General features: G+C 62.4%; 48 protein-coding genes. 21 read left to right on the top strand and 27 right to left on the bottom strand.

Annotated elements, in window-relative coordinates; translation table 11 throughout:
* Positions 1 to 176 precede the first annotated feature (176 nt).
* Genes AC0L2K_RS14645 through AC0L2K_RS14660 form a run of 4 tightly spaced genes read right to left on the bottom strand, consistent with a single transcriptional unit; the run spans position 177 to position 2,962 of the window.
* Entirely contained in the window at positions 177 to 917 is a 741-nt protein-coding gene (locus AC0L2K_RS14645) for an ABC transporter ATP-binding protein (RefSeq protein ID WP_036261082.1), read from the bottom strand.
* Positions 886 to 1,665 (bottom strand): ABC transporter permease, encoded by a 780-nt coding sequence (locus AC0L2K_RS14650; protein WP_287375891.1) that lies wholly within the window; start codon positions 1,663 to 1,665, stop codon positions 886 to 888. The genes AC0L2K_RS14645 and AC0L2K_RS14650 overlap by 32 nt, the downstream gene beginning before the upstream one ends.
* A 44-nt stretch (positions 1,666 to 1,709) precedes the next feature.
* Complete coding sequence (locus tag AC0L2K_RS14655; RefSeq protein ID WP_473531662.1) at positions 1,710 to 2,714, bottom strand: ABC transporter substrate-binding protein; 1,005 nt, start codon at positions 2,712 to 2,714, stop codon at positions 1,710 to 1,712.
* Positions 2,715 to 2,752: 38 nt separating this feature from the next.
* A complete protein-coding gene (locus tag AC0L2K_RS14660; RefSeq protein ID WP_027151301.1) occupies positions 2,753 to 2,962 on the bottom strand; it encodes a hypothetical protein in 210 nt (69 codons plus the stop codon).
* A 593-nt stretch (positions 2,963 to 3,555) separates the two neighbouring features.
* Here AC0L2K_RS14660 and AC0L2K_RS14665 point away from each other — a divergent pair.
* Positions 3,556 to 3,936, top strand: a complete 381-nt coding sequence (locus tag AC0L2K_RS14665) for a c-type cytochrome (protein WP_027151302.1) — start codon at positions 3,556 to 3,558, stop codon at positions 3,934 to 3,936.
* A 152-nt stretch (positions 3,937 to 4,088) separates the two neighbouring features.
* Here AC0L2K_RS14665 and gph read toward each other — a convergent pair whose 3' ends face one another.
* From gph to AC0L2K_RS14715, 10 genes are all read right to left on the bottom strand, one after another.
* The gene (gene gph, locus AC0L2K_RS14670; RefSeq protein WP_023797686.1) at positions 4,089 to 4,790 is read right to left on the bottom strand and encodes a phosphoglycolate phosphatase; all 702 of its coding nucleotides are present in this window, start codon (positions 4,788 to 4,790) and stop codon (positions 4,089 to 4,091) included.
* Complete coding sequence (locus tag AC0L2K_RS14675) at positions 4,787 to 5,344, bottom strand: thioredoxin family protein (protein ID WP_473531663.1); 558 nt, start codon at positions 5,342 to 5,344, stop codon at positions 4,787 to 4,789. The genes gph and AC0L2K_RS14675 overlap by 4 nt, the downstream gene beginning before the upstream one ends.
* Before the next feature lie 21 nt (positions 5,345 to 5,365).
* Positions 5,366 to 6,052, bottom strand: a complete 687-nt coding sequence (gene rpe, locus AC0L2K_RS14680) for a ribulose-phosphate 3-epimerase (protein WP_287225672.1) — start codon at positions 6,050 to 6,052, stop codon at positions 5,366 to 5,368.
* A 61-nt stretch (positions 6,053 to 6,113) separates the two neighbouring features.
* Entirely contained in the window at positions 6,114 to 7,052 is a 939-nt protein-coding gene (cbbX, locus tag AC0L2K_RS14685; RefSeq protein ID WP_287225674.1) for a CbbX protein, read from the bottom strand.
* 8 nt (positions 7,053 to 7,060) lie between these two features.
* Positions 7,061 to 7,495, bottom strand: a complete 435-nt coding sequence (locus AC0L2K_RS14690; RefSeq protein ID WP_287225675.1) for a ribulose bisphosphate carboxylase small subunit — start codon at positions 7,493 to 7,495, stop codon at positions 7,061 to 7,063.
* A gap of 18 nt (positions 7,496 to 7,513) precedes the next feature.
* Positions 7,514 to 9,007: a ribulose-bisphosphate carboxylase large subunit gene (locus AC0L2K_RS14695; protein WP_023797691.1), complete on the bottom strand. Its 1,494-nt coding sequence runs from the start codon at positions 9,005 to 9,007 to the stop codon at positions 7,514 to 7,516.
* Positions 9,008 to 9,028: 21 nt separating this feature from the next.
* Complete coding sequence (gene fba, locus AC0L2K_RS14700; RefSeq protein ID WP_473531664.1) at positions 9,029 to 10,108, bottom strand: class II fructose-bisphosphate aldolase; 1,080 nt, start codon at positions 10,106 to 10,108, stop codon at positions 9,029 to 9,031.
* Between the two features lie 14 nt (positions 10,109 to 10,122).
* Entirely contained in the window at positions 10,123 to 12,159 is a 2,037-nt protein-coding gene (tkt, locus tag AC0L2K_RS14705) for a transketolase (protein WP_473531665.1), read from the bottom strand.
* A gap of 10 nt (positions 12,160 to 12,169) precedes the next feature.
* Positions 12,170 to 13,042 (bottom strand): phosphoribulokinase, encoded by an 873-nt coding sequence (locus AC0L2K_RS14710; RefSeq protein WP_023797694.1) that lies wholly within the window; start codon positions 13,040 to 13,042, stop codon positions 12,170 to 12,172.
* A 5-nt stretch (positions 13,043 to 13,047) separates the two neighbouring features.
* Positions 13,048 to 14,094 carry a class 1 fructose-bisphosphatase gene (locus tag AC0L2K_RS14715; RefSeq protein ID WP_473531666.1) on the bottom strand — a complete coding sequence of 349 codons (1,047 nt, stop codon included), beginning with the start codon at positions 14,092 to 14,094 and terminating at the stop codon, positions 13,048 to 13,050.
* A gap of 119 nt (positions 14,095 to 14,213) precedes the next feature.
* Here AC0L2K_RS14715 and AC0L2K_RS14720 point away from each other — a divergent pair, with 119 nt between their 5' ends.
* Positions 14,214 to 15,173, top strand: a complete 960-nt coding sequence (locus AC0L2K_RS14720; protein WP_473531667.1) for a LysR family transcriptional regulator — start codon at positions 14,214 to 14,216, stop codon at positions 15,171 to 15,173.
* Between the two features lie 77 nt (positions 15,174 to 15,250).
* Here AC0L2K_RS14720 and AC0L2K_RS14725 read toward each other — a convergent pair whose 3' ends face one another.
* Together AC0L2K_RS14725 and AC0L2K_RS14730 are read right to left on the bottom strand one after the other, a co-directional pair.
* The gene (locus tag AC0L2K_RS14725; RefSeq protein ID WP_287342087.1) at positions 15,251 to 15,664 is read right to left on the bottom strand and encodes a hypothetical protein; all 414 of its coding nucleotides are present in this window, start codon (positions 15,662 to 15,664) and stop codon (positions 15,251 to 15,253) included.
* A 437-nt stretch (positions 15,665 to 16,101) separates the two neighbouring features.
* Positions 16,102 to 16,560, bottom strand: a complete 459-nt coding sequence (locus AC0L2K_RS14730; protein ID WP_473531668.1) for a nuclear transport factor 2 family protein — start codon at positions 16,558 to 16,560, stop codon at positions 16,102 to 16,104.
* Between the two features lie 83 nt (positions 16,561 to 16,643).
* On the opposite strand from AC0L2K_RS14730, the gene AC0L2K_RS14735 reads away from it, so the two are divergent.
* The 4 genes from AC0L2K_RS14735 (at position 16,644) to AC0L2K_RS14750 (ending at position 19,926) form a co-directional block, all read left to right on the top strand.
* A complete protein-coding gene (locus AC0L2K_RS14735) occupies positions 16,644 to 17,222 on the top strand; it encodes a TetR/AcrR family transcriptional regulator (RefSeq protein ID WP_473531669.1) in 579 nt (192 codons plus the stop codon).
* A gap of 47 nt (positions 17,223 to 17,269) precedes the next feature.
* A complete protein-coding gene (gene fabF / locus AC0L2K_RS14740; RefSeq protein WP_473531670.1) occupies positions 17,270 to 18,574 on the top strand; it encodes a beta-ketoacyl-ACP synthase II in 1,305 nt (434 codons plus the stop codon).
* 68 nt (positions 18,575 to 18,642) lie between these two features.
* Positions 18,643 to 19,458: an oxidoreductase gene (locus tag AC0L2K_RS14745; RefSeq protein WP_473531671.1), complete on the top strand. Its 816-nt coding sequence runs from the start codon at positions 18,643 to 18,645 to the stop codon at positions 19,456 to 19,458.
* A gap of 267 nt (positions 19,459 to 19,725) precedes the next feature.
* The gene (locus AC0L2K_RS14750) at positions 19,726 to 19,926 is read left to right on the top strand and encodes a hypothetical protein (protein WP_023797709.1); all 201 of its coding nucleotides are present in this window, start codon (positions 19,726 to 19,728) and stop codon (positions 19,924 to 19,926) included.
* Between the two features lie 23 nt (positions 19,927 to 19,949).
* Here the strand turns inward: AC0L2K_RS14750 and AC0L2K_RS14755 are convergent, their stop codons facing one another.
* From AC0L2K_RS14755 to AC0L2K_RS14780, 6 genes are all read right to left on the bottom strand, one after another.
* A complete protein-coding gene (locus AC0L2K_RS14755; protein ID WP_473531672.1) occupies positions 19,950 to 20,579 on the bottom strand; it encodes a hypothetical protein in 630 nt (209 codons plus the stop codon).
* The gene (locus tag AC0L2K_RS14760; RefSeq protein WP_287249316.1) at positions 20,579 to 21,454 is read right to left on the bottom strand and encodes an ABC transporter permease; all 876 of its coding nucleotides are present in this window, start codon (positions 21,452 to 21,454) and stop codon (positions 20,579 to 20,581) included. The genes AC0L2K_RS14755 and AC0L2K_RS14760 overlap by 1 nt, the downstream gene beginning before the upstream one ends.
* Positions 21,451 to 22,239 (bottom strand): ATP-binding cassette domain-containing protein, encoded by a 789-nt coding sequence (locus AC0L2K_RS14765; protein ID WP_128246367.1) that lies wholly within the window; start codon positions 22,237 to 22,239, stop codon positions 21,451 to 21,453. The genes AC0L2K_RS14760 and AC0L2K_RS14765 overlap by 4 nt, the downstream gene beginning before the upstream one ends.
* Before the next feature lie 85 nt (positions 22,240 to 22,324).
* The gene (locus AC0L2K_RS14770; RefSeq protein ID WP_473531673.1) at positions 22,325 to 22,819 is read right to left on the bottom strand and encodes a cupredoxin domain-containing protein; all 495 of its coding nucleotides are present in this window, start codon (positions 22,817 to 22,819) and stop codon (positions 22,325 to 22,327) included.
* 74 nt (positions 22,820 to 22,893) lie between these two features.
* Positions 22,894 to 23,820, bottom strand: a complete 927-nt coding sequence (locus AC0L2K_RS14775; RefSeq protein WP_236391369.1) for a YVTN family beta-propeller repeat protein — start codon at positions 23,818 to 23,820, stop codon at positions 22,894 to 22,896.
* 66 nt (positions 23,821 to 23,886) lie between these two features.
* Positions 23,887 to 25,137, bottom strand: coding sequence for an ABC transporter substrate-binding protein (locus AC0L2K_RS14780; RefSeq protein ID WP_473531674.1), 1,251 nt, complete (start codon positions 25,135 to 25,137; stop codon positions 23,887 to 23,889).
* A gap of 225 nt (positions 25,138 to 25,362) precedes the next feature.
* On the opposite strand from AC0L2K_RS14780, the gene AC0L2K_RS14785 reads away from it, so the two are divergent.
* The 4 genes from AC0L2K_RS14785 to AC0L2K_RS14800 are packed head-to-tail and all read left to right on the top strand — an operon-like array spanning position 25,363 to position 29,740.
* Complete coding sequence (locus tag AC0L2K_RS14785; protein ID WP_473531675.1) at positions 25,363 to 27,204, top strand: (5-formylfuran-3-yl)methyl phosphate synthase; 1,842 nt, start codon at positions 25,363 to 25,365, stop codon at positions 27,202 to 27,204.
* Between the two features lie 3 nt (positions 27,205 to 27,207).
* On the top strand, positions 27,208 to 27,759 hold the full coding sequence (locus AC0L2K_RS14790; RefSeq protein ID WP_473531676.1) for a flavoprotein: 552 nt from the start codon (positions 27,208 to 27,210) through the stop codon (positions 27,757 to 27,759).
* Positions 27,752 to 29,146: a DUF6513 domain-containing protein gene (locus tag AC0L2K_RS14795; protein ID WP_287171213.1), complete on the top strand. Its 1,395-nt coding sequence runs from the start codon at positions 27,752 to 27,754 to the stop codon at positions 29,144 to 29,146. The genes AC0L2K_RS14790 and AC0L2K_RS14795 overlap by 8 nt, the downstream gene beginning before the upstream one ends.
* Before the next feature lie 3 nt (positions 29,147 to 29,149).
* Positions 29,150 to 29,740 carry a DUF447 domain-containing protein gene (locus tag AC0L2K_RS14800; protein ID WP_287225701.1) on the top strand — a complete coding sequence of 197 codons (591 nt, stop codon included), beginning with the start codon at positions 29,150 to 29,152 and terminating at the stop codon, positions 29,738 to 29,740.
* Positions 29,741 to 30,126: 386 nt separating this feature from the next.
* Here the strand turns inward: AC0L2K_RS14800 and AC0L2K_RS14805 are convergent, their stop codons facing one another.
* A complete protein-coding gene (locus AC0L2K_RS14805) occupies positions 30,127 to 31,209 on the bottom strand; it encodes an FAD-binding oxidoreductase (RefSeq protein ID WP_128173325.1) in 1,083 nt (360 codons plus the stop codon).
* 89 nt (positions 31,210 to 31,298) lie between these two features.
* Complete coding sequence (locus AC0L2K_RS14810; RefSeq protein WP_128166462.1) at positions 31,299 to 32,156, bottom strand: LysR family transcriptional regulator; 858 nt, start codon at positions 32,154 to 32,156, stop codon at positions 31,299 to 31,301.
* A gap of 134 nt (positions 32,157 to 32,290) precedes the next feature.
* On the opposite strand from AC0L2K_RS14810, the gene AC0L2K_RS14815 reads away from it, so the two are divergent.
* From AC0L2K_RS14815 to AC0L2K_RS14845, 7 genes are all read left to right on the top strand, one after another.
* Positions 32,291 to 33,373 carry an amidohydrolase family protein gene (locus AC0L2K_RS14815; RefSeq protein WP_287375779.1) on the top strand — a complete coding sequence of 361 codons (1,083 nt, stop codon included), beginning with the start codon at positions 32,291 to 32,293 and terminating at the stop codon, positions 33,371 to 33,373.
* Positions 33,374 to 33,385: 12 nt separating this feature from the next.
* On the top strand, positions 33,386 to 33,739 hold the full coding sequence (locus AC0L2K_RS14820; RefSeq protein WP_473531677.1) for a Rieske (2Fe-2S) protein: 354 nt from the start codon (positions 33,386 to 33,388) through the stop codon (positions 33,737 to 33,739).
* Positions 33,740 to 33,851: 112 nt separating this feature from the next.
* Complete coding sequence (locus AC0L2K_RS14825) at positions 33,852 to 35,459, top strand: ABC transporter substrate-binding protein (protein WP_128166468.1); 1,608 nt, start codon at positions 33,852 to 33,854, stop codon at positions 35,457 to 35,459.
* Between the two features lie 72 nt (positions 35,460 to 35,531).
* The gene (locus AC0L2K_RS14830) at positions 35,532 to 36,578 is read left to right on the top strand and encodes an ABC transporter permease (RefSeq protein ID WP_473531678.1); all 1,047 of its coding nucleotides are present in this window, start codon (positions 35,532 to 35,534) and stop codon (positions 36,576 to 36,578) included.
* Positions 36,575 to 37,459, top strand: a complete 885-nt coding sequence (locus AC0L2K_RS14835; protein ID WP_023797726.1) for an ABC transporter permease — start codon at positions 36,575 to 36,577, stop codon at positions 37,457 to 37,459. The genes AC0L2K_RS14830 and AC0L2K_RS14835 overlap by 4 nt, the downstream gene beginning before the upstream one ends.
* Positions 37,449 to 39,101, top strand: a complete 1,653-nt coding sequence (locus AC0L2K_RS14840; protein WP_473531679.1) for an ABC transporter ATP-binding protein — start codon at positions 37,449 to 37,451, stop codon at positions 39,099 to 39,101. The genes AC0L2K_RS14835 and AC0L2K_RS14840 overlap by 11 nt, the downstream gene beginning before the upstream one ends.
* A gap of 461 nt (positions 39,102 to 39,562) precedes the next feature.
* Positions 39,563 to 39,991: a YybH family protein gene (locus AC0L2K_RS14845; protein WP_023797728.1), complete on the top strand. Its 429-nt coding sequence runs from the start codon at positions 39,563 to 39,565 to the stop codon at positions 39,989 to 39,991.
* A gap of 349 nt (positions 39,992 to 40,340) precedes the next feature.
* Here AC0L2K_RS14845 and AC0L2K_RS14850 read toward each other — a convergent pair whose 3' ends face one another.
* Together AC0L2K_RS14850 and AC0L2K_RS14855 are read right to left on the bottom strand one after the other, a co-directional pair.
* A complete protein-coding gene (locus AC0L2K_RS14850; RefSeq protein ID WP_473531680.1) occupies positions 40,341 to 41,615 on the bottom strand; it encodes an RNA polymerase sigma factor in 1,275 nt (424 codons plus the stop codon).
* Between the two features lie 30 nt (positions 41,616 to 41,645).
* On the bottom strand, positions 41,646 to 41,996 hold the full coding sequence (locus AC0L2K_RS14855; protein WP_023797731.1) for a YciI family protein: 351 nt from the start codon (positions 41,994 to 41,996) through the stop codon (positions 41,646 to 41,648).
* A gap of 817 nt (positions 41,997 to 42,813) precedes the next feature.
* Between AC0L2K_RS14855 and AC0L2K_RS14860 the strand changes: the two genes are divergently transcribed.
* The 4 genes from AC0L2K_RS14860 (at position 42,814) to AC0L2K_RS14875 (ending at position 46,053) form a co-directional block, all read left to right on the top strand.
* Positions 42,814 to 43,893, top strand: coding sequence for a mechanosensitive ion channel family protein (locus AC0L2K_RS14860; RefSeq protein WP_128166471.1), 1,080 nt, complete (start codon positions 42,814 to 42,816; stop codon positions 43,891 to 43,893).
* A gap of 70 nt (positions 43,894 to 43,963) precedes the next feature.
* Positions 43,964 to 44,686 carry an RNA polymerase sigma factor gene (locus AC0L2K_RS14865; RefSeq protein ID WP_128166473.1) on the top strand — a complete coding sequence of 241 codons (723 nt, stop codon included), beginning with the start codon at positions 43,964 to 43,966 and terminating at the stop codon, positions 44,684 to 44,686.
* A 158-nt stretch (positions 44,687 to 44,844) separates the two neighbouring features.
* A complete protein-coding gene (locus tag AC0L2K_RS14870) occupies positions 44,845 to 45,708 on the top strand; it encodes a ferritin-like domain-containing protein (RefSeq protein ID WP_128166475.1) in 864 nt (287 codons plus the stop codon).
* A 36-nt stretch (positions 45,709 to 45,744) separates the two neighbouring features.
* Entirely contained in the window at positions 45,745 to 46,053 is a 309-nt protein-coding gene (locus AC0L2K_RS14875) for a twin-arginine translocation signal domain-containing protein (protein WP_091593897.1), read from the top strand.
* Positions 46,054 to 46,525: 472 nt separating this feature from the next.
* Here the strand turns inward: AC0L2K_RS14875 and AC0L2K_RS14880 are convergent, their stop codons facing one another.
* Positions 46,526 to 47,311 carry a hydantoinase/oxoprolinase family protein gene (locus tag AC0L2K_RS14880; RefSeq protein ID WP_473531710.1) on the bottom strand — a complete coding sequence of 262 codons (786 nt, stop codon included), beginning with the start codon at positions 47,309 to 47,311 and terminating at the stop codon, positions 46,526 to 46,528.
* Positions 47,312 to 47,430 lie beyond the last annotated feature (119 nt).

Consider the following 47,430-nt stretch of genomic DNA (forward strand, 5'->3'; position numbering starts at 1 on the left):
CGTCGGCGACTTTCCTGAGCTTGAATTCAAGGCCGTAGGCTGCGGCGAGAGCGGATCGCCCGAGGCAACAGGGCAGCATCGCGGCGCTGACCGCGGTGCAGGCGAAGCCGTTCACAAGCTTGCGTCGTATCCTGTCGATCGGCATGGCTTCCTCCCGCTTCCGAACTGCAAGGTGATCAGGCCACGCCCGGAAATTTTTGCTGGAACGACCGCAAAAGGTCGCTCATCACCTGTGGATTGCGATAGTGCCGCGGCAGCCTTACGTCGAACATGCCGAGCACATGGGCCGGCCGCTGCGCGAGCACGATGATGCGGTCCGACAGCATCAGGGCCTCGCGCAGATTGTGGGTTACCATCAGGGCGGTCGTGGGCCGCGCCGACCACACGGTCAAAAGCAGGTGCCGAAGCCGCTCGGCGGTCCGTTCGTCGAGTGAGGCAAAGGGTTCGTCCAGGAACAGCACCGCCGGTTCGGTGGCGAAGGCCCTGGCAAGCGCTGCCCTGCGCGCAAGGCCGAGCGAAAGCTCCGCCGGATAGAGCGAGCGCATGCCGGCGAGGCCGAGCGTGTCGAACAGCCCGTCGAGATTCTTCGTTCTCAGGCTTTTCGGCAGCGCCAGCCTGACATTCTGCTCCACTGTTCGCCACGGCAGCAAGACCGGCTCCTGGAATACGGCGGCGATCCGGTTGGAGCCGCCTTCAGGCAGTTGGAACGAGCCGGAAAAGTCCTTGTCCAACCCAAGCAGGATGCGCAGCGTCGTGGTCTTGCCGCAGCCGGACGGCCCCAGCAAGCAGGCGAATTCGCCTTGCCGGACCTCGAAGGAAAGGTCCTGGAGCGCCGTGATCGAGACGCCTTGCGCGGACCTGAAAGTCTTTTCGGCGATGTCGACCCTAAGCGGGACGACGGCGCCAACGGGTTGCATGTCGTTCAACGGGCTGCACCAGAAAGAGTTCGATGACTAGCATCACCGCCACGAAAGCCAGGGTGTAGGCGAGGATGGCGGCGACGTCGAAGAGCTGGAAATAAAGATAGATCTGGAAGCCGACGCCGTCGGAGCGGCCGAGCAGCTCGACCACCAGGACGATCTTCCAGATGAGAGCGATGCCGGATCGTGAGGCGGCGGCAAGATAGGGCTGCAGTTGCGGCAGCAGGACGTGGCGAATGCGGTCGAGAAGACCGAAGCGGTAGACGGCGGCCATTTCGGCGTAACCCGGATCAAGCGCCCTGGCGCCTTCGCGCATCGTCACCACGACATTCGGGATCTTGTTGACGGCAACCGCGCCAATCGCCGCCGCTTCGTTGAGGCCGAACCAGATGTAGGCGAGCACGATGACGACCAGCGCGGGAATGTTGAGGAACAGAACCACCCAGGGAGCGAAGAACCGGTCTGCGCGGCGGTGGCTGCCGAGGAGGACGCCGATGACCGAGCCAACAACCATCGCGACGACATATGCCGCGGCAACCCGGCCGAGTGTCGCGCCGAGATGGTAGAAGAGATCGCCGTTCGCCGCCTCTGCGAGCAGCACCTGCCAGACCTGTCCCGGCCCTGGAAAGGCACGGCTCGGCCAGGCATTTGCCGCAAGGCCCCACAGCAGGCCAAGCCCGAGCAGAGAGGCCGCAACCGTCAGCACCGGTGTCAGCGCCGCTGCCAGGCCGGATTGGCTGGACATGCCGGCCGCAGCGCCAGGCTGGCGATCGCCGGTATCAGGTGCGCTCATTGCGGGGGTACCTGCCAGAACGTGCCGGGCGCCATCTCGGGCGCGCGGCCGACCAGCTTTTCGCCGCCGATCTCGGCCAGCACACGATAGAGCTTGCCGGCGTCGGCCGCATCCTCGGCGACGGGGCGTCTGGGAATGCCCTCGCGATAGCGGTCACGCAGTTTGGCCAGTTCCTCGCCTTGCGCGCGGATAATCGGCGCAAGGCGCAGCCACTCATCGTCGGATCTGGCCAGCAAGTCCTTGGACTGCGCCGAAGCCTTGATGAAGCCGCTGATAGCGTCCGGATTTTCGTTCGCCCATTTGTCATGAAAGACATAGCCGAGCGCCGATACGGCGCCTGAGGCCCCGAGCGCTTTCGCCGCAGCATCGGCGCCGATCAGCCGACGAAAGCCGTTGGCCTCGAGCCGGGCGCAAAAATGCCAGAAATTGAGCACCGCATCGAGCTCGCCCTGCATCGCCTTTTCCGAAATCAGCGGCGGCGCGCCAAAGACGATGTCGCTGGTTGCCGCCAGGTCGAGGCCGTGATCGCGTCTGGCCAGCGCCTGGATCAGCAGCCAGCTTTTATCGAGAGATCCGCCGGCGACGCCGAGCTTTTTTCCGCTGAGATCGGTGATCGTGCGGATCGGCGCTGCCTCCTTCACCATGATCGCCCCGACGGCGGTCGAATAGGGGACCAGTGTGAGGTCGACTCCTTCGGAGCGCTGGCGCGAGACCCACAGCCAGTCGGAGACGATCATGTCGATCGCGCCGGCCAGCATGGCGACGTTGGTTGCATCCTCGCCGGCAAAATCGAGGATCTCCAGATCGATGCCGTTGGCTGCGTCGAACCTGTGGTGCTTCAGCGTGTCAAGCGCCCAGCTCACGGTGCCGAATTTCAGCACACCGATGCGAACCCTGTTCCTGGCGAAGGCGGGGGTCGTGGCGAAGGAGGGCTTTGGGACAAGCGCCGCGGCTGTTCCAAGAGCCGCCAGCCGGAGCGTTCCTCGACGCGAAATCATCATGATGTCTCCTCCCGAGGCCGCAACCGGCCGGGCGCCGATCAGATCGCACGGTCTTTGTTCGGGAACGCGCATTTCCAGCGCTTGACCTTGAGGGTCGGGTGTTCCTGCGACCATTTCGCGATTTCGGTGGGCGCCAGCATCATGCATTGGAACAGAGAGCCGCGGCTCTCGAAATAGAGATGTTCGTCTCGGCAATTGCCCGGATTGGCAATCAGGCAAACCGTCAAGATGAGGTCGACCATATCCATTCAGCACCTCTTGCGCGCTTGAAGACGCCCGCTTTGACGAGATCCGGCCCGATCCAAGAGCCTGGACAAAATCGCCAACTGCCGGAGTCCCGAAGTGCCCATGGAAAACCGGAATGGTTTGAGGCTACGCGTTCGCCCGATGGCCGTCAATCGCGCCGTCGGTGAAGCTGCCGATCTCCCTCCTTGCGGGGGGAGATGCCCGGCAGGGCAGAGGGGGGTGCTGTCCCTCCGACCTGTCGACCAATTACAGCCACGCCCTCAGCTGATTTCCGGTTGGGATGGATAAAGCCGAAAGTTGGCGATCCTTCCCACCCCCCTCTGTCCTGCCGGACATCTCCCCCGCAAGGGGGGAGATTGGATGTCGCTTCGGCTTTCGCCAACCATCAACGCTGGAAGGCAGCGCAAACCTGAAGCGACTGCCTTGAACCCGGGTAGCGGTTGACATCCCCCATCGGCCGGGTAGCTTCCAGGATGCAGTGCTGCAACTCCACAAGGGAGAAGCTCTCGCTCTGCATAAAACGATGCATGCCGATGATCAGACAAAGGCATGCGCTAATCGTCCAGGGCACCTTGACGATCAATGAGGAAATGCCATGCGTGCAGTCGCATTTTTCGCCGTCGTGTCCGTTGCGACGTTTATTACAAATCAATCGCAGGCACAGGATGCCGCCGCGGGTGAGAAGGTCTTCGCCAAATGCAAGGCCTGCCATGTCGTCGACGAGGACAAGAACAAGATCGGTCCGTCGTTAAGCGGCGTTATCGGCCGGACGGCCGGCACGCATCCGGGGTTCAAATATTCCAAACCGATGGCCGAGGCGGGCAAATCCGGCGTCAAATGGGACGAAGCCACGCTGACGAATTATCTTCGCGACCCGAAGGGCATGATCAAAGGTACGAAGATGGCGTTTCCCGGTCTCAAGAAGGACGAGGATCTCGCCAACGTCATCGCCTATCTGAAGCAATACTCCAAATAACCCGGTTTTTCCGCAGGAAATAACCCGGTTCTTCCCGCGGAAGTAACCCGGTTCTTCCCCCGGAAGTAACCCGGTTCTTCCCCCGGAGTAACGCGACTTCGCCGGCCGTTCGCAAACTGCGTTCGGCCGGTGCCCGCACTGGTTGGCGCCGGTCAAGCGGCGTCTTGCAGCCTGCGCATGGCGGAAGGCAGGTCGAGCAGGCCGTCGCAAACCAGGTCGGCGCCAAGTGCTTCAACGGCAATTTGGGTGTAGCCGCCACGCAGCAGGATAGCCGGCATGCCGGCGGCGCGGGCGGCGGCCACGTCGGCGCCGCTGTCTCCGACCATCAGTGCGTCACGAGGCTCGACCTGAAGCTGGTCGAGCGCCAGTAGCAGAGCGTCGGGCGCCGGTTTCAGGCAAGTTACCGCGTCTCCGCCGACGATCGCGCCGAGATGCTCCGTCAGCCCGAAATGCAGCAGGATTTCGCGAGCCGCCAGCTGCGGCTTGTTAGTCACCACGCCCATCGCTATTCCGCTCAAGTGGAAGTGGGTGAGAACCTCCCTGACGCCAGGCATCAGTGTCGTCAGGCCGGTCAGATGCCTGCGGTAGATCGGCGCCATGGCGCGGTTGGCTTCATCGAGCGCGCTGCCGAGGAGCGGCGCGCCGGATGCCGCGAAGGCTCGCTCGATCAGTTTCCTGACGCCGCCGCCGATCATCGCCCTGACCTGTTCCAGGCGCAGCGGCGACAGATCGCGGCCGGCCAGCAGCTCGTTGACGGCGGCGGTTATGTCAGGCGCCGAATCGACCAGCGTGCCGTCGAGATCGAACAGGATCGCTTTTGGCGATCGAAACCGCCTGCCTGCGCCGACGTTCATGCAGCATCCTTCCACTTGATCGAGCAGCCGATCGAAGCGATCTGGTCCAGCGGTCCGTCGCCGGTTCGGGCAATCTGCCTCATCGCCTCGAAAAGGTCGCGTCTCAGTCCGGGCGGCCCGGCGTCGCGCCGCGCCGCGTCCAGCCGGCCGCGATATTGCAGCGTCAACTCGCTGTTGAGCCCAAAGAAATCCGGAGTGCAAACCGCTCCATAGGCACGCGCAACCGTCTGGCGCTCGTCGTGGAGGTAGGGGAAAGTGAAGCCGTTCGCCCTGGCGAAGAGCTTCATGTTGTCGAAGGAGTCATCGGGATAGGCGTCGGCATCGTTGGAGCTGATCGCGACAAAGCCGATGCCTTCGGGCTTGAGGTAGCTGGCATCGCGGACGATGCGTGAAATCACCGCCTTCACATAAGGGCAGTGGTTGCAGATGAAGGCCACCACCAGCCCGTTCGGGCCGGCATGGCTGAAGATCGAATGCGATTTGCCGTCGACACCGGGCAAGACGGCATCGATGGCTTGCCAGCCGAAATCGCAGACAGGTGGGATTGCCCCCATGTTGTCCTCCGATGAAATGGTTTACGCGGCTCTCCGGATCGCGCCGTCGGCTGCCTGCCTGATGGCGCCGATATTGGCGCGATAGGCCGCCTCGCTGCCGCCCTTGAAGATAGCCGAGCCGGCGACCAGCACATTGGCGCCGGCCGCGGTGACCAGCGGAGCGGTCTCGGGGGTGACGCCGCCGTCGATCTCGATGTCGATCGGGCGATTGCCGATCAGCGCCTTGACCCGCCTGACCTTGTCGACGACCGCCGGAATGAAAGCCTGGCCGCCGAAACCCGGATTGACCGTCATCAGAAGCACCAGATCGAGCCGGTCGAGCACATATTCGATGACGCTTTCCGGCGTCGACGGGTTCAGCGACACGCCGGCCTTCTTGCCGAGATTCCTGATCGCCTGCAGCGAACGGTCGAGATGCGGCCCGGCCTCGGCATGCACGGTGATGATGTCGCAGCCGGCCTCGGCGAAGGCGGCGAGATAGGCGTCGGCCGGCGCAATCATCAGGTGACAGTCGAAGACCTTGTCGGTTCGGTCACGGATCGCCTTGATCACCGGCGGGCCGAACGTGATGTTGGGCACGAAATGGCCGTCCATCACGTCGAGATGGATCCAGTCGGCACCCGCCCGGACGACTGCTTCGACCTCGTCGCCGAGCCGCGAGAAATCCGCAGAAAGCACCGAGGGGGCGATGATTGTCTTGGTACCCATGGTCGTCGGCTCCATTCCGTCTTCGGTTTTCGGTCGCTGCACACCAACCGGCGTCATCTTGTCAGCGCGCCTTCGTCTCCGGTTCGCCTTCGAGCTTGCCTTCTGCGAAAACGCGGCTGCCGCGAATATCGGATTCCTCAATGGTGATAAGGTCGGTCTTCGTCAACACCCGGTCTCGCGACGTGAAAAGCCGGTTGGCCTGGCGAAGCCGCGCCCGGTCGAGCCCATTGCGGACCGAGCGAGCGTTGGAGAAATGCGGCAGCCGCATGCGGATCGGCAGATACTCTTGGAGCGCCTTGGCCGCCGCCTCGCTGAGACGATAATTCTGTTCCGCCAGCATGATCTCGGCGATCGATTTGAGCTCGCCGACGCCGTAGTCGGGAAAATCGAGGTGGTGGGCGATGCGCGAGCGCATGCCGGGATTGCTGTTGAAGAAGCGGTCCATCTTGTCCTTGTAGCCGGCAAGTATCACAACCAGGTCGTCACGGTTGTTTTCCATGCATTGCAGCAGGATCTCGATCGATTCCTGGCCGTAGTCGCGTTCGTTCTCGGGCTTGTAGAGATAGTAGGCCTCGTCGATGAAAAGCACCCCGCCCATGGCGCGCTTGATCACTTCGCGGGTTTTGGGCGCGGTGTGGCCGACATACTGGCCGACGAGATCGTCTCGCGTCACTGCGACCATGTGGCCCTCGCGGACATAGCCGAGACGATGCAGGATTTCGGCCATCCTCAGCGCCACGGTGGTCTTTCCGGTGCCGGGGTTTCCGGTGAAGTTCATGTGCAGGGTCGGCGCGCCCGAGGTCAGGCCGAACTTGCGGCGAAGCCGGTCGACCAGGAGCAGCGCCGCGATCTCGCGGATGCGGGTCTTGATGGGCTTCAGGCCAACGAGTTCGCGGTCGAGCTTGCCCAGCACCTCATCGATGTTGGACGCCTCGAACTCGGCCTGCAGATTGACCGATTCGTCCGGCGCGGCAGTGCCCTTTGCTATCGCGTCCAGCATGGTTTCGGCTAGCTCCGCTCGCCTTCGGGCCTGTCGGTCGCATAAGGCACAATCGAATAGCCCTGGTTGCGGCCGTCGCGCTCCTGGCGCAGCAGCCGGAACCCGGGTTCGTTGGGCGGCCGGTTGACGATGAACGACATGCGCGGCGCTTCCCAGCCCTTGCTCGAATCGAAGGCGGTGACCCGGACATACATGTTGGGCATGGCTTTCCGGCAATTGTTGACTTCAAGCAGGATGCCCGCCGGGTCTTTCAGGTCGAACATCGGGTTGCCGTACATTTCCCAATAGGTATTTCGCGGATGCGGATCGTCCGTGTACTCGACGCTGACCGCCCAGTGGTTTTTCAGCGCATATTTGATCTGCGCCGAAATCTGCTCATCGGTCAGTTCGGGCAGGAACGAAAACTGTCCCTGCGTGACCTTGTTTCCCGGATTGGTCATCATGGCGACGGTTCCTTTCGTCTAGAAGCTGGGCGTTGCGGTTGGCACGAAGTCGGCCGTGTCGGTCGATTCGTAGTTGAATGTGACGTCCTTCCAGGTCTCCAGGGCCGCCTTCAGCGGCGTGCACCATCTGGCCGCCTGTTCGAGGATTTTGGTGCCTTCGCGCAGATAGTCGCGGCCCTCGTTGCGGGCGAGGATCATCGCTTCCAACGCGACGCGATTGGCCGTTGCGCCGGCCTGGATGCCGTCCGGATGGCCGATCGTGCCGCCGCCGAACTGCAGGACGACGTCCTCGCCGAGATAATGGATCAGCTGGTGCATCTGGCCGGCATGGATGCCGCCCGAGGCGACGGGCATCACCTTGTTGAGCGAGGCCCAGTCCTGGTCGAAGAACAGCCCGGTTTCGAGGTTCTGCGGCGTGCGCTCCTCGCGCAGCGTGTCATAAAAACCCTTGATCATCAGCGGGTCGCCTTCCAGCTTGCCGACAACGGTACCGGCATGGATGTGGTCGACACCGGCCATCCGCATCCATTTGCAGATGACGCGAAAATTCATGCCGTGGTTCTTCTGGCGCGAATAGGTCGAGTTGCCGGCGCGGTGCAGGTGCAGGATCATGTCGTTGCGGCGTGCCCACTTGGCCATCGACTGGATCGCCGTGTAGCCGATGACCAGGTCGATCATGACGATGCAGGAGCCAAGCTGTTTTGCGAATTCGGCGCGCTCATACATCTCCTCCATCGTGCCGGCGGTGACGTTGAGATAATGGCCCTTGACCTCGCCGGTGGCGGCCGACGCCTTGTTCACGGCCTCCATGCAGTAGAGGAAGCGGTCGCGCCAGTGCATGAAGGGCTGCGAGTTGATGTTCTCGTCGTCCTTGACGAAGTCGAGGCCACCCTTCAGCGCCTCGTAGACGACGCGGCCATAGTTGCGGCCTGACAGGCCAAGCTTCGGCTTCGTCGTCGCGCCGAGCAGCGGCCGGCCGAACTTGTCGAGCCGCTCGCGTTCCACCACGATGCCGGTCGCCGGGCCCTGGAAGGTTTTCAGGTAAGCCACCGGGATGCGCATGTCCTCGAGCCGCAAGGCCTTGACTGCCTTGAAGCCGAACACGTTGCCGATGATCGATGCAGTCAGGTTGGCGATTGACCCCGGTTCGAACAGGTCGAGGTCGTAGGCGATGTAGGCGAAGTACTGCTGCTCGGTCTTGGTGCCGGGACCGGTGTTCGGCACCGGCTCGGATCTGAACGCCTTGGCGCGGTAGAGCTCGCAGGCGGTCAGCCTGTCGGTCCACACCACCGTCCATGTCGCGGTGGAGGATTCACCGGCGATGGCGGCCGCCGCCTCCTCGTGGTCGACGCCTGGCTGCGGCGTGATCCGAAACATGGCGATCAGGTCGGTCTCCTTGGGCCGGTAGTCCGGCTCCCAGTAGCCCATCTTCTTGTAGGGGATGACGCCCGACTTGTAGCGTTCCTTGCCTTCCTTGAGCGTGCCAGCTGACGGCATGTCGATCTTGTTCATGACAGGTCTCCTGTTTGCCGCTCAGGCGGCTTTCGCGGTTGCGATTTGCGGGTCGAGTTTTCCCGCGGCGTAACGTTTGGCCATCTCGTCCATGGCGATAACTTTGATCTTCGAGGCGTTGCCGGCGGTGCCGAAGCGCTCGAAGCGATCGCGGCAAAGGTCGCGCAGGGCATCCATGGCGGGTTTCAGGAATTTGCGCGGATCGAATTCGCGCGGGTCTTCCGTCGCGACGCGGCGGAACTGCCCGGCCATGGCCATGCGGCAATCGGTGTCGATGTTGACCTTGCGCACGCCGTAACGGATGCCGCGCTCGATCTCCTCGACCGGAACGCCAAAGGTCTGGGGCATCTCGCCGCCATATCGGTTGATGACGTCCTGCAGTTCCTGCGGCACCGAGGAAGAGCCATGCATGACCAGATGCGTGTTGGGCAGCTTTTCGTGGATCGCCTCGATCACCTGCATGGCGAGGATGCCGCCGTCGGGCTTGCGGCTGAATTTGTAGGCGCCGTGCGAGGTGCCGCAGGCGATCGCCAGCGCGTCGACCCGGGTGGCGGTGACGAAGTCGACCGCCTGATCGGGATCGGTCAAAAGCTGGTCGTGGGAAAGCGCACCTTCGGCGCCATGCCCGTCCTCGGCCTCGCCCTGGCCGGTTTCCAGCGAGCCGAGCACGCCAAGCTCGCCTTCGACGGAAGCGCCGACCCAATGCGCCATCCGTGCGACACGTTCGGTGATGGCGACGTTGTAGTCATAGCTTGCCGGCGTCTTGGCGTCCGCCATCAACGAGCCGTCCATCATCACCGAGGTGAAGCCGTGGTGGATCGCCGAAAGGCAGGTGGCTTCGTTGTTGCCGTGGTCCTGATGAATGCAGAGCGGAATGGCCGGATGCATTTCGGTCAACGCCTCCATCATCTTGGCCAGCATGATGTCGTTGGCATAGGAGCGGGCGCCGCGCGAGGCCTGGATGATGACCGGCGCGTCACAGGCCCTGGCCGCCTCCATGATGGCAAGGCCCTGTTCCATGTTGTTGATGTTGAATGCCGGAACGCCGTAGCCGTGCTCGGCGGCATGGTCGAGAAGCTGGCGAAGGGTGATGCGGGCCATTTTTGGGGTCCTTCCTAGATGATGAGCTTCAGCGCCGCTGCGGCGATGGCTTCGGGCGTGATGTCGAAATGCCGGTAGAGATCCGGGGCAGGGGCGCTGGCGCCGAAACCGGCCATGCCGACGAAAGCGCCGGTGTCGCCGGTCCAGCGGTCCCAGCCGAGCCGTGCTGCGGCTTCGACGGCGACGCGCGGCGCCGAGCCGAGGACAGCCTTGCGGGTGCCGGCATCCTGTTCCTCGAACAGCTCCCAGCACGGCATCGAGACGACGGCGGCGGCGATGCCGTGCTCGGTCTCCAGCCGTTCGGCGGCGGCAACGGCGATCTCGACTTCCGAGCCGGTGGCGATCAGCGTCACGGCGCGGTGCCCGGCTGGCTCGCGCAGGACGTAGGCGCCCTGGCTCGACCGGTTCTCGTCGATGTGTGGCTCGTCGCTGTGTGCCTTCTCGCTGTGTGCTTGGCGCAGCATCGGCAGGTTCTGGCGCGAGAGCACCAGCACGCTCGGCCGGTTCTTGCTCTTCAGCGCCAGTTCCCAGCACTCCGCCGTTTCGATTATGTCGGCCGGACGGAAGACGTTGAGGTTGGGCGTCGCCCGCAGCATCGCCAGGTGCTCGATCGGCTGATGGGTCGGGCCGTCCTCGCCGAGACCGATGGAATCATGGGTCATCACATAGATGACGCGCTGGCCCATCAGCGCCGACAGCCGCATCGCGCCGCGCGCATAGTCGGCGAAGCACAGGAAGGTGCCGCCATAAGGCACGAAGCCGCCATGCAGCGCGATGCCGTTCATGGCCGCAGCCATGCCGTGCTCGCGGATGCCGTAGTGGATGTAGCGGCCGGCATAGGCACCAGGTGCTATGCGATCCATGCCCTTGGTGATCGTCAGGTTCGAATGCGTCAGGTCTGCGGAGCCGCCGACGGTCAGCTCGGTTGCGGCGTTGATGGCGCCGAGCGCCATCTCGGAAGCTTTTCGCGTTGCGACCTTGGTCGCCTTTTCGACATGCTCTTTGCGGAAAACGCCGAGCGCTTCGAAGACCGCGTCGGGCAGGGTGCCGGCGACCGCACTCTCGAAGGCCTGGCGCTGCGGCGAGGCGGCAAGCCGCTGCTCCCAGGCGTGCCGCGCCGCTTGCCCGCGCTCGGCAATTTCGCGCCAGGCGAAGAGGATGTCGTCCGGCACCTCGAACGGCGCGCAAGCCCAGCCGATGTTCTCGCGCGTCGCGGCGATCTCGGCCTCGCCCAGCGGCGCGCCGTGCGTCTTTTCCGAACCGCCCAGGTTGGGCGCGCCCTTGCCGATCACCGTTCGGCAGGCGATCAGCGACGGCCGGTCAGACTGCTGCGCCGCTTCGATTGCCGCAGCGACGGCTTCCGTGTCGTGGCCGTCCACCGACTGGACATGCCATCCGGCGGCTTCGAACCGTCCCGGCTGGTCCATCGATGTCGACAGCGACGTCGGTCCGTCGATCGAGATCGCATTGTCGTCCCAGAAGACGATCAGCCGGGCGAGCTTCAGGTGACCGGCAAGGTCGATCGCCTCGTGGCTGATGCCTTCCTGCAGGCAGCCGTCGCCGGCGATCGCGTAGGTGAAATGATCGACGAGATCGGCGCCGTGGCGGGCAGCAAGCATGCGCTCGGCCAACGCCATGCCGACGGCGGTCGAGATGCCTTGCCCTAGCGGACCGGTCGTCGTCTCGATGCCAAGCGCATGGCCATATTCCGGATGTCCGGCGGTGCGGCTGCCCAGCTGGCGAAACCGCTGCAATTCCTCGATCGGCATGTCTTCAAAGCCGAGCAGGTAATGCAGCGCATATTGCAGCATTGAGCCGTGCCCGGCCGAAAGCACGAAGCGGTCGCGATCGGGCCAGTTGGGCGCCGACGGATCGATGTTGATGAAGCGGCTGAACAGCACCGTCGCAACGTCGGCCATGCCCATCGGCATGCCCGGATGACCGGAATTGGCCTCTTGGACGCTGTCCATCGCCAGTGCGCGAATGGCGTTCGCCATGTCGCGCTCCGAGACGGCGGCGACGGGCTTCAGGGCTGCTGCTTGGCTGTTCATGGCGTCCTCCTCACGACACACGGTTCTTGCGTTCGATCAATTGCAGGATGAGCGGCGTCAGGATCAGCTGCATGGCAAGATCGAGCTTGTTGCCTGGCACCACTATGGAATTCGGCCGCGACATGAACGAGTCGTGGATCATCGAAAGCAGGTAGGGGAAATCGATGCCGCGGGGATTGGCGAAGCGGATGACCAGCATCGATTCGTCGGGCGTCGGGATCCAGCGCGCGATGAACGGGTTTGACGTGTCGACGATCGGCACACGCTGGAAGTTGATGGCGGTCTGCGAGAATTGCGGGACGATGTAGCGGACATAGTCCGGCATGCGGCGCAGGATGACGTCCATCACCGCCTCGGTGGAATAGCCGCGGGTTGCCCGGTCGCGATGGATCTTCTGGATCCATTCGAGATTGATGACCGGCACCACGCCGATCCTGAGGTCGGCATGCCTGGCCAGGTCTATCTTGTCGGTGACGACGCAGCCATGCAGGCCCTCGTAGAAGAGCAGGTCGCTCGGCGGGAATTCGCGCCATTCGGTAAATTGCCCCGGCGGCGTGCCGTACTGCTTCTCCTCGTCCTCGTCATGGATGTAGGTGCGGGTCTTTCCAGTTCCGCGGCGGCCATATTCCTCAAAAACCTCTTCGAGGATTGCGAGCTCGTTGGCCTCGGCATGGAAGTGGGTGAAGTTCGGATTGCCGGCCTTCTCCTCCTCGGCCACCTTGACCTTCATCGTGGCGCGGTCGTAGCGGTGAAAGGCGTCGCCTTCGATGAAGGCGGCGTCGATGTTCTCGCGCCGGAAGATCAGCTCGAAGATGCGCTTGACCGAGGTGGTGCCGGCGCCTGACGACCCGGTGATGGTGATGATGGGGTGCTTTGCCGACATGATGCTCAGGCCCTGAACAGGCCGCGGCGGCTGAACAGCGGCGCACGCTCGCCAATCGCGCTGGGCTCGGTGTGGTAGCGGGTGATGCGCGCGACCTCGCGCGCCGATCCGAACACCACGGGCACGCGCTGGTGCAGGCCCTCGGGCTCGATTTCGAGGATGCGGGTGATGGTGTCGGTGGCGGCGCCGCCCGCCTGTTCGATGAGATAGGCGATCGGGTTGGCCTCATAGACGAGGCGCAGCCGTCCCTGGCGGTAACCCTTGCGCTTGTCGCCTGGATAGAGGAAGACGCCGCCGCGCATCAATATGCGGTAGCAGTCGGCGACGAGGGAGGCGATCCAGCGCATGTTGAAGTCCTTTCCGCGTGGGCCTTCGGTGCCTTCGAGGCAGTCGTCGATGTAGAGCCGCACCGCCTCGTCCCAATGCCGGTAGTTGGCGGCGTTGATGGCGAACTCCTGGGTACGCTGCGGGATGATCCGGCTCTCGTAGGCCTGGACGAAGGTGCCGAGCCTGGTCGAGAGAACGAAGACATGGGTGCCGCTGCCGAGCGACAGAACCAGCGCCAGCTGCGGCCCGTAGATGAAGAAACCGGCGCCCAGCTGGTTCACGCCTGCCTGCAAAAAAGAGGCGGCCGGATTTTCGTCCGGCGCGCCAGTTGCAGGGAGGAGCGAGAAGATCGTTCCGATCGACACGTTGGTGTCGATGTTGGAAGAGCCGTCGAGCGGGTCGATGGCGATGGCGAGAGGCGCCTGGCTGTCGAGCAGGACCGGCTGCTCCAGTTCCTCGGAGGCGTAGAGCGCGACCGGAGCGTGGCGCATGGCATCGAGGAAGATGTCGTCGGCGAAGATGTCGAGATCCTTCTGGATGTCGCCGTCGGCATTGGCGCTGCGGGTTCCGGCAAAGGCGGTGCCGAGCACCCCCTGATTGATGGTGTTGCGGACCTTGGCGGCGGCCTGCGTCAGCTGACGAACGGTCGCGACGACTGCCGAACGCAGTTCGTCGGGTGGGCCGAGATAGGAATTCAGAAATGCGTCGAGCGTTGCCGCTGGCATCGTAACCTCCCGATCCAGCCGCAACTCCTCCGGCCGGATTGGGGAATGAGAACAAACGGCGCTGGATAAGTAAAATTCAATAACTTTACTTTCGTACTAAAAAAAATTTAGTATGACGCATGAGAAACCTCACGCTCAAGCAATTCAAGACCGTTCAGGCCATCATCAGCCATGGAAAAATCGTCAGCGCGGCCAAGGTGTTAGGCTTGTCTCCTCCAGCGGTGACGATCCAGTTGCGGCAGGTCGAGGAGGAGTTCCAACTGGCCTTGTTCGACCGGACGTCGGACGGCATGCGTCCGACTGCCGCAGGTCTGGCCTTCGTCGAGACGGCGCAAGCGATCGAGGAGCGGCTTCGCCTGCTCGAAGACAAGATGGATGCGATCAAGGGCGTGCGTATCGGCAGCTTGCGGCTCGGCGTCGTTTCCACCGCCAAATATTTCGCGCCGCGGCTGATGGCCGGCTTCATGAAGGAACATCCCGACATCGACATGCGGCTCGCCATCGGCAACCGCGCCGAAACCATCAACAGCCTGAAGAACCACGACATCGACATCGCGCTGATGGGACGCCCGGCGCGGGAAGTCCCGGTGCGTGCCTCGGTCTTCGGCGATCACCCGCTGGTCATCATCGCGCCGCCCGACCACCCGCTGGCGTCAGCGCGCGAGATATCCAAGGAGCAGATCGCCGAAGAGCATTTCCTCATCCGCGAGCCCGGCTCCGGCACGCGCATCTCGCTGGAAATATTCCTGAGCGACGTGCCCGGCCGCATCGACGACCTTGGCGTCGAGATGGGCTCGAACGAGACGATCAAGCAGGCGGTGATGGCCGGGCTCGGCATTGCCTTCATCTCTGCCCACACCATCGCCGCCGAAACCGACGCCGGCCGGCTGGTCATCCTCGACGTCGTCGGCATGCCGATCCGCCGGCAATGGTTTTCGGTGATGCGCAGCGATCACGCGATCTCGCCGGCGATGGCGACATTCCACGATTTCCTGATGCGCAAGGGCGCGATGTACCTGCCGCTGTTCGGCAAGCTCTATCCGCACGAAGGACCGAACATTGGAGGTCGCGCGAGTTAGGCCGCGCGGCCTCAGGTCAAACGCTTCAGGCGAGTGATGGCCGTTCGTCGCCTCTCAACTAAGATTGCGCTTGACCTTTACATCGGCCCCACGGACGCGAGCCCAGCAGCACGCAGGCTGCCGTCTGCAAGGCGAGTCGGTGCATTGGCATCGGCGCGCATGTCGGTCTCTGACGATACCGTCACCTCCTCGCCGGACCGCGAGAACGCGTAGAGCGGGCCGCGGTGGCCCGGTATCGAAAAGGCCACGGAGTCGCCGTCGGCGAGGCCCATGACGACGCGCTGCGGATCGCCGCCGATCTTTGGCGCGAAGGTGGCGGTGACCTCCAGGCGGTCGCCCTCGACCGGGACGTAATAGACGACCATGTCGAGGTGCCCCTCGTGCAGGCTGCCGGCTTCGATCGGGCGTCCTATGGTGGCTTCCTCGGCAAACGCCGGGGCGGCAAGAAACAGCGCGGCCAGAACCGAGGCGCTCAGGGTTTTGCGGATCATCTCGTATCTCCTTCTTTTTAGATTTCGTTCGAACTCTATAACTGAGTTAGATTACGAATGCAATCTAAAAAATGAAAATTTATGATGCATGTGAGTCGCATGGCGCATCGGGCAGACAGAATGGAGGGCTGCCCGATTGACGCGCTCGGTTCGGATGCCGCCGGGCAGGGCGCCGACGTGAGGCATCATTCGAGGCCGGGGATCAGGGAATACTCTGGGATGCTCGATAGCTGGGTTGGCGAGGGCAGGGCAAGGAGCCCAGCAGCAAGGCTATTCTCTCGACAATGGCCGGCGCGGTGCTCCTCTCGTGACCGTCAACGACGAGCGCCTGTCGAAGCGGTTCCTGCAAGCGGCCGCCGAGCGCGCGCTGATGGGGTCGGCATGGCCATGAGCTAGCGTACCCGCGGTTACGCTGCGGGCCGCTGACTGCGCTTCTCCTAGCCTGCAATTGGTTCGGCAACAGCCTCTTCGAGGCCAGTTGCCGCCTGGGCGGCAAGACCGCGGGCCGCTGCTTGTGAATCGTAGAATTCCTGAAGTGCATAGACCTTGCCCCACCGCAGGGTGAATACGTGGAGACCACTGTTGACGTAGGATGCGTCGCCGTTGAGCAGCGTCGCGGTGCCGTCCCACTGGGCAAATACGGTGGTGTGCCACGGCCCGCCCGTCACCCAGACGTGGTTCACCGTAAGATGGAGATTGGGCAGGACGCGGCCGAGGCGCTCAAACCAGCGGCGCACGGCTTGCTTGTCGTGGCGCTCACCACCAAGCGCGTGGGCGCCGGAAACGCGGTGATGGACATGCGGCACGAGTGCTTTCACCGCCTCATCCCAGCGATGGTTGTTGACGTGGTCGAAGCTCTGCCGGATCGATTTCTCGACGAAATAACTGTATAGCATTTGACCTCTCCTCCAATTTGGATTGCGTTCGTACTCTATACCTGCTATAGATGTCGAACGCAAGCTAATTTAAGGAGGTCTACATGCGTGTGAGTCGCATTCAGGCGGCGGAAAACCGCGAAACCGTGATCAACGTGGCAAGCCGGCTTTTTCGGGAGCGCGGCTTTGACGGCATCGGCCTTAAGGACCTGATGCAGGCTGCCGGGCTGACCCAGGGCGCGTTCTACAAGCAGTTCGCCTCCAAGGACGATCTAGCGGTGCAGGCGTCGAGGCGGGCGATGGAGAGCGCCACGCTGCGGTGGTCGGCCGCGACTGCGGCAAAATCCGAGGATCCGCTTGGCGCGGTGATCGCATTCTACCTCAGTATGGACCATCGCGGAGAAAAGATGGACGGCTGCCCGATTGTCGCGCTCGGTTCGGATGCCGCCAGACAGGGCAGCGACGTGAAAGCGTCGTTCGAAGCCGGGATCAAGGAGCATCTCGAAATCCTCAGCCGTTTCATTGCCGAGGCCAATGGCGAGGAGCCCGAGAGAAAGGCTATGGCCATCCTCTCGACGATGGTCGGTGCGCTGACGCTATCGCGCGTCGTCAACGACCCTGGCCTCGCCCAGGCCTTCCTGGAGGCGGCGACCGAACAGGTTCGCGAAGCAGCCGCCGCTTGAACGGCGTGCGCAGCGCTGGCGGCGCAGCCAAATCGATAGGAAAACAGATGCGACGGATTGTTGTTACAGGCATGGGAGCGGTCACGCCCCTTGCTGCCGATGTCGAAGTGTCGTGGTCGCGACTGCTGGCCGGTCGCTCGGGCATCCGCAGGCTTCCGGACGCTATGGTGGCAGACCTGCCGGCCAAGATCGGCGGGGTGGTTCCCTCGCCGGAAGACGATCCGGAGGCTGGTTTCGATCCGAATACCGTCCTGGCTGCGAAGGACCAGCGCAAGGTAGACCGGTTCATCATCTTCGGGCTCGCCGCTGCGCAAGAGGCCCTCGCGCAAGCAGGATGGACGCCTGTCTCCGAAGCGGATCGCCTGCGCACGGCCACGATCATCGCGTCCGGCATCGGCGGCTTCCCCGCCATAACCGAGGCGGTGCGCACGGTTGACCAGCGCGGCGTCCGCCGCCTGTCGCCGTTTACGGTTCCGTCCTTCCTGGTGAACCTTGCGGCGGGCCACATCTCGATCCGCCATGGCTTCAAGGGGCCGCTCGGCGCGCCGGTGACGGCGTGCGCGGCCGGCATCCAGGCGATCGGCGATGCGGCTCGCCTCATCCGCGCCAACGAAGCCGATATCGCCGTGTGCGGCGGAACGGAAGCCTGCATGAACATCGTCAGTCTCGGTGGTTTTGCTGCCGCACGCTCTCTTTCAACCGGCTTCAACTGGGCGCCGGCTCAGGCGTCACGGCCGTTCGACGTGTCGCGGGACGGCTTCGTCATGGGCGAAGGAGCCGGCGTGCTGGTCATCGAGGCGTTGAGCCACGCGCTGGCGCGCGGTGCGAAACCGCTCGCCGAGCTCGTCGGCTACGGCACGACGGCGGATGCGCATCACGTCACCTCCGGTCCCGAGGACGGCGACGGGGCGCGCCGAGCCATGCAGATCGCGATTGCCCAAGCCGGCATTTCGCCGCGTGAGGTTCGCCACCTCAATGCGCACGCGACCTCCACGCCGGTCGGTGATCTCGGGGAAATGGCGGCGATCAAAACACTCTTCAGCGCAGATTCCACCATCGCCGTCAGCGCAACCAAATCGGCGACCGGACATTTGCTTGGAGCCGCCGGCGGGCTTGGAGCCATCTTCGCAATCCTGGCGCTCAGGGATCAGGTGGCGCCGCCAACCCTCAATCTGGGCGCGCCGGATCCAGCCGGCGACGGCATCGACTTCGTCGCCAACCAGGCCCGGCCAATGACAATGGACTACGCGATCTCAAACGGCTTCGGCTTTGGCGGCGTCAACGCCAGCGCGCTGTTCCGGCGCTGGACGGATGAGTTGGCCGACGCGAACGCCAGAGGCGCTCATAACTGACTCCGACCTTTCATGCTTCCTCCATGCCAATCCAAAATCAGTCCAATCCAAAGAAAGAAATCATTTCCATGAACAACACCAATCCTGGCGTCGCCCTGGTGACGGGGGCGTCCTCCGGCATCGGGCGCGCAACGGCCATAGCTTTGCAAAGCGCCGGTTTTCGCGTGTTCGGCACCAGCCGTCGCGCAGCCGCCAAAAACTCCGACGGCCTGACCATGCTGGCCTGTGACGTGACCGATGACGCGTCGGTGGCGAAACTGGTCGATGACGTGCTGGCCGAGACCGGGCGCATCGACCTGCTTGTCAACAATGCCGGCATGGGTCTGTTTGGTGGCGCGGAAGAGTCGTCAATGGTCCAGGCTCAGGCACTGTTCGATGTGAACGTCTTCGGCGTTCTCCGCGTGACCAACGCGGTCCTGCCGATAATGCGCCGTCAAGGCAAGGGTAGGATCGTCAATCTGAGTTCGGTGCAGGGGTTCATCCCAGCTCCCTATTTCGCGCTTTATGCGTCGACCAAACATGCCATCGAAGGCTATTCCGAATCGCTCGACCATGAACTGCGCCTGTTCGGGATTCGCGTTGCATTGGTCGAACCCGCTTATACCCGCACGTCGTTTGAAGATAATCTCGCCAGGCCGGACCAGTTGCTTGATATCTATGACGCTGCGCGCGCTGGCATGAACGCAGTCGTGCGGAAAGCAATGGAAAAAGGCGATTCGCCCGAATTGGTCGCCAAGACGGTTTTGGCTGCTGCGATCGATCCCGTTCCGAAGAGGCGCTATGCTGCGGGAAAAATGGCGCGCCAGGTCAGTCTCCTGCGCCGTTTCGTCCCCGCATCCGCATTCGACAAGAGCCTGCGCAAGCAGAACGGGCTGCCGGTCTGACGACATCGAAGACACCCCGTGAAGATCGGAATCATCGACGCCGGAAACATCGGCGCCGCATTGGCGCAGCGCAACCTGAAGCAATTGCCTAGAACGCCCCGGCGGTTGTTGGTGTTAGATAAGCGATATGCTATATTGCAGTGCGAAAGAGTGGGGGCCACGTCCTTTCACACCCGTAAGCGATCTGTATGTGCGACCCCTGCAGACTGGTCGGTATCACTGAAACTCCCGGGCATGGGGTTCGGGATTCGATGGGGGCATGGGGCAATGCTTTATACGCTGGTTATGATGGTCTGCCTGACGGATGTGCCGCAGACCTGTGAACAACGCGAACAGATGGTGGACGGCCTGGCGATGAACCCAGGGACCGCCTTCATGCAGGCGCAGCCGCTGGTAGCCCAGTGGATCGAGACGCATCCCGGTTATTTCGTGCAGCGCTGGCGCGTGCTGCCCGGCCGGGGAACGTGAGATCCGCTGCGGAGATAGAGGTTCTACTTCTTTGCGGCGAGGGTTTCCGAGACGGCCTTGGACAATTGATAAAGCCGCTGCTCGATGATCGTCGGCACTTCACAGACGTAAGTCAGTGATTGGACGCGTTCATTGAAAATTCGCGTTGCGAATTTCAGCTGTTCGGTGCGCCGTTCGATGTCGTCGGGATTCGCATCCGGCTTTGCCCGCAACGCATCGACGTCGGACGCTGCCTTGCGCAAGGCGGCGGCCATTTCGAGCTGCTTGTGGGCGTACCGGGAAATGCCTGAGATCACCTGCGAACGCTCGGCGTCCATGTGATCGAACATGCCTTGCACCAGCATCGCCATCTTCGGCGCAAGCTGCTCGGCCGGCAGCGAGGCGGCGAAATCCTTGATTTTCTTTTGGGCTTCGGCGATCGGCATCCGCCGGGCCGCCACCTCCTCGACCAGGGTGGAGACGGCAGGGTCCTTCGAAAAATCCTTCGCCGCTGGCGGAAGCTCCGGCCCATTCCAGATCTGGCCGAGCGAGAGTTGCGGCACTTTGCGCTGTATGCAGGGCCAGTCCGGATCGGTATTCGCTGCCCTGGCGTTCATGCTCGGCGTCAGCATGGCAACCACAGCCAGGCTGCGAACAAGGCTCATTCGTGCCATCAGCCATTTCCTCCGGTGTCTTGTTTGCGGGTCACCAGGCCGCGCGAAGGGTCGTAGGCGATGATGGCGGCGGCAAGGAACAGAACAGTGCATCCGGCAACGACGCCCAGCGACAGCCACTCGATCTGGCCGTAGAAGGCGAAGCGGATCAGTTCGACGGCATAGGTGAACGGGTTGGCGAGGCAGATCTTGTGCAGCAGCGGGCTCGCCTCCTGGATGCGCCACAACGGATAGAGCGCCGGCGAGGCGAAATAGCCGGGAAAGATGACGAAGTTCATGATGCCGGCGAAATTTTCGAGCTGCTTGATCATCGACGACAAAAGCATGCCGAGCGCGCAAAGCATCATGCCCGACAGGAACAGCGCCGGCAGCACCATGAGATAGCCGATCGGCGGCGCCTTGACGCCCCAGAACCAGGCAACGATCAGGAACGCATAGACCTGCGCGATCGATACGGATACGCCGGCGAGCATCTTCGACACCAGCAGGAACCAGCGCGGGAAGGGGCTGACCAAAAGGGTGCGCATGTTGCCCATCTCGCGGTCATAAACCATCGACAGCGAAGACTGCATGCCTGAGAACAGCAGGATCATGCCGCACAGCCCCGGCGTGATGTAGACCTCGTAGAGCACGTAGGTCTTGTAGGGCGGGATGATCGACACGCCGAGCACCTGCCGGAATCCGGCGGCAAAGATGAACAGCCAGATGAGCGGCCGAACCAGCGAGGATATGAAGCGCTCGCGCTGGTGCAGGAAGCGCAGGCATTCCCGCAGGACGACGCCCTTGAGGCAGATGAGATAGTGGCGCAGGCCGAATTTCTCGAACTTCTCCGGAAAGATGCCGGCGACTTTTTCGGGTATTGAAGGAGCGCTCATGGCGATATCCCCGCGGTGCCGGCCGCCTCGATGCGGCTGAGCCTGGAAAAGGCGTCGCGGATCGAGCCGGCGCCGCTCGTCCTGACGACATCGGCCACCTTGCCCTTGGCGACCAGTTCGCCCTGGCGCAGCACGACGACATGGTCGCCGTCGTCAACCTCGTCGATCAGATGCGTTGCCCACAGCACGCCGATGCCCTCGGTTTCGACGAGCTTGCGGATGGTGGCGAGAATGCCGGCGCGCGACTGGATGTCGAGACCGACCGTCGCCTCATCGAGCAGCAGTAGCGACGGGCGGTGGAGCAGCGCCCTGGCGATCTCGATGCGCCGCATCTGGCCGCCGGAAAGGCTGCGTGCCTTGTCGTGCTGGCGGCCCGGCATGTCGACGATATCGAGCAGCGCGGCAATGCGCTGCCGGGCCTCGCGTCCGCCGATGCCATGCAGCGCGGCGTGGTAGGAGAGGTTCTGGTGGACGCTGAGGTCGAGGTCGAGCGTGCGCGCCTGGAACACGATGCCGACCCGCCTGAGCGCCTCGCCCGAAGCGCGGCTGACGTCATGGCCGAAGATGCGGATCGATCCGCGGCGCGTGTCGTAAAGATGGCTGATCAGCGAGAACAGCGTCGTCTTGCCGGCGCCGTTGAGACCGAGAAGCACGGTGAACGTCGCCGGCGCGATCGAGAACGAGACGTCGCTGAGCGCCCGCTTCGAACCATAGGAATGGCTGACGGCGGCGACGTCGAGCGCCGCCACCTGATCTCCCGGTCCGTTTGTCCTCACATGCTGCACGCCGGTCGGCTCCCTTGTCGTCGACAACTGTCTAGCCCAACTCTAGCCCACGGGGCGCGATCGCGCAGGTCCTGCTTTTCAAACCTTACTTGATCGTGATCGTGCCCTTCATGCCCTTGTCGGCGAGGTCGGGCACCGACCATGTGTAGATGCCTGGCCTCACGGTGGTGAACTGTACCTGGATGGTGCCGTCGGCGTCGAATTCGAGCCATGCGGGTGCGCCGTTCATGTGCACCTCGAGGTCGTTGATGACGATCTGGTTGTTCCACACATTGCGGAACAGGTCGGTGTGGAATTTGTACTCCAGCCCGCCGGCCGCGGTGATCTTCCAGCGATAGCCCTGGCCGGCGATCAGCTCAAAATCCTCCTGGTTGGCGGTGAACTGGTCTTCCTTGCTGCCGAGGATAAGTTCGGGCACGTCCTTGCTGGCCCGGGTCGCCTTCTCGGCTTTCGGACTGGCCTCCGTGCTGGCCGCTCCGGCGGCGGCGTCATCGTCATCGCCGTCCTGCGCCCAGACCTGGCCCTGGGTGAGCGCCATGCCCACCAGCGCGGCGAAAGCGACTGCCCGAAATTTCCGCATGATTTCCTGCCCTTCTGCTGTTTTTTCTGTCGGCTTGATTTACTTGGTTTATTCAACGGTTCATTTGGCGGAATTCAATTGGGCGAGACGACGACGCCCCACGGCAGCGCGCCGACGGTCACCGACTGCACCGGCTCGTCGGTCGCCACGTCGATGAAGGTGATGTCGTTCGACACGCCGTTGGTCGAGATGATGGTCTTCTGGTCCGGGGTGAAAGCAAGCTGCCAGACGCGTTGGCCGACCAGCACATATTTCTCGACCTCGTATGTCTGCGTGTTGACCACCGCGACGCGGTTGGCCGGTCCCAGCGCCACATAGGCTTTCTTGCCGTCGGCGGTGATGCGCACACCGACCGGCTGGATGGATTCGGGCCTCAGGCCGGCAACCTCGAAGGTGATCTTCTGGACGACTTCGCGCGTTTGATTGTCGATCACCGAAACCGTGCCACCGATCTCGGCGCTCACCCAGGCCTGCTTCCCGTCGGGCGTGAACTCGACGAAGCGCGGACGCGCGTCAACCAGCACGTTGTCGGTGATCTCGTGCGTGGACGTATCGATGAAATGCGCCATGTTCGTCGTTTCCGACGTGTTGACCATGGTCTTTCCGTCCGGGCTGACACCCATGCCCTCCGGTTCGACGCCGACCGGGATTTCCGCCAGCACTTTCTTGCCCTCGATGTCGATGACGGTGACGAGATTGTCGTCCTCATTGGCGACATAAAGCGTCTTGCCGTCGGGCGACAGCACGAACAGCTCCGGGTCGGGCCCGGAAGGCAAGGTGTCGACGATCTCCAGCGACGCCGTGTCTATAACCTCGATCGAATCATCGTCACTGGCGCAGAGATAGATGTGCTTGCCGTCGTGGGAGATGGTGATGCCGCGTGGACGCTGCCCGACATTGACGGTCTTCACCACCTGCATCGTCGCGGTGTCGACGACGGTCATTGTATTGTCTTTCTCGTTGGAGACATAGGCCATGTAGGCCGACGCCGGACCGGCCATGAAGCCGGTCGCAACGATGGCGAGTGCGCAAGCTCGTCTCTGCACTGAAATTCCTCCCGAACTTTTCTACTTAAGCACGCATTTTGTTTCCGGCTCATCGACCCCGAGCGTATCGAGCTCCGACAGCTGGTGCAAAAATCCCTCCTGCGGCGATGTCGAGACGACCGACCTGGTGTCGCCGAGGAAGATCGGCTGCCGCAACTGCTGGTTCCATTTGCGGAAGGTCAGTTTCTGCCCTTTGAAGGCGGCGATCGAAAAATCGTCGGAGCGGATGAAATCGGCCATCTTGCGCGGGTCGGCGCCCTGCGTGCGGGTCGCCGCCTCGCCGAGGATGCGCACCGCGGTCCACGCCGCCATGTCCTTCGACACCATGCGGCGGCCGTTTGCCTTGGCGAAGCGGTTCTGGATCTGGGTGCCGCCCCATTGCTCGCTGGCCGGATGCCAGGCCAAGGGGGTGAGGCCGGCGGTGCCGGCGACCGGCCGCGGAATCCAGGTGCGGAACGGAACGTAGGTGCCGAACACCTCGCTTTCGTCGGCGACCAGCAGCACATCGTGCTCCGGCAGGTCCTGGGTGAAGACAGGCATCTGCCGCTGGATCTGGACGACGCCGGAATCGGTCCGCCGTGCCGTGCCGGTATCCTCGAACAGTTTTTCGCCGACGATCTCGCCGCCGAATCGCGTCGCCGCCCGGCGCAGCGTCTCGGCAAAAAGCTGGTCGCGCTCGTGCGAGCCGTAGATCAGCACCCAGCGCCGCCATTGCTTCCAGATGAGATACTGCGCCAGCCCGTCGGCCAGCATGCTGCGCGTCGGGATGGTGTGGAAGATGCTGGCACGGCATTCCTCCTCGCGAAGACTGTCGTCGGTGGCGCCAGCGTTGAAGATCAAAACGCCGTTGTCGCGGGCAAGATCGGCGATCGACAGCAACTGCCTGGCCGACAGGTCTGCGACCACATAGCGGTTGCCTTTGGCGATCATCTCCTGGAAGGCCGGGACGACATCGGCATCCGGCTTCACCTCGGTCACGTCGAGGCTGAATTTCTGGCCAAGGAAGCTGCCGGTCGTGTTGTTGTCGGCAATCGCCACAGTGCCCCCGGCCACGCCTTCATCGCGCGGCGGGACGTCGAGCACCGACAAGGCCAGCTGCGGCGCATAGGCGCGCAAATAGCCTATCTTGATCTCGATTACTTTTTTTTCCGGCTTGGCCGTTGCGGTCGGCTGCTTGCCCGTCGCTTCCTGGGCGAGCGCGCCCGCAACGTTGACGGTCAGGGAAAAAAAGCACAAAAAGGCCGCCAGAGTGCCCGGCACCGCGCTCGTCATCGATAAAATTACCCGTTCTTGCGCTAAAGTCCGATTGTTGTCGGAGCGGCGCGAAGTCAAGGTGCCCGTGATGAGCTTAGCTGACCCGCAAATTTTATCAAACCCTGAAAGTGGACTGCTCACGTCTGCTTTAGTGCCATGCCTGCTCGCCCGAACGGCGACCGAGCGGATTCTGGTATTCGGGCCCAAAAGCGTCCTTTTCCTCATGCCGGAGAAAGTCCGTCAATGACCAGAATGCTGGCCAGCATCACCGGCGTCGACGAGGCGGAGATCGCGCTTTCAGGCGGTGCCGACATCATCGACCTGAAGGATCCGAAGGCGGGAGCGCTGGGCGCGGTGTCCACGCAGACCATCCGCCGGACGATTTCGCTGATCGCCGGCCGGGCGCCGGTCAGCGCGGTCTGCGGCGACCTGCCGATGGAACCGGAGACGATCCGCGCCAGGGCCGAAGAGATCGCCGCAACCGGCGCCGATTACGTCAAGATAGGTTTGTTTCCGTCGGCAAATGTTGCGGCTTGTGCGGCGGCGCTCGCGCCGCTCGCCCCGCGAACGAAACTGATCGCCGTGCTTTTCGCTGACCTGGCGCCGGATTTCGAGCTTCTGCCGATGCTTGCCAAACATCGCTTCCATGGCGCCATGGTCGACACTGCCAACAAGGCCAACGGGCGGCTGCTCGACCATCTGCCGCCCGAGCGTATCCCGGGATTCATCGATCGAGCGAAATCGCTCGGCCTCATGGTTGGGCTGAGCGGATCGCTGGAAGCCCCTGATATTCCACGCCTGCTGCCCTTCGCTCCCGATTTTCTCGGCTTTCGCGGGGCGCTGTGCGGCGATTCCGGCCGCGTGGGTTCGATCAGCGCCAAGGCGGTTGCGCAGATCCGCGAGTTGATCCCGGAAGCATCCCGGGCTGGCGGCGCGTCGAGCGTCGACTACCGTCTGCTGGCGGCGAGAGGCTATTCGCCGGGCACCGACCCGACACTGGGCACCGACAAGATCTTCGTGCGGGACTTTGTCCTGCCGGTCCAGATCGGCGCCTACAGTTTTGAGCACGGCCATACCCAAAAAGTGCGTTTCGACGTGACCGCCGACGTGCTGCAAGTCACCGACCATCCCGAAGATATGCGCCATGTGTTCTCCTACGACATCATCATGGACGGCATTCGCACCATTGTTGCGCGGGGCCATATCCAGCTTAGCGAGGCCTTGGCCGAGCAGGTGGCGACCTACATTCTGGAGAACCCGCGTGTCGTGCGGGTCACGGTAAGGGTGGAAAAACTCGAACTCGGCCCAGGCGGCGTCGGCGTCGAGATCGAACGCAAGCGCCAATCGGCAGGCCGCGGCGTTGCCTCCGGCCCTGCCGGCCGAAAAGACCCAGGCGCTGTTTCCCGGCCGCGACAGGAAAGGCCCGACGCCGTCAGGCGAGCCGTCGTCAAGCCGTCCGTCGTCAAGCTTGGCGGCAGCACCGTCCATGCGGCGGAACTGGAAAGCTGGATCGCGGCGCTGGCGGGTTCCAAGCTGCCGATCGTCATCGTGCCCGGCGGCGGCCTGTTCGCCGACCAGGTGCGCGAGACGCAGATTTACATGGATTTTTCCGACACCGCCGCCCACGCCATGGCCATCCTCGCCATGGAGCAGTTCGCCCAGGTCATCCTCGACCGTGACGAAAGGCTGGCGCCGGCACGGTCGCTGGAAGAAATGGGGCGGGCGCTGGACGCGGGGAAGATCCCGGTGTGGCTGCCGTCGTCATTGGCGCTGCCGGCGCCGGACATTCCGGCGTCCTGGGATGTTACCTCCGATTCCCTTGCCGCCTGGCTTGCCGGCAAGCTCGGCGCGAACGCGCTGCTCTTGATCAAGCAGACCGGCGCCTTCTCCGGCAGCGACACGATCGACAGCCTGGCGGTCAGAGGCATCGTCGACGCCGGCTTCGCCGCCATGCTGCCCGACGGTGTCGATGTCCACCTCGCCGGCCCGAAAGATGCCGCCGAGGCCGGGGCGCTGCTCGCGGCGGGCACTCTGCCCGGCATTGCGATCGCGGCTTCGATCCGGTCGGCAAGAAAAGCAGGGTAGGCGATGGCGACGCTGCATACGCCGCGCTGGGCATGGGTTTTGACCGGTTCCGGTCATTTTTTTACGGAGAGTTTTGCACTCATCCACCAGATCGAGCATTGCGATGTCTTTGTGTCGAAAGCCGCCAACGAAGTGCTGCGCATGTACAAGCTCAAGCTCGATTTCCCGGAGACGACGCGCGTGCTGCACGACAAGACGGCGAGCGCGATCCCGGTCGGCGAATTCTATCACGGCGTCTATCATACGGTGGTGGTGGCGCCGGCCAGCTCCAACACGGTCGCCAAATGCGTGCACGGCATTTCTGACACGCTCGCCACCAACGTCTTTGCCCAGGCCGGAAAATGCCGGGTGCCGGCCATCGTCTTTGCCTGCGACACCGCGCCGGAACTCGAAACCAAGGCGCCGCATGGGCTGGTCAAGGTCTATCCGCGCAGCATCGACCTGGAGAATACCAACCAGCTGAAGAGTTTTGAGCGAACCCAGGTGGTCGAGTCGCTTGCCGATCTCGAAGCCTCGGTCAGGCGGCGCCACGTCGAACTCGCAAGCCATGGCTGAGCGGCTGGTCTTTCTTACCGGCCATCTGGCCAAGGTCCGGCTGGAAAGGCTGCTGGCCGGACTGGGCGAAACCGAATTTGCCTGGGAGATCATCGACATCGGCGTCAAGGTCGCGGCGCTGATGAGCGAAGACATCATCAAGCGGCGACTCAGCCTGGCAGGCGGCACCGACCGCGTCATCCTGCCCGGCCGCTATCGCGGCGACATCGAGCATCTGTCGAACCATTTCGGCGTGCCCTTCGTCCGCGGGCCCGACGAGATCGCCGATCTGCCGGCCTTTCTCGGCCGGGCGGGCGAGCCGCCTGACCTTTCGCGTCACGACATGCGCATCTTCGCCGAAATCGTCGATGCGCCGATGCTGTCGGTCGAGGCGCTGGTGGCGAGAGCACGGACGCTGGCCGCGGCCGGCGCCGACGTCATCGATCTCGGCTGCCTGCCGGAAACACCGTTTCCGTTGCTGGACGAGGCGGTGCGCGAGCTGAAGGCACAGGGATTTCTGGTCAGCGTCGATTCCGCCAGCACCGACGAACTGTCGATCGGCGCAGGCGCCGGTGCGGACTACCTTCTCAGCCTCGATGAGAACACGCTGCCGCTGGCCTTCGACCACAAGGCCGTGCCAGTGCTGATCCCGGCCACGCCCGGTGACCTGGATTCGCTTGGCCGGGCCATCGAAGCGGCAAAGAAGGCCGGCGTCGGCTTCCTCGCCGATCCGGTGCTTGATCCGATCCATTTCGGCTTTGCCGCCTCGCTTGGGCGTTTCATCGAGGCGCGACGCCGCTGGCCTGAGGTCGAGCTGCTGATGGGGACAGGCAATCTCACCGAATTGACCGACGCTGACAGTTCCGGCGTCACCGCGGTTCTGGCCGGGCTCTGCTCGGAACTTCAGATCCGAAACGTGCTTGCCGTGCATGTCAGCCCGCATACGCTGCGAACGATCGAGGAGCACGACATTGCCCGCCGCATCCTGTTTGCCGCCAAGAGTGACGGTGCGCTGCCGCGGAGTTATCATCCAGGGCTGCTGCAGGTTCACGATCGCAAGCCGTTCACCGCCTCGACCGAGGATATCGCAGCCCTCGCGGCCGAGGTGCGTGACACCAACTTCCGCATCATGACCGCGGAGGACGGCATCCATGTTTTCAACGGCAAGGGGCACGCGGTTGCCACGGATGCGTTCGAACTCTTTGCCGGGCTTGGCGTTGAGGCGGATGGAGCACACGCGTTCTATCTCGGCGCCGAACTGATGAAGGCCGAGATCGCGTGGCGCCTCGGCAAGCGCTATGTGCAGGACGAGCCGCTCGCATGGGGCGTTGCCGCGCCGGCTCCCGAAACCGACCGCAGCCGCCTTGCCGAAGCGGGCCACACGCTTCGCGCGAAGAAAGAGCGCTAAATCATGCCATTCATTCGCGAATCGATCATCACCACGGTCAGCAAAGCCGGCGGCGTCCACATCGCGCCGATCGGCATTATCGCCGAGAAGGACGGCTGGGTCATCGCCCCGTTCCGGCCGTCGATCACGCTCGACAATCTCGCCGAAGTGCCGTTCGCCATCGCCAATTACACCGATGACGTCCGCATTTTTGCCGGCTGCCTGACTGGCCGCAAGCATTGGCCGACCGTTGCCGTCGACGGGTGTCCGGTGCCGCGTCTCGCAGCGGCGCTCGCGCATTCTGTCCTCGAAGTCGAAACTGTCGACGACGATGCCATGCGGCCTCGCCATTTCTGCCGCGTGGTGCGGGAGGAAACGCATGCGCCGTTCACCGGCTTCAACCGCGCCAAGGCGGCGGTGCTGGAACTGGCCATCCTGGTCAGCCGGCTCGGCATGCTGCCGGGCGACAAGATCGAGGCGGAAATCGCCTACCTTTCGATTGCCATCGAAAAGACCGCGGGCGAGGGCGAAAAAGAAGCCTGGGGCTGGCTGATACAGCGGGTCGGCGATCACCTTGCGGCCGAGGATGCCAGCGGCGAGGATGCGCGGGGCTGAACCGGATATGCTGAACCTGGGTAAGCGTCCGGGCCGACGTGGTTTAGCATGGTACACGTGGCGCTGATCTCAAACGGCGGTGTTCGACCCTTTGCGGTCATTGAGCCCGGTATGCACGATGACCGGAATGGGCTCGAATGCTGACTGGCAGCTTTGAGGCTCGGATTATAAGAAGCGGCCCTTCAGGCCCCCGCGGGTACCGACGCGATCTGACCCCAATCCGACCATTCCCGCCGCACGATGCCGCCCGAAAGCCGACATTCAAAGGATCCAGCGGCCAAGCGCAGGTTGCCGGAACCGACTCATGAGTGCGCGCGCCGTTTATCCAATCATGTGAGCCACTGGCATGCCCCAGCGCCGGGCTTGGCCATCAATTCGCAATGAGGTCAGAGATCGAGGCAAACGGTGCCTAGCGGCCGGCTGCAGCAAGCCAGCACATAACCAGCCGCCTTCTCTTCAAGGCTGAGTCCTCCAAGGTCGTCGATCACGACGTCACCTGAGAGCTTGACCGTCCGACAGGTTCCGCAAATGCCCTGCTGGCATGCGGTAGGGATGTAGAGGCCGCTATTGCGCGCCGCATCGAGCAGAGTCTCTCCAGGCGCACACAGGTGCTCCACGCCAGACCGGGCGAAACGGACACAAGTCGGGCCAGCGGCAGCCGATTGAGGAGCCATGGAATTGCCCACGGCGCCGCCGAAACTTTCCTCGTGATACTGGGAGGGTGCGATGCCGATCCCCGCGGCACAAGCCCGAACCGTCTGCATAAACGGCTCGGGGCCGCAAACGTAAGACGTGCGCTGGTGAAGGTCCGGAGCCAGCCGCAAGAGCATGGGGCCGTCGATGCGACCGAAAGGGCCCTGCCACGCCGAACCTTCCTGGCTGCAGATGAAGCTTACGTCGACATTGGAGAATCGCGCGGCGAGCGCCTCCAACTCGGAGCGGAAGGCGATGTCGTCCGCCGTCCGAGCGCAGTGAATGAAACGGATGTCATGGCCAGATGCCCGGTCGGTTAGCGCCCGCAGCATCGACATAACGGGAGTGATGCCGCTGCCGCCCGAAAGGAAAAGCGGCTTCTCGGATGGTAGATCGTCGAAGTTGAAACGTCCGACCGGCCCTTCGATTTCAATGTTGTGGCCCGGCCGGAGATTGTCGTGAAGCCAGTTGGAAACAAGCCCGCCCTTCACCCGCTTCACCGTGATCTGCAGGTCGAGCGGTCGAGTCGGCGGCGACGACACCGAGTACGGTCTCGTGACCCGGGTGCCGTCGATTGTCAGGTTCAGGACTAAATACTGGCCTGCACTAAAGCTGAACATGTGGCCAGAAGCAGCTGAAAAGACGAATGTCTTAACGTCGTGTGTCTCATCGATGACGCGCCGGCAGCGCACGAACTGTCTTGAGCTCTCCGCCCATTGCCGTTGACGCAGCGCTGGAGCGAAATCGGTGGCCGAAAAGGGAGCGTGCGCGTTCATGATTGGACTCTGCTTGACCCGACCAGAATGGCAGCCGGGATACTTTCAAAAAAGCGGCAGATGTCGGCTTTACAATCGGATATTTCGATCTAGCTTTCCATGGACATAACGGCCAGATGGAGCGCGCGAATCCCTCTACGGATGATCGGCTCGTGCTTGCGGCGCGCCAAGATAGCGGTGTGAACCGGCTGCTGAAGCGCGGGCGCGCCCTCGACCACAAAAGACGGCCGCTCGGCGGTATACCGCCGAGCATCGTCACTGCGCATATAGCAAGTGCCACCCATGCGCCGCAGCATCGCTTCGGCGAGCGTTTCCGAGCCCATCGAAAGACGGCCTATCGCCAATTGCGGCAGCGCCTCGGCGTGGGCTTTTTCAAGCGCGACCGTGTAGCCCGGCCGGATATACGTATCCGCGTTGACCTCCGACAGGATCCTGGCCGTCGTAGATACCATCACATATTCTTCAACCATGAGAGGATCGTAGGAGATTTCAGGGAGGTATCGGGGCGCGTAGACCACAGCAATATCGAGGTTTCCCAAGCTCAAGTCGGAAATCATCTGCGGCGAGTAGTCGGACTCTACGTGAATTGACGATTTCGGCAGCACCTGGAACAGAGTTTCCACCCAACCCGGCAATATCGATCGCGTCATCCCGACCTGCGCAGCGACGCGCAAGGTGCCCTCGAACCGGTTGAATGCCCGAACGTCATGGCGGGCCTGAGACCATGTCGACAGCATCGCGCGCGCATAGGCTTCGAAACGTCGCCCCGCCGCGGTCGGTTCTGCGCCGGCGCGTCCCCTCAGGAAGAGCTCCGAACCGATGGCCTGCTCTAGGTTCCTGATGCGGGTACTGACCGTCGACTGCGTAACCCCAAGACGATCGGCCGTACGGTTGAAATTTCGCGACTCCATAATGTCGAGAAAGGTCTCGATGTGATCCAGCTGCATGTCGCCTCGCAATCGAAAAATCCGATCGTATTACCTCAGATCACAAGCTTGATCAAATAATTCCCAAGGCGGAAGCTGCGGTTGAAGAAGCCGGCTGGGTTAGCCGGCCTGCCGCGCCAGGGGAGTTGGTTAGGGTGTTCATAGTCGATTGCGATTGTCACAATTACTGGTCGAGCGCTACGGTGCTCGAGCCATATCTTTCCGGCGTCTGGAAAGACATGTTCACAGAAGGCGAAAAAACTGGTCCGAGAGGCTCCTTCCCCCACGGTCACCGTCCGTGGTTTCACCCGCAGGATTTCTCCCGGAAGGACGTCAGGCCCGAGACGGAGGCCGACAACTATCTCGTCATGAAAGAAAAGCACCTCGACAAATACAATGTCGGAGCCGCTATCCTCACCGGCGACGAGCCGATCGAAGCCTCCACGCTGGCCAATCCCTATTACGCAAGTGCACTGGTCAGCGCCTATAACGACTACCAAATCGCCGAATGGCTTCCCAAAGACAGTCGTTTTATGGGCTCCATCATCATCGCGCCGCAGGATCCGAAGCTCGCAGCAGCCGAGATCCGCCGCCTCGGCAACCATCCGCGTATGGTGCAGGTTCTGGCCTCCCAGGGCTCGGTCAAACCCTACGGTGATCCGTTCTACCATCCCATTTTCGAGGCTTGCGCCGAAGTCGGGCTGCCATTCGCGATCCACCTGGGCGGCCATGGCGGCATCAACTGGAACGCGGTGGCACCGGCTCCCACGACCTTCTTCTGGGAGACGCACGCTATTCTTCACATGTCGGCCTTGTCGCACGTGGCAAGCATGATCGCGCATGGCGTTTTCGAAAAATGGCCGGACCTGTATTTCGTGATCATCGAGTGCGGTGTGGCCTGGGTTCCATCGGTATTATGGCGTCTGGACGCAGATTACAAAGCGCTGCGCAAGGAAACGCCGTGGCTGAAGATGCTGCCCTCGGAGTATTGCCGGCGCAATATCCGCTTTTCCACGCAGCCGCTGGAGCAGCCCGCGAACATACAGCATCTCTGGTCCACTCTCGAAGCGATGGACGGCGAGAACACGCTGATGTTTGCCTCCGACTACCCGCATTGGGATTATGACGATGCCAACACGCTGCACATCCCGCCTGCCTGGAGGAGCAAGATCATGGGGTTGAATGCGCTCGAGGTCTATAAACGCATTCCCCGCACGCAAGCGGCTAATGCCGCCTGACGGGAGCAGACAATGGCTGAGAAAACATACATTTGCCGGATCGACCAAATCGAGACCGGAACTCCCTACATCGCCAAAATCCGCAGCCTTTCAGTCGGGGTTTTCCGCATCGGAGATTCATTCCATGCGTTGCTGAACGTTTGTCCGCACCGAGGCGCTCCGCTTTGCGAGGGACCGCAATGCGGAACCACGGCGCCGGTCGACCAAGCGCAGTTCATCTATCACCGCGAGAACGAGATCGTGCGCTGCGCCTGGCACGGTTGGGAATTCGACATAAAAACCGGTGCGGCCCTGGTCGATCCGGGCGTACGTGCCCGAACATTCCCGGTCACGGTGGAGGCTGGTGAAATCTATGTAACGGCGTAAGATTTGTGTCGAAAACGCTGAAAATCGAAAGGAGGCAAATCGGCTGAATCCGCCAGATCTGCTCGATAATGCCAACAACAAGAATGCGGGAAATCCGCAATGGGAGGAAGCAGTGTCAGAATCTGAATATAAACTCCGCCTGGCGCAAAACCTGATCGGCCGCGGCAAGGTTTCGCGCCGTGATTTCATCCAGCTCGGGCTGGCGGCCGGCCTGACGGTCGCCGCCGGCGACAAGCTCTTCGTGACCGTGGCGCGGGCCGAACCGCAGCGGGGCGGCTTCGCCAAGCTCGGCATGGCACATGGCGCGACGACGGATTCGATCGATCCGGCCGGCTATCTCGACACCTTCACGCAAACCGCCTTTTCGGGTGCCATGTCCAACAGCCTGACCGAGGTCGACGCGAAAGGCAGCATCCAACCGGACCTTGCCGAGAGCTTCGAGACCTCGGACGACGCGACGACATGGGTCTTCAAGCTGCGCAAAGGTGCGACCTTCCACAACGGCAAGACCGTAACAGCGGACGACGTGGTCGCCTCGATGCAATACCACATGGGAGTCGACACCAAATCGGCGGCGAAGTCGCTGCTGGAATCGGTGACCAATATCAAGGCGGACGGTCCGGAAACGATCGTTTTTAAACTAAACAGCGGCAATGCAGACTTTCCCTACATCATGAGCGACTATCACCTTGTCGTCATGCCTGCCAAGGACGGAAAGGCAGACTGGGAATCGGGCGTCCGGACCGGTGCCTTCGTGCTTGAGAACTTTCAGCCCGGCGTCTCGGCCAAGCTCAAGCGCAATCCCAACTACTTCAAGAACGGCAAACCCTATTTTGACGAGGTGGAGTTTATCGCCATCACGGACCTCGCAGCGCGTATGGCGGCGCTGTCAACCGGCGAGGTGGATTATATCGGCCGCGCCGACCTGAAAACGCTCGGTATGCTGAAGCGCAAGCCGAATATCGAAATCCTCGAGGTCACCGGATACGGCCATTACACGCTGCCGATGAACGTGACGGTGGCGCCATTCGACAACCCCGATGTGCGCATGGCGTTGAAATGGGCCATCGATCGCGAGGAAATCGCGCAGAAGATCTTCCTTGGCCATGCAACCGTCGGAAATGACAACCCGATCGCACCGGCGATCAAGTTCGCCATCAATCCGGAGCCGCAGCACAAGTTCGATCCGGAAAAGGCGCGCTTCCATCTGAAAAAAGCGGGAATCGAAAATCTCAAGGTCGACCTTTCCGTCGCCGACGCCGCTTTCGCCGGCGCCGTGGACGCAGCCGCCCTCATCCGCGAGACGGCGGCCCAATGCGGCATCGATGTCAATGTGGTGCGCGAGGCCGAGGACGCCTATTGGGACAATGTCTGGCTCAAGAAACCGTGGTGCGCCTCCTATTGGAGCGGTCGTGCAACGGCCGACTGGATGTTCACGCAGGCCTACTCGGCCGATTCCAGCTGGAACGACACGTTCTGGAAAAATCCTCGCTTTAACGAACTGCTGATCCAGGCACGCGCGGAGACCGACGAGGCCAAGCGCTCCGCGATGTATGCAGAAATGCAGCAGTTGACGCATGACGACGGCGGCGCCATCGTCCTGGTATTCAACAATTTTGTCAGCGCCAAGTCCAAGAAACTGGCGCATGGCGAGGTGGCGCCGAACTGGGAGAATGACGGACTGAAGATGGCCGAGCGCTGGTGGATAGCCACCGCGTGACGTTCGCCAGGCGAACTGCCCGCGGCGCGGGCGGTTCGCTGTTTTCAGGGGAAAGGCTCGAAGGTACCGCCCATGAACCCGGTCGTTAGAACGGTTCTGCAGCGCCTGGGCCTTGGCCTGATCACGCTCTTCATCGTCTCGATCATCATATTTTCGGCGATTGCCATGCTTCCGGGCGATTTCGCCAAGGCGATGCTTGGGCAATCTGCGACGCCCGAGACGGTCGCTGTCTTCCAGCGCGAGATCGGCATCGATCGTCCGCCGGTCGAGCGCTATTTCGCCTGGGTCGGACAGATCGTGCAGGGGGATTTCGGCTCTTCCTTCGCAAGCCGCACCGGCTACCGGCGCACGGTCGCCGAGATCATTGCGCCCCGGCTCTACAACACGATGTTCCTCGCCGTGATGACCGCCCTTATAGCGGTCCCTCTCGCGCTGGGACTCGGCATTCTCGCCGCTCTCTATCGCAACAGCTGGTTCGACCGTGTGGTGAACACGGTGACGCTGACGACGATTTCGTTCCCCGAATTCTTCGTCGCCTATATGCTGGCCTATCTCATCATCTCGCGCGACACGTTCATCGGAACCGAATTTGCACAATCCCTACCCGAGTGGCTCGCGTCTTCGATCAACTGGGTCCTGAACCTGGTTCCCAAATTTCCGACACTGGCGAATATCAGCGACCAAACGCCGTTCTGGGAGCACGTCTGGCGCGCAGCGCTGCCGTCCATCACCCTGACGCTGGTGATTGTTGCCCATATGATGCGTATGACGCGAGCGGCGATTATCAACATGCTGGCAAGCCCCTATATCGACATGGCGCGGCTCAAGGGAATGTCGCCAATGGCAATCGTCCTCAGACACGCCCTGCCTAATGCCTGGGCGCCCATCGTCACGGTAATTGCTTTCAACCTCGCTTATCTCATCGTCGGCGTGGTCGTGGTCGAGGTAGTGTTCGTCTATCCCGGCATCGGCCAATTGATGGTCGATGCGGTGAAGTCGAGGGATGTTCCGGTCGTGCAAGCCTGCGCCTTGATTTTCGCGGCAACCTACATCCTGCTCAACCTGACCGCCGACATCATTTCCATCGCCACCAATCCGAGGCTTTTGCACCCGCGATGACCAGTATCGAACACGCCGTGGCGGTTCCGAGACAAAGGCGCACGCGCGCCTCGCGGGTAAAAACCGCACTCAGAAAGGCTCCCTTCAGCGCCTGGTTCGGCATCGTGGTCATCCTTGGCTATGTCTTCGTCGCGCTGTCGGCGCCCTGGATAGCGCCCTACGGGGAAACGCAGGTTTTCAGCGAAGCCTTCGCGCCCTGGAGCCAGGAATTCATCGTCGGGACCGACCAACTCGGCCGCGACGTGCTCACCCGGCTGATCTATGGCGCGCGCAATACGGTCGGCATCGCTCTCGCGACTACGCTTCTGTCCTTCGCGGTCGGCGTCACTCTAGGCTTGCTGGCCGCGATGTACCGGGGTTGGCTCGACCAAATTTTGTCACGCGCGGTAGACGTGCTGATGTCGATCCCGAGCCTCATCTTCGCGCTGGTGTTGCTATCCATCTTCGGTTCCTCGGTCACCAGCCTGATCCTCATCATCGCCCTGCTCGATTCAACCCGCGTATTTCGGCTGGCGCGTGCGGTCGGGCTGAATGTTGCCGTCATGGAATATGTCGAAGCCGCGCAACTGCGTGGCGAAGGGCCGAGATGGATTCTGACTAAGGAGATCCTGCCCAACGTGCTGCCGCCGCTGATCGCGGAATTCGGTCTGCGCTTCTGTTTCGTTTTCCTCACCATCGCCGCGCTCTCCTTTCTCGGCGTCGGCATCCAGCCCCCGACAGCCGACTGGGGCTCGATGGTGCGGGAAAACGCCACCCTCATCACCTATGGCGACATTACTCCGCTCTTGCCGGCAGGCGCGATCGCCCTTCTCACGGTTTCTGTGAATTTCGTTGTCGATTGGTTCCTGCACACGACAAGCGGGTTGCGCGATGAAAAGTAAGGATTCTGGCCCACGCGAAAAGGGAACGAAACTCCTCAGCGTTCGCGACCTTCACGTCGAAGGGTTTTCCGACGAGCGCTGGCACCCGATCGTTCGCGGTGTGGATCTCTCGCTAAAGCGCGGTGAGGTTCTCGGCCTCATAGGCGAGTCCGGCGCCGGAAAATCCACCATTGGGCTTGCCGCGATGGGATATGCCAAGCCAGGTTGCCGGATAACGCAAGGATCGATCCTGTTCGACGGGATCGACCTCCTCGCCATGAGCGAAACCGCACGGCGGCGGCTCAGAGGCTCGCGCATCGCCTATGTCGCGCAAAGCGCGGCCGCCTCCTTCAACCCGGCCCACCGGCTCCTCGATCAGACCGTCGAAACGGTCGTGGCGCACGGGATCGCCAGTCGCGAGGCAGCGAATCGGGATGCCATCGAACTTTACCGGCGTCTTCACCTGCCGGATCCGGACAGCATCGGCTTCCGCTATCCTCACCAGGTCTCCGGAGGGCAGTTGCAGCGGGCAATGACCGCGATGGCGATGGCCTGCCGGCCCGACCTGATCATCTTCGACGAGCCGACGACGGCGCTCGACGTGACCACACAGGTGGAGGTCCTCGCCTCGATCCGCAAGATTGTCGAAGAGTTCAACACTGCCGCGATCTACGTCACGCATGATCTGGCGGTGGTTGCGCAGATGGCGGACCGGATCATGGTTCTGCGCCATGGCCGTACTGTGGAGGAGGCCGAAACACGCCAGATGCTTGCGGCGCCGGCCGAAGACTATACGAGGACGCTCTGGGCGGTGCGAAAGCTAGCCAAACCCGAAGTGCCGGCCGCGGACCATCTGCTCACGATCGATAACATCACCGCCGCCTACGCAGGGAAAGTCAAGGTTCTGCAGGATGTATCGATCAAGGTGCCGCGCGGACGGACGGTAGCGGTCGTCGGTGAATCTGGTTCCGGTAAATCAACGCTCGCCCGCGTCATCACCGGCCTGCTGCCGCCGGTCTCGGGCTCGATCTCATTTGCGGGGCATCGTTTGCCAAGAACACTGAAAGAGAGGCCCAAAGACATTCTGCGCCGCATCCAGATGATCTATCAGATGCCTGACAACGCGCTCAATCCGCGTCAGACCGTCGAGGAGGTCATCTCCCGGCCACTCGAGTTCTATCTCGGCCTCAAAGGGGCGGCGTGCGACCGCCGCGTTGGCGAACTCATGCACATGATCGAGATGGACGAAAGCTTCCTCGACCGTTTGCCGGGCGAACTCTCGGGCGGTCAGAAGCAGCGCATCTGCATTGCCCGGGCGCTGGCTGCTAATCCGGAGCTCATCATCTGCGACGAGGTGACCTCGGCCCTCGACCAGATCGTTCAGGAAGAGATCCTGAAGCTTCTTATGCGGCTCCAACAAGAATTCGGAGTCAGCTACATTTTCATCACGCACGACATCGCGACGGTGCGGGCAATCGCAGACGAAATTGTCGTCATGCATCGAGGCAAAGTCGTCGAGCAGGGGCTCAAGACCGAAATCCTGACGCCGCCGCATGCTCCGTATACCGAACTGCTTCTCTCCTCCGTGCCGGAGATGGATCCAGACTGGCTGACGAAGCTGCTGGAAACCCGGGAGCGCAAGCGGGTCGGCGCGGCGAACTGAATCCCAACGTATTGACCGCTTGGCTCCAGTTCTCGCGCGAACGTCGGTTATGCCGCAACCGCGACGTCCAGAATGGTCGCAACAATGTCTGCTTTCAGGCAGTAGCAACGGCCATCTCAATGGTCGAAGTGAGGCGATCCACGCCGGCTAACTCGTGAACCACGCGGCATGCTGCCGGTGCACGAGTGGGGCCAATGATCGAAAGTCTCATGCCGCGTTGATAACTCAGCTGGAACTAAAGACGCCACCCGCCATGCCCCAACCCGCCGCGGTTGATGTCGTTCGACCAGCCATCTTGCTGGTCGGGCTCTTAGTCGTATTGGCACTCGTGGTGGGCCACTAGAGCCCCGATGATGCCACGATGCAACAGCAGCTAGGACCGGCCATATTTGTTACGAATGGTGTCGATGTCGGATTGATCGCCCCGGCCTCGTCGTTCCAGAAAATGAAGGAGCAACGATATGTCTGAAAAGGAAGTCTTGTCTGTCATCCGGGGCCAGGAAGACGCAACTGCCAAGGGGGACGCCCGCGCCAACATCGATGCCATGGACCCGGATGTCGTGGTTTTCGATCTGCCGCCGCCGCTTGCCTATCGAGCCGAACAGGCACGCGACATCGAAGGGATAAATGCTTGGTTTGCAACTTGGCGCAACGGCGTCACCGTTCACATGGCTGACCCGCAGCTCATGATCGACGGCGATCTTGCAGTGGCCTTCGGGCTGTCGCGCATGACTGGCATCAAGACCGATGGCACAAAGGTCGACTCCTGGAGCCGGCGAACCATCGTGCTAAGGCGCATCGCCGGTTCTTGGAAAATCATCCACGAACATGCCAGCTTCCCTATGGCAATGGACGGAAGTGGGCGCGCTGTGACGGATCTCTTGCCGTAGTTCCGGAACGCCTAACGTCCTCAACAGGGATGTCGGCTTTCACGCGGCAAGGGTTCGTAGTTGAACGGTCGATTTGGCGGCGCGTTGCTGACAGTCAGCCTTGCGGCCGTTGGCGGACTTGCGGCTTAGAGGCTGAATGTCAGAAGCGTTCGGGAGCCTATATCCGTTCCCAAAATCGCACATTGAGCGCAACCAGCGGTTCTGACCCTAAGCTGCCGTTTCACCTTGGAAGTTCGGGCCGGGTGGGACAGCGGACGTTCCGCGATCTCCAAGTCAGATCTTGCAGGAAAATGACAAATGCCCGGAAGCAGTCGATCCTGGGTCGATCATGTCCTTGTCTGATCAGGGATTATGATGACATCGCTGCGTCGGCCGCCTCGGCGGCGCGCCGCCTCAACAGGGCATGTTCCCGCCTGTTGCCCGCCAGCGCCGCGGCTGCTTCGAACGCGGCGCGCGCCTCCTCGTAGCGGCCGAGCTTGTGGAGGAGGTCGCCGCGAACGCTCGGCAGCAGGTGATAGCCTTTGAGCGCCGGCTCGCGCGCAAGGCGGTCTACGATCGCCAGCGCCACTTCTGGCCCCTCGGCCATGCCGACGGCAACCGCGCGGTTGAGGCCAATGATTGGCGAGCGCACGACAGCCGCCAGTTCCGCATAAAGTCCGGCGATGCGCGACCAGTCGGTATCGCCCGCTGTCCTCGCCTGGGCGTGGCAGGCGATAATCGTCGCCTGGAGGACGTAAATGCCGCCGGCTCCGCCTAATTCGCGTGCTCGCCCGAGCGCCTGCATCCCGCGCCGGATCTGGAACTGGTCCCAGAGTGCGCGGTTCTGGTCCAGCATGAGGATTGGCTCGCCCCCTGCATCAGTACGCGCCGCCGTGCGCGAGGCGTTCAGCTCCATCAGAGCGAGCAGCCCATGGGCTTCGGGCTCGTGCGGCACGATGGAGGTGAGCCCGCGGCCCATGCGAAGCGCTTCATTGCAGAGCTGGGGGCGCAGCCAGTCCTCGCCGCTCGCCGCGGTGTAGCCTTCGTTGAAGATGAGGTAGACGACCTCCAGCACCGAGGAGAGCCGCTTTGAGAGTTCCTCGCCGCTTGGGGTCTCGTAGGCCAGCCCCGATTCCGAAAGAGTCCGCTTCGCGCGCACGATGCGCTGGGCGATTGTCGCCTCCGGCAGCAGGAAGGCCCTGGCGATCTCCTGTGTTGTCAGGCCGCAGATCATCCGCAGTGCCAGCGCCGCGCGCGCCTCGCGCGATAGTCGCGGGTGACAGGCGGTGAAGATGAGCCGAAGCAGTTCATCGCCTATGTCGTCGTCCAGGGCCGAGTCGAGGTCGGGCATGGCCTGCTGCTCCTCCTCCATATCCCAGGCGATAATGTCGTGCTTGCGCTCGAGCATCCGGCTGCGGCGCAGATGATCCAGGGCCCGGCGCTTGGCGGTCGCCATCAGCCAGGCGCCGGGTTTTTCCGGAACGCCTGTGGCGGGCCACCACTCAAGGGCGGCCAGCAGGGCTTCCTGCGTCAAATCCTCGGCCAACGGCACATCGCGCAGCATCCTCGCCAGACTGGTGATCAGCCGGGGCTGCTCGATCCGCCACACGGCGAGGATCGTGCGATGGGCGTCGGCGACCGTCATGGCCGCCGACCGCGTCTGCAGAACGTCGCCTCAAGGGCCGGCAAACGCGCGGACCTCGCACGTGCCCTCCCAATCCGGCATGAAATCCTTGTGGAGCTGCATGAACTCGACCGCCGATGCCACAGCCTCTTCCTTGTTCCGGAACTCCATGATCGCGTAGCCGCCGATGACCTCCTTCGCCTCGACGAACGGGCCATCGATGACGCTGAGCTTCCCCTCGGCGATGCGCACCTGCGCGCCCATCGCGACCGGCGTGAGCCCGCCCATGTCGACCATGCGGCCGGCCTTGATTTCCCGGTCGGCGAGCTTGTTCATCGCCTCGATGAGTTCCGCCGTTGGCGGTCCGGCGTGGGCGGAAGTGACGAACGACATGAAGCGCATTTGAGAACTCCTCCTGAGGCGAGCCGCGGACGTGGTGGCCGCTGAACAGTCTCGCTAATAAGTCGACGAACCAGCCCCCGGCGGATCGACATGCGCTTTGAATAAATCACGCCCGGGCTCTAAAGACGATGGGCGAGTGAACAGGGTCGATTGACCAACCCCATCTAACGTCCAACGTCGTGAGTTCCGTTGCCGCGTTATTTTGGCGCCTAGGAGGCTGGTACTAACTTCCGCCAAGGGGTCGACTTCCGCCGTTGGACGTCCGTCAATTTAACGGTCGGTTCTGACCCATTCGAGACCTTCATTCTCGGCGTTGCGAATGGCAGCAACGCGCCTAATCTCAGCCGTTCGTCGACGCTCAGCTCGATCCCGAATCCCGCCTTTCGCTCAGTCGTTGTGATGGGCTCGAGTCAATACGTGCAATCCAATGGATTGGCGGCTATCCGCCGGCATGATCCCGCCGCAGGAGCGAAGTCCGCCTCACGCAAGAAACGCGCCGGCCGATGAAGGCTGAGTTGCATTCGAACCAACGGCCGCTTGATGAACAGTCGAGATCTCTACCGGTGAGCTATCGGGGAGCTGCTGATACCAAATTCAACTTAATTTCGGATTGGGCTATAAGGCACTTGCCGAATATGGTGGCGACGTGCTTGCCGCCCTATTTCACCAAAGACGGGCCCGCCGGAATGAAGGCCAGCTGTCGGGGACCGGCAGGGAGCCAGTCAGCGACTGACGTTGGGTCGTTTGCCGGAATGCCGCCGTCGAGGAACGAGAAGGCACTGGCTGGGTGTTGATGGCCACATCGGGAGGTGAACCCATGGAACCGCGCGCCAAGGAACAGGAGAACCTTTCCCGACTCGAACGGGCCGCGCAACAGACTGCTGACCCAAAAACTATGGAACAGAAGGCGAAAAAGCCCGAGGAAAAATTCCGCTTCAGCCTACGCAAGGAAGACGTCTGGTGGACGGTTGGTTTCGCTGCCGCTGCCTTGCTGCTTTTTGGCATCCAAGTCCTGATCAATTGGCGCTTAGAATGGCTTGACGCGCCTTTGCGCGTTCGCGTGCTGAACTACGTCAGGGGCGGCCTTCTCATTTTCGTTATGCTGACCGTTGCGAATGTTATCGAAGTCTTTCTCATTGGCCGAATTCCCAATCGTGTTTCGCGCTTCAACTTGCAACGTATTTTTCGATTAGTCGTCGTCGTCGCCATCGTCTTCGTGGCCATTTCAGTCTTATTTGTGAACTGGTACACTGCGGTTGTTTCACTTGGCCTGATTTCACTGATTCTCGGCTTTGCGCTGCAAATGCCGATCTCCAGTTTCATCGCGTGGATTTATATTTTGGCCAGGGCGCCTTATCGCGTTGGCGACCGCATTCGCATCGGCGATGCCCATGGCGATGTCATTGATGTCAGCTATCTCGACACGACATTATGGGAATTTGGCGGCGAACATCTTTGGACCGATCATCCGAGCGGACGCGTCATCAAGTTTCCGAACTCCACCGTGTTTGACACGCCGGTCTTCAACTATTCCTGGCCGCTGTTTCCCTATGTCTGGAACGAAATCAAGTTTCAGCTCGCTTATGAAAGCGATCTGGAATTCGTAGCGAAAACCATGAGAGAGGTCGTCGACCAGCAGATCGGCGACATCATGAGCCAGAAGGTGAAGGTCTATAAGCACATCCTGTCGCAAACGCCGGTGGACGAACTCGAAGTGAGGGAGCATCCCGTGGTTCATTTTCGCGTCAGTGAAAACACCTGGCTCGAGGCCATCGTGCGTTACCTCGTGCCGCCGAAGGAAGCGGGGCGCACCAAAACACGCTTGATCAAGGAAATGCTGGCGCGAATGAATGCAAAACCCGATCGCGTGCTGTTTCCGAAGAGCAATTTGAGGTGAACTTCCTCCGGCCACGCCGCGCGGAGCCACCCCGCCCGCATCGCGGCAGGCTGATGCATCTGGAGCGCCTATGATGAAGCCGACCGGATCCACCGAGGCAGTGAGGATCGAGGACCTTGACGACGCGGGGCTGGTTGAACACGCGCGACAGCGTGACCCCGCCGCATTCTGGTTAATCATCAAGCGTCACAATCAGCGGCTTTACCGGGTCGCCCGCGCCGTCCTGAACGACGACACCGAGGCCGAGGACGTACTTCAGGAGACCTATATCCACGCCTTCACCCATCTGGCCGAATTCCGCGCGGAGGCGCAGCTGTCGACCTGGCTCACCCGGATCGCGCTGAACGAGGCGCTGGGACGCCGCCGGAAAAGGCGGCCCACCGTCGACGTGAAAGCCATCGAGGGCATGGTCGCTCCGTTCAGCGCCCACAAGCCTGATCCCGAAGAGGCGGCCGCTCTCGCTGAAATCCGCAACCTCCTGGAGCGAGCCGTCGGTGGCTTGCCAGAGCCCTTTCGCATCGTCTTTGTCATGCGAGACGTCGAGGAAATGAGCATTGAGGAAACTGCTTTTCTCTTGGCATTGCGACCTCAGACGGTGAGCACCCGTCTTTATCGCGCACGCCGGCTGCTCCGCGAGGCGCTGCGGGACAAGCTCGCCACCGTGTTCACGGATACGTTTCTCTTCGCTGGCGTCCGTTGTGACCGCCTCGCGCAATCAGTCTTTGACCGGCTCGCAATCCGCCTGGTTCGAAAGGATACTCATCCGTTGAACACGGCGACTGAGCGCACGTAGACGCCGTTCACGCCGAGATTACGCCGGCTCCTTTCGCGGGGATGTTGTAGCGGGACGCGGGAATATTTTGGCGGCCCGGACCATCTAATCATCAGGCAAATGCACTCGGCGCCGCGGTGCTGACAGCGGCGTTGAATCAACAAACATAGGAGACCGCCATGCAGGGCGCACTTCACCTATCCCGGCGTCAGTCGCTTCAGGGACTTGTCGTACTCGGTGCCGGAGCGGCACTCGGCGGCATCGCACGGTCTTCTCCGGTATTGGCACAGGACATATCGGACGAGGACATTTTCCGCTTTGCGCTCAACCTCGAATATATGGAGGCTGAATACTACCTCCGCGGCACCACCGGAATGGGCATCGACGCAGCCGATGTTGGTTCGAAACCCGGCGACGTCGTTGGCGGCAAGCAAGTCTCCTTCGAGACGCCGGCCATCGGCGAATTCATGCAGGAAGTCGCCGAAAATGAACTCGCGCACGTCCGCTTCTACCGCAAGACGCTTGGAACGGACGCTGTTGACCGGCCGGCGATCGATTTCGATGCCGGTTTCAAGGCCGTCGCGGAAGCGGCGGGCCTCGGGTCGGACTTTGACCCCTTCGGCAACGAAACGAACTTCGTTCTCGGCGGGATGTTGTTCGAGGATGTCGGCGTCACCGCCTATGCCGGGGCGGCGACAGTTCTGAAAAACAAGGACTTCCTCGCCGCCGCCGCAGGCATCCTGGCGGTCGAGGCCTACCACATGGGCATGGCGCGATCGACGCTATACCGGAAGGGAGAGGAAGCCTGGAAGGTCGCCAACGCCGTTTCCGACGCCCGCGACAAGATCGACGGATCGGAAGACAAGGACCAGGGAATCCAGGTGGACGGAAAAGCCAACATCGTTCCGTCGACGCCCGATGCGATCGCGTTCACCAGAACGCCGCAGGAGGTGCTCCGGATCGTCTACCTCACCGACAAGGACGGAGTGAGCAAGGGCGGCTTCTATCCGGAAGGGATGAACGGCACGCTCAAGAGCACCTGAGCCAACTGCGACGAGGGCTGCTCTTGGAGAAAGACCATGAGTAAAGATGATGATGTGAACCACGGATCGGCAGCTTCAAGCCGAGCGCTGTCTCGCCGCAATTTCCTGAAAGTCTCTGTGACCGGTGCGGCGATTGCCAGCGCCGGCGGCCTTTCAGCCTGTATGACTGGACCGATGGCAGCCGGAAAGACAACCAAGGCGCTGGCGCTGTACCAGGACACCCCAAATCGTGGCCGACGCTGCGGGGGGTGTACTCACTTCCGAGAGCCAAACGGGTGCGAGATCGTTGCCGGTGCAATCAGCCCAAATGGCTGGTGCCGTTTCCACGAGCCGCTGCCGGCTTGATGCAACAAATTGCGGTCTCCCGCCTTATGTCTCGGGCGGGAGCAACGCGACGTCAGCTTCCACGTCCAGAGCGGACGTTGGCCGGCCGGCGGTAAGGCGTCTGCCTAGGGTCATGGGCGTGAATTCGTTCTCGGAGAGCGAACGTCCGCATTGGGTCGATCAGCGGAATGGTCGCTTGTCCCGAAAGCGGAAGGGCAGGTGCGGCCCCATTGCGGTCATCCGCGAGTATGAATCTGGCTGACTGGTATTGGCGCAACTACGACCTCCAGCGTGATCTCCGGCAAGGTCTGCTTTCAGGAAGCTGCGAAGCCGATCTCTACGGCTGAGATGGGCCGCAAACCGGACATGCGCCGAGCGGGTGCCGAACGCGAACCTTCCACCCTGTTGCGACCTGCGCTGGTACGGGTCGGGATCTTCGAGCCGGGGGAAATATCTCATCGATCCGACTGATCGGACGGCCATGATGTAGCGCCTACAACTGCGATCCCGCCAGCAGCGCCACCGCGGACGCGGGCGCGACGCTGCTGGCTTCGCCGCGAACGGCGTCATCTGCGGGGATGATCTCGGCGAAATCGACGAAGCGGCGTTCCATGCGTTCGGCCAGCCGCCTGATCTGCCAGCGGCCGGTTCCGGCGCCGACGATTGGCACATCCGGGACAAGCGACCCGGCAACCAGGGACGCTGCGTCGTGGATCTTGCGCAACTGCTGTTCGCTGAACCAGCGCGCGATTTCATGCCATTCCGGCAGGGTCAGCTCGGTGGCGTCGCGCCCGATCATGCGCGCCAGCCGCGCGATCGAGCCATCGATCGTCTTTTCCTTGCCGTCGGCGGAAGCGTGCCTGTCGTCCTTCTCGTCGAGCACCCCGAGAATCCGGTGCGCGTCGGCGATCGAGGCGAAATACTCGTTCATCAGCGGTGTCAGCCTGCCGCGGACGGGGGCCGACGAGGCGACGCCGAACAGGAACGTCCTGGTGAAGCCGGTATAGACCAGTTCGCCGCTCAGAAGCCGTCCGGCATCGGTGTAGCCGTCATTGGCGACGGCGCCATTTTTGATGGCGATGATGTCGGTGGTGGTCGAGCCCATGTCGACGAACAGGGCATCGCCGGCGAGCTTCGCCACCAATGACGCTGTCGCATGCCAGTTGGCGGAGGCGACATCGGCGCTCAGCCGCGCTGCCTGCTCGACCCCGACAAATCCGGACGGTCCGGCATAAATCAGGTTTTCGCCTGGGACCCGCGCTGAAATCTCATCCAGCAGGGCCGGGGGGGCCGCGGGGGGGGGGGGGGGGGGGCCCCCCCCACCGCCGGGGGGGGGGGGGGGGTTGTGTTAGGGGCCGGCCGAGATCTGAGCGGGGTTGTGGGAAGAAGAGGTCGGGG

The organism is Mesorhizobium sp. WSM4817, assembly GCF_055811135.1.

Excerpts from the sequence above, each read along its gene's own strand:
- AC0L2K_RS14735 (WP_473531669.1), top strand. The coding sequence starts at position 16,644 with ATGCGTGTGAGTCGCATTCAGGCGGCGGAAAACCGCGAAACCGTGATC.
- AC0L2K_RS14830 (WP_473531678.1), top strand. The coding sequence starts at position 35,532 with ATGAACCCGGTCGTTAGAACGGTTCTGCAGCGCCTGGGCCTTGGCCTG.
- AC0L2K_RS14755 (WP_473531672.1), bottom strand. The coding sequence starts at position 20,579 with ATGGCACGAATGAGCCTTGTTCGCAGCCTGGCTGTGGTTGCCATGCTG.
- AC0L2K_RS14835 (WP_023797726.1), top strand. The coding sequence starts at position 36,575 with ATGACCAGTATCGAACACGCCGTGGCGGTTCCGAGACAAAGGCGCACG.
- AC0L2K_RS14865 (WP_128166473.1), top strand. The coding sequence starts at position 43,964 with ATGATGAAGCCGACCGGATCCACCGAGGCAGTGAGGATCGAGGACCTT.
- AC0L2K_RS14790 (WP_473531676.1), top strand. The coding sequence starts at position 27,208 with ATGGCGACGCTGCATACGCCGCGCTGGGCATGGGTTTTGACCGGTTCC.
- AC0L2K_RS14875 (WP_091593897.1), top strand. The coding sequence starts at position 45,745 with ATGAGTAAAGATGATGATGTGAACCACGGATCGGCAGCTTCAAGCCGA.
- AC0L2K_RS14675 (WP_473531663.1), bottom strand. The coding sequence starts at position 5,344 with ATGGGGGCAATCCCACCTGTCTGCGATTTCGGCTGGCAAGCCATCGAT.
- cbbX (WP_287225674.1), bottom strand. The coding sequence starts at position 7,052 with ATGCTGGACGCGATAGCAAAGGGCACTGCCGCGCCGGACGAATCGGTC.
- AC0L2K_RS14650 (WP_287375891.1), bottom strand. The coding sequence starts at position 1,665 with ATGTCCAGCCAATCCGGCCTGGCAGCGGCGCTGACACCGGTGCTGACG.
- AC0L2K_RS14775 (WP_236391369.1), bottom strand. The coding sequence starts at position 23,820 with ATGGCCGGTCCGGCGTCGGCCTACATGGCCTATGTCTCCAACGAGAAA.
- AC0L2K_RS14820 (WP_473531677.1), top strand. The coding sequence starts at position 33,386 with ATGGCTGAGAAAACATACATTTGCCGGATCGACCAAATCGAGACCGGA.
- AC0L2K_RS14795 (WP_287171213.1), top strand. The coding sequence starts at position 27,752 with ATGGCTGAGCGGCTGGTCTTTCTTACCGGCCATCTGGCCAAGGTCCGG.
- rpe (WP_287225672.1), bottom strand. The coding sequence starts at position 6,052 with ATGGGTACCAAGACAATCATCGCCCCCTCGGTGCTTTCTGCGGATTTC.
- AC0L2K_RS14645 (WP_036261082.1), bottom strand. The coding sequence starts at position 917 with ATGCAACCCGTTGGCGCCGTCGTCCCGCTTAGGGTCGACATCGCCGAA.
- AC0L2K_RS14810 (WP_128166462.1), bottom strand. The coding sequence starts at position 32,156 with ATGCAGCTGGATCACATCGAGACCTTTCTCGACATTATGGAGTCGCGA.
- AC0L2K_RS14730 (WP_473531668.1), bottom strand. The coding sequence starts at position 16,560 with ATGCTATACAGTTATTTCGTCGAGAAATCGATCCGGCAGAGCTTCGAC.
- gph (WP_023797686.1), bottom strand. The coding sequence starts at position 4,790 with ATGAACGTCGGCGCAGGCAGGCGGTTTCGATCGCCAAAAGCGATCCTG.
- AC0L2K_RS14770 (WP_473531673.1), bottom strand. The coding sequence starts at position 22,819 with ATGCGGAAATTTCGGGCAGTCGCTTTCGCCGCGCTGGTGGGCATGGCG.
- AC0L2K_RS14720 (WP_473531667.1), top strand. The coding sequence starts at position 14,214 with ATGAGAAACCTCACGCTCAAGCAATTCAAGACCGTTCAGGCCATCATC.
- AC0L2K_RS14655 (WP_473531662.1), bottom strand. The coding sequence starts at position 2,714 with ATGATGATTTCGCGTCGAGGAACGCTCCGGCTGGCGGCTCTTGGAACA.
- AC0L2K_RS14660 (WP_027151301.1), bottom strand. The coding sequence starts at position 2,962 with ATGGATATGGTCGACCTCATCTTGACGGTTTGCCTGATTGCCAATCCG.
- AC0L2K_RS14690 (WP_287225675.1), bottom strand. The coding sequence starts at position 7,495 with ATGATGACCAATCCGGGAAACAAGGTCACGCAGGGACAGTTTTCGTTC.
- AC0L2K_RS14710 (WP_023797694.1), bottom strand. The coding sequence starts at position 13,042 with ATGTCGGCAAAGCACCCCATCATCACCATCACCGGGTCGTCAGGCGCC.
- AC0L2K_RS14665 (WP_027151302.1), top strand. The coding sequence starts at position 3,556 with ATGCGTGCAGTCGCATTTTTCGCCGTCGTGTCCGTTGCGACGTTTATT.
- AC0L2K_RS14785 (WP_473531675.1), top strand. The coding sequence starts at position 25,363 with ATGACCAGAATGCTGGCCAGCATCACCGGCGTCGACGAGGCGGAGATC.
- AC0L2K_RS14850 (WP_473531680.1), bottom strand. The coding sequence starts at position 41,615 with ATGACGGTCGCCGACGCCCATCGCACGATCCTCGCCGTGTGGCGGATC.
- fba (WP_473531664.1), bottom strand. The coding sequence starts at position 10,108 with ATGGCCCGCATCACCCTTCGCCAGCTTCTCGACCATGCCGCCGAGCAC.
- AC0L2K_RS14695 (WP_023797691.1), bottom strand. The coding sequence starts at position 9,007 with ATGAACAAGATCGACATGCCGTCAGCTGGCACGCTCAAGGAAGGCAAG.
- AC0L2K_RS14845 (WP_023797728.1), top strand. The coding sequence starts at position 39,563 with ATGTCTGAAAAGGAAGTCTTGTCTGTCATCCGGGGCCAGGAAGACGCA.
- AC0L2K_RS14840 (WP_473531679.1), top strand. The coding sequence starts at position 37,449 with ATGAAAAGTAAGGATTCTGGCCCACGCGAAAAGGGAACGAAACTCCTC.
- AC0L2K_RS14725 (WP_287342087.1), bottom strand. The coding sequence starts at position 15,664 with ATGATCCGCAAAACCCTGAGCGCCTCGGTTCTGGCCGCGCTGTTTCTT.
- AC0L2K_RS14780 (WP_473531674.1), bottom strand. The coding sequence starts at position 25,137 with ATGACGAGCGCGGTGCCGGGCACTCTGGCGGCCTTTTTGTGCTTTTTT.
- AC0L2K_RS14855 (WP_023797731.1), bottom strand. The coding sequence starts at position 41,996 with ATGCGCTTCATGTCGTTCGTCACTTCCGCCCACGCCGGACCGCCAACG.
- AC0L2K_RS14750 (WP_023797709.1), top strand. The coding sequence starts at position 19,726 with ATGCTTTATACGCTGGTTATGATGGTCTGCCTGACGGATGTGCCGCAG.
- AC0L2K_RS14805 (WP_128173325.1), bottom strand. The coding sequence starts at position 31,209 with ATGAACGCGCACGCTCCCTTTTCGGCCACCGATTTCGCTCCAGCGCTG.
- AC0L2K_RS14745 (WP_473531671.1), top strand. The coding sequence starts at position 18,643 with ATGAACAACACCAATCCTGGCGTCGCCCTGGTGACGGGGGCGTCCTCC.
- fabF (WP_473531670.1), top strand. The coding sequence starts at position 17,270 with ATGCGACGGATTGTTGTTACAGGCATGGGAGCGGTCACGCCCCTTGCT.
- AC0L2K_RS14860 (WP_128166471.1), top strand. The coding sequence starts at position 42,814 with ATGGAACCGCGCGCCAAGGAACAGGAGAACCTTTCCCGACTCGAACGG.
- AC0L2K_RS14715 (WP_473531666.1), bottom strand. The coding sequence starts at position 14,094 with ATGCCAGCGGCAACGCTCGACGCATTTCTGAATTCCTATCTCGGCCCA.
- AC0L2K_RS14870 (WP_128166475.1), top strand. The coding sequence starts at position 44,845 with ATGCAGGGCGCACTTCACCTATCCCGGCGTCAGTCGCTTCAGGGACTT.
- AC0L2K_RS14760 (WP_287249316.1), bottom strand. The coding sequence starts at position 21,454 with ATGAGCGCTCCTTCAATACCCGAAAAAGTCGCCGGCATCTTTCCGGAG.
- AC0L2K_RS14800 (WP_287225701.1), top strand. The coding sequence starts at position 29,150 with ATGCCATTCATTCGCGAATCGATCATCACCACGGTCAGCAAAGCCGGC.
- tkt (WP_473531665.1), bottom strand. The coding sequence starts at position 12,159 with ATGAACAGCCAAGCAGCAGCCCTGAAGCCCGTCGCCGCCGTCTCGGAG.